Annotated in this window: 54 protein-coding genes and 2 pseudogenes (1 of these 56 running past the window's edge); 16 read left to right on the top strand and 40 right to left on the bottom strand. The window is 39.4% G+C overall.

Going from position 1 to position 57,671, the window contains the following annotated elements; genetic code table 11:
- A protein-coding gene (gene hflX, locus ACLD5M_RS04685) for a GTPase HflX (protein WP_004134676.1) crosses the window boundary here: on the bottom strand, positions 1-209 show its start. 1,252 nt of this gene lie to the left of the window's left edge; 209 of the gene's 1,461 nt are visible here — the first part of the coding sequence; its start codon is at positions 207-209; its stop codon lies off the left edge, out of view.
- 107 nt (positions 210-316) lie between these two features.
- On the opposite strand from hflX, the gene ACLD5M_RS04680 reads away from it, so the two are divergent.
- Together ACLD5M_RS04680 and hrpA are read left to right on the top strand one after the other, a co-directional pair.
- Positions 317-1,054 carry a class I SAM-dependent methyltransferase gene (locus ACLD5M_RS04680; protein ID WP_004134679.1) on the top strand — a complete coding sequence of 246 codons (738 nt, stop codon included), beginning with the start codon at positions 317-319 and terminating at the stop codon, positions 1,052-1,054.
- Positions 1,055-5,164, top strand: a complete 4,110-nt coding sequence (hrpA, locus tag ACLD5M_RS04675) for an ATP-dependent RNA helicase HrpA (RefSeq protein ID WP_410314707.1) — start codon at positions 1,055-1,057, stop codon at positions 5,162-5,164.
- A gap of 84 nt (positions 5,165-5,248) precedes the next feature.
- On the opposite strand, the gene ACLD5M_RS04670 is transcribed toward hrpA, so the two are convergent.
- Both ACLD5M_RS04670 and ACLD5M_RS04665 read right to left on the bottom strand, forming a co-directional pair.
- Positions 5,249-6,673 carry an MFS transporter gene (locus ACLD5M_RS04670; RefSeq protein WP_410295999.1) on the bottom strand — a complete coding sequence of 475 codons (1,425 nt, stop codon included), beginning with the start codon at positions 6,671-6,673 and terminating at the stop codon, positions 5,249-5,251.
- Positions 6,674-6,720: 47 nt separating this feature from the next.
- On the bottom strand, positions 6,721-7,677 hold the full coding sequence (locus ACLD5M_RS04665; RefSeq protein ID WP_410313304.1) for a nucleoside hydrolase: 957 nt from the start codon (positions 7,675-7,677) through the stop codon (positions 6,721-6,723).
- 340 nt (positions 7,678-8,017) lie between these two features.
- On the opposite strand from ACLD5M_RS04665, the gene ACLD5M_RS04660 reads away from it, so the two are divergent.
- Positions 8,018-10,291, top strand: coding sequence for a HelD family protein (locus ACLD5M_RS04660; RefSeq protein WP_410313303.1), 2,274 nt, complete (start codon positions 8,018-8,020; stop codon positions 10,289-10,291).
- 141 nt (positions 10,292-10,432) lie between these two features.
- Here ACLD5M_RS04660 and nrdR read toward each other — a convergent pair whose 3' ends face one another.
- Both nrdR and ACLD5M_RS04650 read right to left on the bottom strand, forming a co-directional pair.
- Positions 10,433-10,888 carry a transcriptional regulator NrdR gene (nrdR, locus tag ACLD5M_RS04655; protein ID WP_004134687.1) on the bottom strand — a complete coding sequence of 152 codons (456 nt, stop codon included), beginning with the start codon at positions 10,886-10,888 and terminating at the stop codon, positions 10,433-10,435.
- 63 nt (positions 10,889-10,951) lie between these two features.
- Positions 10,952-11,335, bottom strand: coding sequence for a LysM peptidoglycan-binding domain-containing protein (locus tag ACLD5M_RS04650; protein WP_410313302.1), 384 nt, complete (start codon positions 11,333-11,335; stop codon positions 10,952-10,954).
- Positions 11,336-11,493: 158 nt separating this feature from the next.
- On the opposite strand from ACLD5M_RS04650, the gene lexA reads away from it, so the two are divergent.
- Entirely contained in the window at positions 11,494-12,240 is a 747-nt protein-coding gene (lexA, locus tag ACLD5M_RS04645; RefSeq protein ID WP_004134689.1) for a transcriptional repressor LexA, read from the top strand.
- 90 nt (positions 12,241-12,330) lie between these two features.
- Here the strand turns inward: lexA and ACLD5M_RS04640 are convergent, their stop codons facing one another.
- From ACLD5M_RS04640 to ACLD5M_RS04615, 6 genes are all read right to left on the bottom strand, one after another.
- Positions 12,331-12,810 (bottom strand): GreA/GreB family elongation factor, encoded by a 480-nt coding sequence (locus ACLD5M_RS04640; RefSeq protein WP_004128294.1) that lies wholly within the window; start codon positions 12,808-12,810, stop codon positions 12,331-12,333.
- 79 nt (positions 12,811-12,889) lie between these two features.
- Positions 12,890-13,297 carry an FKBP-type peptidyl-prolyl cis-trans isomerase gene (locus tag ACLD5M_RS04635; protein ID WP_004134690.1) on the bottom strand — a complete coding sequence of 136 codons (408 nt, stop codon included), beginning with the start codon at positions 13,295-13,297 and terminating at the stop codon, positions 12,890-12,892.
- A gap of 126 nt (positions 13,298-13,423) precedes the next feature.
- Positions 13,424-14,935: an L-serine ammonia-lyase gene (locus ACLD5M_RS04630; RefSeq protein ID WP_410313301.1), complete on the bottom strand. Its 1,512-nt coding sequence runs from the start codon at positions 14,933-14,935 to the stop codon at positions 13,424-13,426.
- An 84-nt stretch (positions 14,936-15,019) separates the two neighbouring features.
- Positions 15,020-17,656 (bottom strand): HAD-IC family P-type ATPase, encoded by a 2,637-nt coding sequence (locus tag ACLD5M_RS04625; protein ID WP_410313300.1) that lies wholly within the window; start codon positions 17,654-17,656, stop codon positions 15,020-15,022.
- Positions 17,646-18,320 (bottom strand): hypothetical protein, encoded by a 675-nt coding sequence (locus ACLD5M_RS04620; RefSeq protein WP_410314694.1) that lies wholly within the window; start codon positions 18,318-18,320, stop codon positions 17,646-17,648. The genes ACLD5M_RS04625 and ACLD5M_RS04620 overlap by 11 nt, the downstream gene beginning before the upstream one ends.
- A 94-nt stretch (positions 18,321-18,414) precedes the next feature.
- The gene (locus tag ACLD5M_RS04615; protein ID WP_410314693.1) at positions 18,415-19,023 is read right to left on the bottom strand and encodes a pyroglutamyl-peptidase I; all 609 of its coding nucleotides are present in this window, start codon (positions 19,021-19,023) and stop codon (positions 18,415-18,417) included.
- A 346-nt stretch (positions 19,024-19,369) separates the two neighbouring features.
- Here ACLD5M_RS04615 and nox point away from each other — a divergent pair, with 346 nt between their 5' ends.
- Together nox and ACLD5M_RS04605 are read left to right on the top strand one after the other, a co-directional pair.
- Positions 19,370-20,710, top strand: coding sequence for a H2O-forming NADH oxidase (gene nox / locus ACLD5M_RS04610; RefSeq protein WP_410313297.1), 1,341 nt, complete (start codon positions 19,370-19,372; stop codon positions 20,708-20,710).
- Between the two features lie 185 nt (positions 20,711-20,895).
- Positions 20,896-22,020 carry a 4-hydroxybutyrate dehydrogenase gene (locus tag ACLD5M_RS04605; RefSeq protein WP_410295992.1) on the top strand — a complete coding sequence of 375 codons (1,125 nt, stop codon included), beginning with the start codon at positions 20,896-20,898 and terminating at the stop codon, positions 22,018-22,020.
- Positions 22,021-22,128: 108 nt separating this feature from the next.
- On the opposite strand, the gene ACLD5M_RS04600 is transcribed toward ACLD5M_RS04605, so the two are convergent.
- Positions 22,129-24,207 carry a YhgE/Pip family protein gene (locus tag ACLD5M_RS04600; protein ID WP_410314692.1) on the bottom strand — a complete coding sequence of 693 codons (2,079 nt, stop codon included), beginning with the start codon at positions 24,205-24,207 and terminating at the stop codon, positions 22,129-22,131.
- Positions 24,197-24,964 (bottom strand): ATP-binding cassette domain-containing protein, encoded by a 768-nt coding sequence (locus ACLD5M_RS04595; RefSeq protein WP_410314691.1) that lies wholly within the window; start codon positions 24,962-24,964, stop codon positions 24,197-24,199. Before ACLD5M_RS04595 ends, ACLD5M_RS04600 begins: the two co-directional genes overlap by 11 nt.
- Positions 24,965-25,504: 540 nt before the next feature.
- Here ACLD5M_RS04595 and ACLD5M_RS04590 point away from each other — a divergent pair.
- Positions 25,505-26,845, top strand: a complete 1,341-nt coding sequence (locus ACLD5M_RS04590) for a Na+/H+ antiporter NhaC family protein (RefSeq protein WP_019260930.1) — start codon at positions 25,505-25,507, stop codon at positions 26,843-26,845.
- Positions 26,846-27,125: 280 nt separating this feature from the next.
- On the opposite strand, the gene ACLD5M_RS04585 is transcribed toward ACLD5M_RS04590, so the two are convergent.
- From ACLD5M_RS04585 to ACLD5M_RS04565, 5 genes are all read right to left on the bottom strand, one after another.
- Positions 27,126-27,674 (bottom strand): type IV toxin-antitoxin system AbiEi family antitoxin domain-containing protein, encoded by a 549-nt coding sequence (locus ACLD5M_RS04585; RefSeq protein WP_004134717.1) that lies wholly within the window; start codon positions 27,672-27,674, stop codon positions 27,126-27,128.
- A 648-nt stretch (positions 27,675-28,322) separates the two neighbouring features.
- Positions 28,323-29,507, bottom strand: a complete 1,185-nt coding sequence (locus ACLD5M_RS04580) for a hypothetical protein (RefSeq protein ID WP_004134718.1) — start codon at positions 29,505-29,507, stop codon at positions 28,323-28,325.
- A gap of 14 nt (positions 29,508-29,521) precedes the next feature.
- Positions 29,522-31,606 (bottom strand): hypothetical protein, encoded by a 2,085-nt coding sequence (locus tag ACLD5M_RS04575; RefSeq protein WP_410314690.1) that lies wholly within the window; start codon positions 31,604-31,606, stop codon positions 29,522-29,524.
- A 286-nt stretch (positions 31,607-31,892) separates the two neighbouring features.
- A complete protein-coding gene (locus ACLD5M_RS04570; protein ID WP_116793912.1) occupies positions 31,893-32,459 on the bottom strand; it encodes a LemA family protein in 567 nt (188 codons plus the stop codon).
- 57 nt (positions 32,460-32,516) lie between these two features.
- Positions 32,517-33,503, bottom strand: coding sequence for a DUF3137 domain-containing protein (locus ACLD5M_RS04565; protein WP_410314689.1), 987 nt, complete (start codon positions 33,501-33,503; stop codon positions 32,517-32,519).
- 588 nt (positions 33,504-34,091) lie between these two features.
- On the opposite strand from ACLD5M_RS04565, the gene ACLD5M_RS04560 reads away from it, so the two are divergent.
- The 4 genes from ACLD5M_RS04560 to epsC all read left to right on the top strand — a co-directional run bounded on the left by ACLD5M_RS04560 (position 34,092) and on the right by epsC (position 37,214).
- Positions 34,092-34,364 carry a type II toxin-antitoxin system Phd/YefM family antitoxin gene (locus ACLD5M_RS04560; protein WP_004136389.1) on the top strand — a complete coding sequence of 91 codons (273 nt, stop codon included), beginning with the start codon at positions 34,092-34,094 and terminating at the stop codon, positions 34,362-34,364.
- Positions 34,351-34,677, top strand: coding sequence for a type II toxin-antitoxin system RelE/ParE family toxin (locus ACLD5M_RS04555; RefSeq protein ID WP_116793909.1), 327 nt, complete (start codon positions 34,351-34,353; stop codon positions 34,675-34,677). The genes ACLD5M_RS04560 and ACLD5M_RS04555 overlap by 14 nt, the downstream gene beginning before the upstream one ends.
- Positions 34,678-35,326: 649 nt before the next feature.
- On the top strand, positions 35,327-36,259 hold the full coding sequence (cysK, locus tag ACLD5M_RS04550) for a cysteine synthase A (RefSeq protein WP_116793908.1): 933 nt from the start codon (positions 35,327-35,329) through the stop codon (positions 36,257-36,259).
- Between the two features lie 115 nt (positions 36,260-36,374).
- Positions 36,375-37,214 carry a serine O-acetyltransferase EpsC gene (gene epsC / locus ACLD5M_RS04545; protein WP_116793907.1) on the top strand — a complete coding sequence of 280 codons (840 nt, stop codon included), beginning with the start codon at positions 36,375-36,377 and terminating at the stop codon, positions 37,212-37,214.
- 4 nt (positions 37,215-37,218) lie between these two features.
- Here the strand turns inward: epsC and ACLD5M_RS04540 are convergent, their stop codons facing one another.
- The 5 genes from ACLD5M_RS04540 to ACLD5M_RS04520 all read right to left on the bottom strand — a co-directional run bounded on the left by ACLD5M_RS04540 (position 37,219) and on the right by ACLD5M_RS04520 (position 42,090).
- A complete protein-coding gene (locus ACLD5M_RS04540; protein WP_004136380.1) occupies positions 37,219-37,644 on the bottom strand; it encodes a GNAT family N-acetyltransferase in 426 nt (141 codons plus the stop codon).
- Positions 37,645-37,762: 118 nt separating this feature from the next.
- Positions 37,763-39,019 (bottom strand): serine/threonine transporter SstT, encoded by a 1,257-nt coding sequence (gene sstT / locus ACLD5M_RS04535; protein WP_410314688.1) that lies wholly within the window; start codon positions 39,017-39,019, stop codon positions 37,763-37,765.
- Positions 39,020-39,145: 126 nt separating this feature from the next.
- Complete coding sequence (locus ACLD5M_RS04530) at positions 39,146-40,459, bottom strand: MFS transporter (RefSeq protein WP_410314687.1); 1,314 nt, start codon at positions 40,457-40,459, stop codon at positions 39,146-39,148.
- Positions 40,460-40,780: 321 nt separating this feature from the next.
- The gene (locus ACLD5M_RS04525) at positions 40,781-41,371 is read right to left on the bottom strand and encodes a hypothetical protein (protein ID WP_116793904.1); all 591 of its coding nucleotides are present in this window, start codon (positions 41,369-41,371) and stop codon (positions 40,781-40,783) included.
- A 422-nt stretch (positions 41,372-41,793) separates the two neighbouring features.
- The gene (locus ACLD5M_RS04520) at positions 41,794-42,090 is read right to left on the bottom strand and encodes a type II toxin-antitoxin system RelB/DinJ family antitoxin (RefSeq protein WP_016636925.1); all 297 of its coding nucleotides are present in this window, start codon (positions 42,088-42,090) and stop codon (positions 41,794-41,796) included.
- Between the two features lie 684 nt (positions 42,091-42,774).
- Here ACLD5M_RS04520 and ACLD5M_RS04515 point away from each other — a divergent pair.
- From ACLD5M_RS04515 to ACLD5M_RS04505, 3 genes are all read left to right on the top strand, one after another.
- Positions 42,775-43,185, top strand: a complete 411-nt coding sequence (locus ACLD5M_RS04515; protein WP_004136366.1) for a hypothetical protein — start codon at positions 42,775-42,777, stop codon at positions 43,183-43,185.
- A gap of 123 nt (positions 43,186-43,308) precedes the next feature.
- Positions 43,309-43,584, top strand: a complete 276-nt coding sequence (locus ACLD5M_RS04510; RefSeq protein ID WP_116793903.1) for a type II toxin-antitoxin system RelB/DinJ family antitoxin — start codon at positions 43,309-43,311, stop codon at positions 43,582-43,584.
- Between the two features lie 293 nt (positions 43,585-43,877).
- A complete protein-coding gene (locus ACLD5M_RS04505) occupies positions 43,878-44,117 on the top strand; it encodes an IS3 family transposase (protein ID WP_410314686.1) in 240 nt (79 codons plus the stop codon).
- A gap of 39 nt (positions 44,118-44,156) precedes the next feature.
- On the opposite strand, the gene ACLD5M_RS04500 is transcribed toward ACLD5M_RS04505, so the two are convergent.
- The 8 genes and pseudogenes from ACLD5M_RS04500 to ACLD5M_RS04465 form a co-directional block, all read right to left on the bottom strand.
- Positions 44,157-44,402, bottom strand: a complete 246-nt coding sequence (locus tag ACLD5M_RS04500; protein ID WP_116793902.1) for a hypothetical protein — start codon at positions 44,400-44,402, stop codon at positions 44,157-44,159.
- A gap of 370 nt (positions 44,403-44,772) precedes the next feature.
- A pseudogene (locus ACLD5M_RS04495) lies at positions 44,773-45,713 on the bottom strand (hypothetical protein).
- A gap of 9 nt (positions 45,714-45,722) precedes the next feature.
- Positions 45,723-46,229, bottom strand: a complete 507-nt coding sequence (locus ACLD5M_RS04490) for a GNAT family N-acetyltransferase (RefSeq protein WP_004136359.1) — start codon at positions 46,227-46,229, stop codon at positions 45,723-45,725.
- 202 nt (positions 46,230-46,431) lie between these two features.
- Positions 46,432-47,076 carry a helix-turn-helix transcriptional regulator gene (locus tag ACLD5M_RS04485; protein WP_004136357.1) on the bottom strand — a complete coding sequence of 215 codons (645 nt, stop codon included), beginning with the start codon at positions 47,074-47,076 and terminating at the stop codon, positions 46,432-46,434.
- A gap of 360 nt (positions 47,077-47,436) precedes the next feature.
- Positions 47,437-48,720 (bottom strand): YcxB family protein, encoded by a 1,284-nt coding sequence (locus ACLD5M_RS04480; RefSeq protein WP_410314685.1) that lies wholly within the window; start codon positions 48,718-48,720, stop codon positions 47,437-47,439.
- 13 nt (positions 48,721-48,733) lie between these two features.
- Positions 48,734-49,030 (bottom strand): type II toxin-antitoxin system RelB/DinJ family antitoxin, encoded by a 297-nt coding sequence (locus ACLD5M_RS04475; protein ID WP_004136353.1) that lies wholly within the window; start codon positions 49,028-49,030, stop codon positions 48,734-48,736.
- A 130-nt stretch (positions 49,031-49,160) separates the two neighbouring features.
- Positions 49,161-49,595, bottom strand: coding sequence for a hypothetical protein (locus ACLD5M_RS04470; RefSeq protein ID WP_410314684.1), 435 nt, complete (start codon positions 49,593-49,595; stop codon positions 49,161-49,163).
- A 246-nt stretch (positions 49,596-49,841) separates the two neighbouring features.
- Complete coding sequence (locus tag ACLD5M_RS04465; protein ID WP_410314683.1) at positions 49,842-49,982, bottom strand: hypothetical protein; 141 nt, start codon at positions 49,980-49,982, stop codon at positions 49,842-49,844.
- A 170-nt stretch (positions 49,983-50,152) separates the two neighbouring features.
- On the opposite strand from ACLD5M_RS04465, the gene ACLD5M_RS04460 reads away from it, so the two are divergent.
- The gene (locus ACLD5M_RS04460) at positions 50,153-50,401 is read left to right on the top strand and encodes a prevent-host-death protein (protein WP_004136347.1); all 249 of its coding nucleotides are present in this window, start codon (positions 50,153-50,155) and stop codon (positions 50,399-50,401) included.
- Positions 50,402-50,579: 178 nt separating this feature from the next.
- Here the strand turns inward: ACLD5M_RS04460 and ACLD5M_RS04455 are convergent.
- The 9 genes and pseudogenes from ACLD5M_RS04455 to ACLD5M_RS04415 all read right to left on the bottom strand — a co-directional run.
- Positions 50,580-51,019, bottom strand: a pseudogene (locus tag ACLD5M_RS04455) (hypothetical protein); the annotation flags it as partial.
- Positions 51,020-51,176: 157 nt separating this feature from the next.
- Positions 51,177-51,662, bottom strand: a complete 486-nt coding sequence (locus tag ACLD5M_RS04450; protein ID WP_004136341.1) for an NUDIX hydrolase — start codon at positions 51,660-51,662, stop codon at positions 51,177-51,179.
- Positions 51,663-51,665: 3 nt separating this feature from the next.
- A complete protein-coding gene (locus tag ACLD5M_RS04445; RefSeq protein ID WP_004134760.1) occupies positions 51,666-51,815 on the bottom strand; it encodes a hypothetical protein in 150 nt (49 codons plus the stop codon).
- Between the two features lie 692 nt (positions 51,816-52,507).
- Positions 52,508-53,680, bottom strand: coding sequence for an ATP-binding protein (locus ACLD5M_RS04440; RefSeq protein WP_116793900.1), 1,173 nt, complete (start codon positions 53,678-53,680; stop codon positions 52,508-52,510).
- A gap of 132 nt (positions 53,681-53,812) precedes the next feature.
- Complete coding sequence (locus ACLD5M_RS04435) at positions 53,813-54,160, bottom strand: hypothetical protein (RefSeq protein ID WP_375168984.1); 348 nt, start codon at positions 54,158-54,160, stop codon at positions 53,813-53,815.
- Positions 54,161-54,216: 56 nt separating this feature from the next.
- Positions 54,217-54,486: a DUF4417 domain-containing protein gene (locus ACLD5M_RS04430; RefSeq protein WP_410314706.1), complete on the bottom strand. Its 270-nt coding sequence runs from the start codon at positions 54,484-54,486 to the stop codon at positions 54,217-54,219.
- Between the two features lie 133 nt (positions 54,487-54,619).
- Positions 54,620-54,799: a hypothetical protein gene (locus ACLD5M_RS04425; RefSeq protein WP_285068934.1), complete on the bottom strand. Its 180-nt coding sequence runs from the start codon at positions 54,797-54,799 to the stop codon at positions 54,620-54,622.
- Between the two features lie 264 nt (positions 54,800-55,063).
- Complete coding sequence (locus ACLD5M_RS04420) at positions 55,064-55,555, bottom strand: NUDIX hydrolase (protein ID WP_004134799.1); 492 nt, start codon at positions 55,553-55,555, stop codon at positions 55,064-55,066.
- A gap of 46 nt (positions 55,556-55,601) precedes the next feature.
- The gene (locus tag ACLD5M_RS04415; protein WP_004134800.1) at positions 55,602-55,940 is read right to left on the bottom strand and encodes a hypothetical protein; all 339 of its coding nucleotides are present in this window, start codon (positions 55,938-55,940) and stop codon (positions 55,602-55,604) included.
- 129 nt (positions 55,941-56,069) lie between these two features.
- On the opposite strand from ACLD5M_RS04415, the gene ACLD5M_RS04410 reads away from it, so the two are divergent.
- Positions 56,070-56,873, top strand: a complete 804-nt coding sequence (locus ACLD5M_RS04410; RefSeq protein WP_016828854.1) for a sulfite exporter TauE/SafE family protein — start codon at positions 56,070-56,072, stop codon at positions 56,871-56,873.
- Positions 56,874-57,671 lie beyond the last annotated feature (798 nt).

Here is a 57,671-nt window from a genome sequence, read left to right as displayed (position 1 = left end):
AAAACAACGCGTTCAAGGCGAAGCTTTCTGTATTCAACTTCAGTAACATCTTGTAATTCGCCAAGACCTGCAACACGCTTTAAAGCGTTTCGTGATTCGCGCTCCTGCCAAGTCTCATCGTGCTGTTCTCTTGATGACGTGTTGTCAAGAAGCACGTCGGAATGACTCAAAAGCACATCATGAGTAGCAGTCCCCTCGCTATCTACCATTATGTCCTCCTGTATTCCATTGTGAATAACGTTTTACAACGTTTGTTTTATTATGGTGAATTGAGCCGACAATACAAAACGATGCGAAAGCAAATAAATAGCGAATTATGAGTAAGCAGCAATCGAAAAAAGCAAAGCAGTTACAAGAATCAAACCAATATAAAAAAGCACAACCACAAAATACGCAAAAGCAAAAAAATAAACAAAAACAACAAAAAATAAGTGGTGAACAATACTTTTCAGCCGAGCCTTCATCGATTGACGAGCGTCGCACATTACACGTAACTTTACGAGACAATGACGTAACCGTGCAAGTTTCTAACGGAGTTTTTAGCACTTCAAGACTTGATTTAGGCACATCTGTACTTTTAAAACATGCTCCAAAACTCCCGGAGTTAGGAAAATTCCTCGATATTGGCTGCGGCTGGGGCCCTATTAGCATCGCTTTAGGGTTGGAGTCTCCAAATGCGGAAATTTTTGCTGTGGATGTTAACGAGAGAGCTCTGGAACTTACTGAATTAAACGCAAAAAACGCTGGCTTAAAGCATATTCACACTTCTTTAGTAGATGACGCTTTAAAAGAAAACAATACTTTAGAATTTAATAATTTTGATATTATATGGTCTAATCCCCCAATTCGCGTTGGAAAAGAAATATTGCACAATATTTTGCTAACTTGGATTCCGCGTTTGAAAGTAGGAGGAGCAGCATACTTGGTTGTGCAAAAAAATCTTGGATCAGATTCACTTATTACTTGGCTTGCTGAGAATCTGGGTGAAAGTTATAGCGTTGAAAAATACGCTAGTTCCAAAGGGTACCGTGTTATTGAAGTACTAAAAAAGTAAATATCTACGAAAAGAAATAAACATATTATGAAATTTGACTACCCTGCTGAACTTCCTATTTGCGCAGTACACGACGAAATTGTAGAAGCAATTAAGTCTTCACAAGTTGTGATTGTTTCCGGACAAACCGGCTCTGGTAAGACTACGCAAATACCAAAAATGGCGCTTGAGCTTGGAAGAGGCGGCAGAGGTAAGCAAATCGTACACACTCAGCCTCGCCGTTTAGCTGCACGAACCGTAGCCGAGCGTATTGCCAGCGAAATGGGAGTAAAACTGGGCGAAGAAATCGGCTACCAGGTGCGTTTTACCGACGAAAGCTCAACTAAGACAAAGCTTCGAATTGTTACTGACGGTATTTTACTTGCGCAAATTCAGCGCGATCCTCTTCTTACTAGATACGACACGATTATTATTGACGAAGCTCACGAACGCAGTCTTAATATTGATTTTCTTCTAGGATACTTAACGACTTTGCTCCCAAAGCGTCAAGATTTAAAACTGATTATTACGTCTGCAACTATTGATTCAGCTAAATTCCGCGATCATTTTGAAGAAGCTCTACATATAAAAGTTCCTGTTATTGAAGTTTCGGGACGCACGTATCCTGTGAAAGTACTTTACGAACCTCTTGGATCCGCTCCTTCACTTATGAAACATGTTCCTGGCTTTGCAGATATAACAATGGATGAGGAAACTGTTGCAGAAAGTCAATCCAGCGAAAGCAATCGCGATGATATTGCGGATGAAGATATGACTTCTGCAGTAACTCGCGCATGCGCACAGTTGGTAATTCATTCAAGTCACGATCGAGGCGCGCGTGACATTATGGTTTTTGCTTCCGGCGAGCGCGATATTCGAGAGTTTGAAGATGGCTTACGTTCATATTTTGGCACGCGAGCAAGTGATATGAAGCGAGCGGATGCTATTGAAATTGTTCCTCTTTTTGCCCGTCTTTCTTCAAAAGATCAGCACAGAGTTTTTGAATCACACTCTCATCAGCGCATTGTTATTGCTACGAATGTTGCTGAAACTTCTCTTACTGTGCCTGGTATTCGATACGTTGTTGACCCCGGTTTTGCGAGAATTTCCAGGTATTCTAAGTCTGCTAAAGTGCAACGTCTTCCAATAGAACCGATTTCTCAAGCGAGCGCAGATCAGCGTTCTGGACGATGCGGACGAATCGCAGACGGCATTGCTATTAGACTTTATTCGCGCGAAGATTATGAAACTCGCCCACGTTTTACAGATCCTGAAATTTTGCGCACTTCTCTTGGTGCAGTAGTTTTGCATATGCTTTCGGTTGGTGTTGCTAAAACTGGCGAAGATATTACTAATTTTGGTTTTATTGATCCGCCAGACATAAAAGCTGTAAGCGATGGCTTTAACGAACTTACCGAGCTTGGAGCAATAAGCAGAAAATCTGGTGTAATTACTTTAACTAAAGTTGGACGCGAGCTTTCTAAGCTGCCGATTGATATTCGACTAGGACGAATGATTGTTGAAGCAGCGCGAAAAACTACTCCAAATACTCTTGCTGCAGTGCTTGTAATTGTTGCATTCTTAAGTTTGCAAGATCCTCGCGAACGTCCTGAGGAACAGCGCGAGGAAGCAGATAGGCTTCATAATCGTTATGCAGACGAAACAAGTGATTTTTTGACTGCTCTTAACATGTGGGATCGCCTATTCCAAGCGGATGGAGATATGAGCAACAATGCGCTTCGTAAGATTTGCAAAGCGGAATTTTTCCACTTTCTGCGTTTAAAACAGTGGAAAGATTTAGTTAATCAGCTTCAAGACTTGTGTAAAGAGTTGCATTATAAAGTTGGCGACCCTACCCCAGTTAGAAGACCATCTTTGGAAATTCGTCAACTTCCTAATAACCAGCAGGCTTCTCACAGCTTATGCTGTTCTTGGGATTCGCAAGGAATACACTCATCAATGCTTGCAGGATTGCTTTCTATGATGGGAATGCAAGTAGTGCGTGAACCTAAATCTTCTGATTTTGCGGGATTAAGTGGAACTGCAAAAATTCGAGCTATGAAACGCGCTCAAAAAATGTCTAAAAACGATTATCAAGGCTCTCGAGGCACAAGATTTGCAATCTTTCCAGCTTCTGCAGTTTCTAAAACAACTCCTTCGTGGATTATTTGCACTGAATTAGTTGAAACTTCAAGACTTTGGGCAAGATACTGCGCACAAATTGATCCTGCTTGGGCTGAGCCTCTTGCTAAAAATCTTACGAGAGTCACATATTCTGACGCCCATTGGAGCGCTTCTAAAGGCGCTGCCATAGCAAAATCTAAAGTATTGCTATACGGATTGCCTATTGTTAAAGATCGCACGGTTCAATGGGCTAGAGTTAATCCTTACGAAGCTCGTATGATTATGATTCGTCAAGGATTAGTTGAAGGCGATATTCAGCAGCGTTTCCAGCACGATGAGTTTATTTTAAATAATCGCAATGTGCTTGACGATGCAGATAATCAAGCAAATCGCACTCGTCAAATAAGCGAAACTGTAAACGACGAAGATTTATTTACTTTTTACGACACTCGCATTCCTCAAGAAGCTACCACTATTGCAGCTCTTGCAAAATGGTGGAAGGATAATTGGGAAGAAAATCCTAATATGCTCAACTTTGATCCTGATGAAGTTGAACGTTTGCAAACTACACAAAGCACTGATTTAGCGGATTATCCTGACCATTGGAATACTGTTGGAACTGACGGTGAGCCTATAAGACTTCGCTTAAGCTATATTTATGATCCTAGCAATCCTTTGGACGGCGTAACGGTGCATGTACCGCTTTACGCGCTTTCCAGGTTAACGTCTGAAGAGTTTACTTGGAATGTTCCAGGTTTGTTGGACGAGCTTATTATTGGAATGATTAAGTCTTTGCCAAAATCTTTACGAGTGCAATTTGTTCCAGCACCTAATACTGCGCAAAAAATTCGTTCTTGGATTGACGAGCATTACGATACTCTTCCTGGAATTGAAGAAACTAATAAAGATATAAATGCTCCTTCTTGGCCTGATTTTCGCGAAGTTTTTACCAAAGCTGCTATTGCTGTTATTGGCGCGCAGATTCATCCGGAAGTGTTTAACGATGAGCAAATAGAAAGGCTTTCACCATATTTGCGCGTAACTTTTAGCGTTGAAGAAAGAAAAACTAACTCAAATCGCAATAAAACTGCCGTAAAAAACAATTATGCTAATCGCGTAAAACCTACAATTCTTGGAACAGATAAGTCATTAATTGCATTGCAAAAACGCTTTGCAAAAGAAGCTCAAGAATCTGCTAGAGCGGTTGTAAATCGTAAAGCAAGTAAAGCAGCTCAAGCTGGAAACGTTGTAGAAAGAGCTGATTTATTGCACAAATCAGGCGCTACTAATATTTCTCGCTCGCAAATGGTATGGCAGGGTGCGCTAAACATGTTGCATTTAGACAACAAGCGTATTACTTCCAGATGGCTTGGTTCAGAAGCTTTACTTCTTGCAGCCGCACCTTACTCAACTTCTAAAGATTTAGCAGAAGACTTGCAAATGGCAGCAGTAAAACGACTGATTCCAAACACAGACAATATTACTGATGACAATTTATTACGCGAAACTGTTGCCAACATTTCCGAAATATACGAGGATACGGTATACGATGTAGCTCACGATGTGATTGCTATATTAAAGCGTGATGCGGAAGTTAGTAAAGCTGTTTCTGGCAAAGCAGATTTGCCGATGCTATCAGTTTTGCAGTCCATTCGAGAGCATGTTGCAAGCCTAGTTTATGAAGGTTTTATTGATAAAGCCCCATCGGATTCACTTCCTAGAATAGAAAAATATTTGCATGCTGACGTGATTCGTCTTAATAAAGCTAAGTCAGATAAAAACCGTGATGTTCGTTGGGCTTGGGAAGCTGAAGAAGCAAACAAGATTGTTGAAAAAGCTAAAGATAAAGCAAAATCTTTACCTGCAGGACCATCGCATGATGAAGCAGAAAATATTGCGGAAAGATTGCGCTGGATGTGTGAAGAGTTTTATGTGTCACTTTGGGCGCAAGAGCTTGGCACAGCCTACCCAATTAGCATACAGCGAATGCGAAAACTGGAAGCATAAAATAATTAACAAAAGAGTAGGCGGTCGCACGTATTTTGTACAACCGCCTACTCTTATTTTTGCTTAGTTATTAGCCTATTTAGACTATTCTTCAGCAATTTCCTTCTTTTCAGAAATAAAGCAGCTGCGAACCAAGTAAACCACTAAACCAATGACGGCTACTGCTGCACCCATCATAAGCAAATTGGAATAACCTGCATACTTTCCGCTAAGACCACTGAAGGAGAATCCCTTGAATAAATCTCCACCAAAGAAACCACTAAAGAGAGAAATACCAATGGAAGCAGTAACATTCATAATTAAATCATTCATGCCACAGCCACGGCCAGATTCTTCAACTGGAAGAGCAGAAAGAACTGTTGAAACAATTGGAGAATACATCAAGCCGCATCCTGCATAGTAAATGCATGCGCAAATAGTAAGCGACATAAAATCAGTGTTGATAAGCAAAGCTGCACCAACCCAGCCAACAATCATCAAGAATGCTGCTGTAATAATACCTGCTTTACGGCCGATATGACTAATAATCGTACCGGAGAACACACCAAATACTGCTGCGCACACAAAAGCCCACACAAGGTAGGAAGAAACCTGTGAAGTGTTCATGTGATACAAAGCGCTGCCAATCACATTGTAAATAGGAGGCATGCAATAGTTGGTGAAGTAGAAGATGAAGATCAATACGATGCCAGAAAGCCAACGCTTATTCTTAAAGAATGCTGGCGTTACGAATGGGTTCTTCGCCTTCATAATGTAGAAAGCAAACAGAACAAAAAGCACTATAGAACCAAGCAACAGTCCCCAGGCTTTATAAGAGAAGAAGAGCGTAAGAAGCGTTACAGCAATACCAAATACTGTGAAGCCAAGCTTATCAATCTTCCCGCCAATACCATTCTTAGTAGGCAAGCACTTAACAAGAACCGGCAAGAACAAAATAGTAATTGCAGGAATCAAGAACAAATACTGCCAAGCAATAGAGCTAAGAGCGCCAGCAGCAAATACGCCAATAGAAGCAGAAAGCTGATAGGCAGCAGTAAAGAGCCCGAAGAAAATAACTTTCAAGTCATTGCGCAAATACTTAGTTGCAATAACCAGGAAGGAAGATCCTGCAACCTGCTCACCAGCGGTTTGCAAAATACGTGCAATAATAACGGTCCACAAGTTTGGAGTGAAATAGAAGTTTGCAATAAAACCAAATAAAGATCCAACAAACAGTGTTACGAGACCGATTGTTATAAGCCTACGAAGCGACACAAAGTCACCTAAAGATCCATAAATAAAGCAAACTATACCTAACACAATAATCGGTAAGCTTGTAATAAGAGATGCCTGATCAGGCGCTCCAACAGCTTTACCAATCTGGTTAAATACCAAGTTGAAGCCTTGCAAACACAAAGTGCCAAGAATAAACGTAATAAGCAGCAAAATAAGAGAATAAATTGCCACTTTATCGCGGGTTTTTGGATCCTCGTATGGGTCTGCTGCAATAGCAGCTGCATTTTCATTCATAATAATCCAATCATTTATTACGTATAAATTTTGTTATTAAGTTTTAATCAGCCAGCAATTTTTGCCAAGTTAGAAATTCGCGTCATGAATTCGTTCAAGAAACGCTTAACATCTACACCCAAAGCTACTTGCATTGTTTTAACAGGGTCGTTCAAACGTGTTACATCACCAATAGTGCGTCCACGAGTTGGGCCTTCAACATCTACCTGCATGTTGATTGGTAGAGTTGTAACAAGCGTTGGGTCAACAGCAACTGCAACAGCCAACGGATCGTGCAAACCGCAGCCACCAAGGTGAGGAGCAGTAGTTTCGTAAGCCTTAATGTAGAAGTCGGTCATATCCGCAAGGAACTTACCAGCTTTTGTGCCAAGATCACGCCACTGTTGCGTTTCCTTATAGGTAAGCAAGGTTTGCAAAGTCACATCCAAACCAACCATTGTTACGGGGGCGCCAGAACGGAATAGGACGTCTGCTGCATCTGGATCTTGGGAAATATTTGCTTCCATCCAAGGAGTTACATTTCCATGAATTGTAAGAGCGCCGCCCATAAGAACAATCTTGCCAATTTCATCTTTGATTTCTGGAGCCTTATGCAATGCAGCAGCAATATTTGTCATAGGACCAGTCGGAACATAAATAAGATCCTTGCCATAAGTCTTAACTGCATCAATTATAAAATCAACAGCTGGCTCAGACTCAGCTTCACGCTTTGAATCTGGAATAACAACATCGCCAATACCATTGTCACCGTGAATGAATGCAGAAATAGGCAGAACTTCAAACGAATCTTTCTTGCTCGCATGCGGCAAACCAAGATACACTTTAACTTCTGGATGTCCAAATAAATCTGTTATAGCAAGAGCATTACGAACGCCCTGCTCCATTAAAACGTTGCCATACGTACCAGTAATACCAATCAGCTCAACCTCAGGGCTACCAAGAGCATAAGAAATTGCTAAGGTATCATCAACACCAGTATCCAAATCAAGAATAAGCTTCTTCATGTGAACTACCTTTCTGATCACAAACTCGCTACATCAACAGTGATGCAGTAAGCCATTCTGTTTATTTTAAGTTGCAACAAACTCGTAGGCGTCAACCTCATCGTTTTATGCTTCACAACTCAAAAATTCTATCTCTTTATAATTCAAAATCAACCCTTATAAACATATGTTTAGATTATATTTTTGCGGCAAAATAAAACGCAATTATTCGCTAAACTTTTAGCTTGTTTTAATTTAGATTACAACACGAAATAAATCAGTGGTTTATGCCTCGAGATATACTTAAATGCCTAAAAATTGGCTTTGATTTGGCTGCAGATTTTACTAAGAATGGAAGCGTATGTCTACCTATTCCTCACAACTTAGCGAAGAACAGCAGGCTGTTGACAGTGCTTATAGTCGACTTGATGACTTGCGTAACACTATTCGTACACGCTTGGATGCTGTACGCGCAGCAGGTTCGCACGGATCTCCTACTCAACGCACAGAGCGTGATTCTTTCGCAACCATGTACGAGGATCGCTTAACACAGTTGCGCGCTGTTGAAGATAGGCTTGTTTTTGGACGACTTGATAACACAGAAGGTATTAGACGATACATTGGACGCATTGGTTTGCTCAGCGAAAACCACGATCCTATTCTTACAGATTGGCGAGCCGAAGCAGCACGACCATTCTATGAAGCGACTCCTTCGCATCACGGCGACATTGTTATGCGTCGTCACATTACACTTCGTTTTAGAGACGTTGTTGGCGTTGAGGATGAAATTTTAGATATTCATTCGGAAGAAGTAGGAAAAGCTTCTGAACAAGGAACTTTAACAGGCGAAGGTGCACTGTTAGCTTCATTGGGTTCTCGCAGAACCGGAAAAATGACTGATATTGTTGCAACTATTCAGGCTGAACAAGACAGGATTATTCGAGCTCCTCTGGATCGCACGATTGTTGTTCAAGGAGGGCCTGGCACAGGAAAAACAGCCGTTGCTTTGCACCGAGCAGCGTACTTGTTGTACACTCACAGACGCAAACTTGAACGTTCTGGAGTTCTTATTGTTGGACCAAGCTCCGCATTTTTGCGCTATATTGATCAAGTTCTTCCATCTCTTGGCGAAACTGGCGTAGTAAGCCGTACTATTGCGGATTTAATTCCTGGAATTCACGCAACTTGTGAAGATTCTGCGTATGCTGCAAAATTAAAAGGCATGTACCGTATGCGAACGGTTATTGCAAACGCTATTGCAGCTCGTATTCGAGTACCTAAAAATCTTCCAACATTACATATTGGAGGATTAAGCGTACCTCTTCTAAAAGAAGATATTGAAATTGCTCAAGCAGACGCAAAACATACTCATCAGACGCACAATCAAGCGAGAACTACGTTTGTTAAAACAGTGCTTAGCATACTGAAGAACCGTTATCTGCAGCAGCTAGACTACACTCCTGATCAAACGGAATTAAACGATATAACTTCTCAACTTCGTTTGGACGATAAGCTTCGAATTACGCTAAATCTTGCTTGGCTCCCAATGACAGGACAATGGCTTATTGATCAGCTTTTTTCAAAACCTGATCAATTGCGCAAATATGCTCCATGGCTTAGCGAGGAAGATATTAATGCTCTTACTCGTAAAAAAGGCAGCCCTCTTACTAAATCTGATATTCCACTTTTGGATGAAGCAATGGAATTGCTTGGAGCAGATCCAAAACTTGATGCTCAGCGAGCAGCGTTACAGGCTAAGAAGCTTGAGGAACAGCAGTTCGCTGCAGATACTTTGGCTCAGGCAGGAATAGGAAATGGCATTGTAACTGCAGATATGCTTCTTGATAATTTGCAGGGCGACGACGCTGGTATGCTTGCGCGTAAAGCCGCATCCGACCGCGAGTGGACTTATGGTCACATAGTTGTGGATGAAGCTCAAGAGCTTACAGCAATGGACTGGCGTATGCTTATACGACGCTGCCCTTCGCGCTCATTTACTATTGTTGGAGATGTTGCACAAACTTCTGCTTTAGGCGGCACACACCGTTGGCAGAAAAATATGAATCCAATGTTTGGCGAATCAAATTGGGATCTTTATGAACTTACGATTAATTATCGTAATCCTCGCGAAGTTTCCGAAGCTGCAAGCAAAATTGCAACCAATTCTGGATTATATATTTCCACAGTTAATGCTGTAAGATCCGTTCCAGATTCTCTAATGTCAGATATTGTTGAATCTAATGATGAGCTTGATACAACTCTTGCTAATTCATGTGTTCAATTGTTCAAAAAGTTTATATCTGAAGATGGTAGCGGTCGCATAGCTATTATTGCTCCTTGTGACATGGTGAAGCATACTCAGGAAATAGTAAATCAAGCATTAAAGAATGCTTTACCTGAAAAAATGTGGAATAACATTAGTCAACAGAGTGCAGACGATTGCCAATGCAGTGTTTCTACCGCAGAAGAGGTAAAAGGTCTTGAATATGATGCTGTAATTGTGCTACAGCCTTCTAAAATTGAGCAAGAAGCTGCTTCTAGGTTGGCTGCAGCAGCAAACCTGTATGTGGCTATGACGAGACCAACTCAAAGATTGCATATTATTCGCACCAGAAATGATGCAGATTTTGAATAATAAAATATAAAACGCAGAAAAACTTAAAAATTCTCCTGTTATTAATTTAATAACAGGAGAATTTGCTAAATAGATAAGCTGCTATGTAGTTAAGTAAGTAAGCTCTATATAAAAGTCTTAGTAACGGTATTAGTAAAAGTACTACTCTTCTTCTTTACTACGCTTTAAATCTTCAATAGCTCGCTCAAAATCTTCAAGACCAGTGAAGTTTTGGTATACACTTGCGAAACGAAGATACGCAACCTCATCTAATTCACGCAATGGCTTAAGAATAGCTTTACCAACTTCTTCAGAAGTTACCTGAGCTAAACCACGCGCACGCAAATCAGCTTCTACTCGCATACCCAATGTTTTTAACGCTTCTGCGTTAATAGGACGACCCTGGCATGCTTTACCAACACCAGCTACGACTTTTGCACGATCAAAAGGCTCAACAGATCCTGAACGCTTCATTACAAGCAATTGAGTCGTTTCTACTGTTGTAAAACGATTTCCGCACACCTGACATTCACGTCTACGGCGAATAGAATAACCATCTTCACTAATACGAGTATCAATAACTTTCGTATCTGAATTTTTACAAAAAGGACAATGCATATATTCAGCATACTAGAAATTAAGGAAACACGATATAAAAATATTCACTTTATTTTTCTAATATCACTGATTTGAACTAACAATTGGCACATTAATAGACTGTCCAACTTCCAAATCGGCTGATGAAAGATGATTTAAGGAAATAAGTCGTTCTACACTATCTGCAATATCGCCGTTTTTTGGAGTAATTGTTGAAGCGTAACTCCACAATGTGTCACCTGGGCGCACAGTATATGTAATAAACTTTTCAGGAACAGCCGAAACAGCAGTTTTTGGCATGAACACAGCACAGAATACAGCTATTGACATAAGAAGCACAATAATTCTTAACACTCTATTCCTTCTAATGCGCATTGCAGAAGCTCGTTTACTACCTGAAACAGCTTTAGTTGCGATTCTTTTTGAACGAGTACTAATGCGATTATTGTTCCTCGATGCCGTATTCATAACTATCCTTTCCTTCGCCATCAATCAATTGAACATTTGTTCTATCGAACAGGTGTATCAATAATGACACATTTGTTCGACAGTTGCAACGGCGTGTCGAACAGATGTTTGATTTTTTTGAAGAAGTGAGTTATTATTAATACATCGAAAGGAGCACCATGAATAACGAGAGAGCAAACAACAATGCCGTCAACAATAATGACAGCATTGACCTCAGCAATGTTGACGAATTATCACTTACCGAACGTCAACGTGCAATTGTTAACGCTATTCAAAACAGTCTCAAAATTCATGGTTTTCCACCTTCCTTTAGAGAAATAGGCGAAGCCGTTGGACTTAGAAGCCCATCTTCTGTAAAACACCAGCTACGCGCTCTAGAAGAAAAAGGAGTTTTGCGAATTAGCGCAAATAAAGGGCGCGCAATTGAAATTCTTGACGATTCTGTATCTGATAGCAAAATAAATACCAGCATCAACAAAGGTTATTCAAAATCTGTTGATATTGCTGCTTATGATTCAGATTCTGTTATTAATTCTAGAGATGTACCTTTAGTTGGACGCATTGCTGCTGGAATACCAATTACAGCAGAACAACATGTTGAAGACGTTATGCGCTTACCAGAACGTTTAACCGGCACAGGTAATCTTTTTATGCTTGAAGTTCATGGCGACTCTATGATTGATGCTGCCATTTGTGACGGAGACTATGTTGTTGTGCGCGAACAACACGAAGCAGTAAATGGAGATATTGTTGCTGCTTTACTTGATAGCGAGGCAACAGTTAAAACTTTCAGAAATGACAATGGTCACGTTTGGCTTATTCCTCACAATCCTGCATACTCTCCTATAGACGGCTCACACGCAACTATTATGGGCAAAGTTGTTACAGTGCTAAGAAAAATTTAATTAAACCTAAAACCCAACCCCCAAAAAAAATCTCCCCATCTGATACATAAATAACCAGATGGGGAGAATTATTTTATTAAAACAACCTACTTATGCAAGAGGATTAGATTCCTTAATAGTCACAGAAATCTCACGGCCATTAGGAGCTGCATAGCTAACAGTATCTCCCGCATGAGCACCCATAATCGCTGCACCAATCGGAGATTCAGGACTAATAACGTCGTAATCTGTAGCTACAGCAATATCTCGAGATCCAAGAACATAAGTCATTTCGCGACCAGCAAGTTCCAAAACAACCAACGAACCATTTCCAACAGTTCCAGCTTTCGGAGCTTCAAGAATCTTAGCATTACGAAGCTTTACAATAAGCTCGTTAATACGACCCTCATTCTTGCCCTGCTCTTCTCGAGCAGCCTGATAACCACCGTTTTCCGACAAGTCACCTTCAGCTCGAGCTGCAGCAATACGTTCAGTAATTTCTTCACGATATTCACCTTCGCGATGCGCTAACTCTTCCTTCAACTTGTCATACGCTTCCTGCGTAAGCAAAATAGTTTTTTCCTCAGCCATTGCTACCTCCCTATCCAACAATCTCTTACAGAGTCAAATACTTTGCGCGCTTAAATAAAACAGCGCACACGTTTTTCACTCAACGAGTTGAAATAATATCAACAACAAATACTAAAGTTGCTCCACCGTCAATACCAGCTTGTGGAACACCACGAGAACCATAACCATACTCAGGTGGAATCGAAATAAGCAAACGAGATCCAACATTGTGTCCAGGAACTGTGCGATCCCAACCCTGAATTACTTGACCAACGCCAATACCGAAGCTGGCTGGAGTGTGGCGGGCAAAGCTGGAATCAAACGGCTTTTCACTGCCCCAAACAACACCATGATAATTCACAGTTACAGTATCACCAGCGCGAACAACTGGGCCATTACCTTCAACCAATTCAACAACTTTAAGACCAGCTGGCGGTTCAGATTCAGGGAACGTCACCGTTGGCGTAGTACCAAATTCTGCAGCTACTGCCGGCATATCCTGTGCCATATTGCCTCCTTTTTAAAAACTCCAATTAGTATAATCTGCAATAGTATAACATTCGCATAGACTGATTTCACAGCCCTATAGAATTACTAAATGCATTTAGATTAACTCTTATTAACTCGTCCTAGATTAGCACTCAACAACGTTTACAGCTAGTCCACCTTTTGAAGTTTCTCGATATTTAGACATCATGTCATGACCAGTTTCTTTCATAGTCTTAATTGCCTGATCAAGACTTACCATATGCGAACCATCTCCAAGCATTGCCATTCGAACAGCATTAATTGCAGTATTTGCAGCCATAGCATTGCGCTCAATACAAGGAATTTGAACTAAGCCACCAACCGGATCGCAAGTCAATCCTAAATGATGCTCTATGCCAATTTCTGCAGCATTTTCAACCTGTTCCGGCGTTCCTCCCAACACTTCGCACAATCCTGCAGCAGCCATTGAACAGGCAGAACCAACCTCCCCTTGGCAACCAACTTCAGCACCAGAAATTGAAGCATTTCGCTTAAATAAGTAACCAACTGCACCTGCAGCAAGCAAAAATCGCACAACTCCATCTTCATTAGCAGAATCAACAAATCGCCAATAATACTGTAATACTGCAGGAATAATTCCAGCAGATCCATTCGTTGGAGCAGTAACAATACGTCCGCCGCCAGCGTTTTCTTCACTAACAGCGAGCGCAAAAAGATTAACCCACGCAGAGTCTGAACTTTCTAAAGCAGCATCTGAACGACGACGATTATTGCGAAGCATGTCTGAATTTGCAGCTAAACGCTCATACATTCGAGGCGCTCTGCGAGGAACATCAAGACCACCTGGCAAAATCGGTTGCTTTGAGTTGCAGCCATTTTCTACACATTTGCTCATAACTTTCCAAACATGCAGCAAATAGTTGCGCACGTAGTCAGCATCGCCTTCATGCAAAGCTAATTCGTTCTGCCAAACAACATCGCTGATTGACATATGCTTTTCTAGGCAAATATTTATAAGCTCGTCGCATGAAGTAAAAGGATACGGAACAGTGGAATCTTTTGTTTGATTTGAAACTTTTTCCGTATTGTCATTACTATTTTCGCTATTATTTTCGCTACTATTTTCGCTACTATCACTATTACTTACGTTATTATTATCATCCTGCTCAGTAACGCGCTCATGCAAGCCAACCATTGCATCATCAGCATGACCTTGACGCACAAATCCGCCGCCAATTGAGTACCATACTTGCTCATCTATATTGTTTCCATTAGCATCTTCTGCCACAAAACGCATTCCGTTAGGATGAACAACCATTCGCATCCATTTTTCAAAAATTACGTCCTTGTCGTAGTCAAAAGAAATAGTATGCTCCCCTGCAAGCGTTAAAGTTCCAGTCTTTTTACATTCCTGACGAATGGTAAGCATGTGATCAGTGTCTACATTATCTGGAAGATTTCCTTCAAGACCTGCAACACAAGCGCGATCAGTTCCGTGACCAAGACCAGTTAGAGACAACGAGCCATAAAGCGTAACCTTTACGTGCGCAACGTTTTTAAGATTGCCGCTTTTTTTAAGTGACGTAACAAACGCACAAGCTGCACGCATAGGACCTACCGTATGCGAAGAACTAGGACCAACGCCTACTGAAAACATCTCTAAAATACTAAACACGTATCTATTGTAAGCATCCTTAAGCTAGCTTCGACACACTAATTGCGTTGAAATATGTTAGATTATTCACTTCTTACTTTGTTTAGGTAACAAGTTCGCTAAACTCACGCACGCAAACCATAGTATTACAGCTAAAACAACAGCTATAAGCATTACAGTAAACGCGCTCCCTGAAGTTGGCACGTGAAGTTCAAAGAACTTTGCAGTAAACGGTATAAAAGCTCCAACAACTCCAGCTGCAGCAAATAGCGCAACCATAATCCCTCTCCACGAGCGCAAAGGTTTAGCAACGCTTGCGAGCACTAGTATGCCGAGAACAAATACAATTACGGAACAAATGCTACGAGTAGTTGCCAAAGCTTGCACGTTTGAAACAATAAAACGGGAAGCTTTCAAACTATTTTCTACAGTTTTGTCAAGATTCAACCCTAAAACTCGAGGAGCTATAACAGCAGTAGCGAGCACAGAAAGCGCTATAGCAAATCCGCTAGGAACAGCAAAACGCACAACGCGCTTCAAGAAACCTGGAATGTATCGACGAGTATTAGGCGCAAGAGCGAGCAAAAATGCTGGAATACCAATAGTTAAAGAACCAATATAAGTAATGTGACGAGGCAAATACGGGAAGTGAAGTGCTAGAAGCACAACTCCTGCAGAAATAAGTGCAGAATAAACAGTTTTTACAAGGAACAAGCCAGCCACACGTTCCATATTTGCCATCACTTGCCTACCGCGAGCCACAACATCCGGCAAATGCGAGAAGCGCGAATCAACAAGAACCACTTGAGCTACAGCTTTTGCAGCAGGAGCAGCGTTGCCCATAGCAACGCCCAAATCAGCTTCTTTAAGAGCTAAAGTATCATTCACGCCGTCACCAGTCATAGCAACCACATGACCTTGAGCGTGAAGCGCTTGAACAATCGCCTTCTTTTGATGAGGAAGCACACGCCCAAGAACATCCACATTTTCAAGCACTTTAGCCAATTCGTTAATATCTTCCGGTAATTTTCTAGCATCCATTGCAACAGGCTTACTATCCCCTGTTAAACCAACTTTTGCAGCAACAGCAGCAACAGTTGTAGGATTATCTCCCGAAATTACGCGGCAGCGCACGCCCTGCTTACGGAACCATTCAAGCGTTTTACGCGCATCTTCACGAATACGCTCAGAGCAGCGAACTAAAGCAACAGGCTGAGCATTTGCACAAATAGTAGGAGAATCACCAAAAGTTTTATCTGTTTCCGTTACTCCACTTACGATGCTACTATCGCTACTTACTTTCGCAAGAAGAAGTACGCGCTCACCAAGCTCCGCATAAGAATTAACTTTCGCTAAAAGTTCATTAGAATTTGCATAATTAATCGCGCTTAGCAATACTTCCGGAGCACCCATATACCAAGTTTCATATTCTCCACTGCTTTTCGCATATTGCACCGCACTCCACTTTCTAGAAGACGAGAATGGAAGACGGTTATGTACATGCGCACTAGCGGCAACTCCTTGAGAGCCAAGCCCTTCCATAATTGCAACGCCTGTTGCGTTAGGATTTTCTTCGTTTGATAAGTCGAATAAAGCTTGATTGGTTTGTGAGTTAGTTTGTAAGTTTGTTTGCAAGTTTGTTTGCAAGTTTGTTTGCAAAGATATTTCCGCACTACTATTATCTAGATTTTCCACGCCAACAAATGCAATACCACCGTCGGTTATAGTGCCAGTTTTGTCCAGGTTCAAGCAGTCTACGCGCGCTAAAGTTTCTACAGATTCCAGCTCCTGAACTAACGTTTGCTTACGAGCAAGCCGCATAGCAGCCACCGCAAAATTAAGCGAAGTAAGAAGAACCAATCCTTCTGGAATCATGCCAACAACGCCTGCAACAGCAGAAACAACAGCTCCCCTCCAAGCTCCAGTCTGCCAAGCTTCAACAAATCCGCCAACCTTGTGCATTTGCGACCACACAAGCAGCACGCACAAAGGCACCACAACCATCGTCATATACTTCAAAATCGTGTTAATTCCACGGCTTAAGTCAGAAATTGTTTTATTATAAACTTTCGCTTGCGCCGCCAATTTTGCAGCATAACTGTGCTCTCCTACGGCAGTAACACGCGTTAAAGCCATTCCAGAAACTGCAGTAGATCCGGAATAAACGTCGTCACCATTAGCTTTACGAACTGTAGCAGACTCGCCCGTAAGCATGGACTCGTCCATTTCCAAGCCCCACGATTCCAGCACTTCTACATCTGCTGGAACCTGCTCGCCAGCCCTAAGCCACAAAATATCTCCAAGCACAATATCTTTGTGCGCAATCTCAATATTTTCTCCGCCTCTACGAACCATTGCGTGAGAAGCAATCAATATAGAAAGCCTATCCAAAGTGCGCTTTGCTTTTAATTCAGTCACAATACCAATTCCAGTATTCACCAGAATTACCGCACCAAAAACAGCATCCTTCCACGAACCAGTGGCAAGCACAACAACCATTGCTGTGAAAATAATCGCGTTAAACAATGTAAACACGTTCGCGCGCACAATATCCATTAAAGAGCGAGAAGTCTGCTTAGAAGTAATATTCACGTCTCCGCGAGAAACTGCCTGCACAACCTCATTGGTGCTCAAACCAGAAACTTCTACTTTAGGAAGCGCCGCAATAGCTTTATTATTAGTGTTTTCTGTAGGAACTATTGTTTTTTGTTTATTACTTGTCATTTACAATCACTTCCCTACCGTGTGGCGTATTGTCAATTATTGCGCGAACAATGCTTAGCAAAGATGAACGCTCAGGCGCTAAATTATGCGAAATATCCCCAACCCCAACTCGCAATATTGCAGCGTATAAAGTTTCGTCTTTCGGTGCGTTTACAGGATTTACTAACGCAACTGGCACACCAGCATAACGCGCGTACTGCAACGCAGAAATCCATTCTTTGCTTTCGTTTTGTTTATTGCGTGCGATTTTATTGGTCTGTTTGTTCTCTTTTTTATTTAGTTGATCATTAGCATTATGCGAATCATCAACGCTTGTTACGTCTAGCGCGTTAATAAGTATTAATGAAACAGGCTGCTCACTTGAAGTGCGAATAGCTTGCTGAGCCGCATCGTTCGCATTATTTATATTTGACACAGAAACGTAAGAAGCACTTAAATTTGCCATTTTGCACTTCTGCATAATATCAGCATCGAGAGCTGCTGATTTAGAACCAATTACGAGCAGATGAATATCGTTAATATCCACACCGTCGTGAATTATGTCTCCAGCGCGACCAGTGCTACCAACGGCTTTACCCTGCGGCTCGCAAGCACTCAACGTACCCAACGCTAAAGCAGTTACGACAGCAGCCGCAAAAATGGTAATAGCGCGTTTAGAAAACATAAGACTTTTATACCACACCTTCAACATAAGTGGCTGTTTTGAGTTATTTTATGCAATTTGACAAATTAAAGATTTGCTGGCGATTTATCTGCAATCACTTGCAGTCATCCGCAATTACTTGCAGCGCAACTTCAATACCTCGAAGCATATCAGCTAAACTCATAGAACTCGTAGTCGGCTTATCAAGAATCTGCTCAGGCAAATATGGAACGTGAATAAAACCACTCTTAATCGTCAATTTTTTAGTCTGGCAATAATGACAAACATTGTAAAGCACATCATTACACACGTACGCGCCAGCAGAAAAAGACACAGAAGCCGGCAATTTTGCTTTATTTAAAGCATCAACTATGTTCACAACTGGCAAAGTCGCTTTATACGCCACATCGCCATCTTGCACAACAGGCTCATACCAAGGCTTATACCCACTATTATCCGGTATACGCGCAGCTCTACAGTTAATTCCAACATACTCAACGTTAAAACAAGCAGAACCACCAAATTGCCCTAATGAAAGCACAGCATTAGGGTGAACTTCCTCTATTTTCTCAATAACTTTTTGCGCGCCCTTGCTAAATTCCGTAGGAATCTGCAAACGAACAAGTTCCACACCCTCAGGCGCATGCACTGATTGCGCAATCTCCCACGACGGATTTATAGACTCATTATTAAACGGCGTAAAACCAGTAATCAAAATACGCATCACAATACCCCTTCATACGAATATCACTTTATTAAAACATTAAAACGCACCACAAAAAAACTGTACATATGTGAATGTCACTGTATATAAACTGTATACAAACTTCAGGATTCTACTACGTAATTCATGTTCGCAAAAAGATTAGTGATAGTCAGATTGTGAAATAACCACACAACTCCCCACACAACTCCACCACAACACGCACAAAATCAAAATTGGTAAGACTCGCATTCGTGTAATAGTATTGTGCATTGGATGTGCATTCGCGCAGCAGCGTGAATTAAACAAAGCAGTTGAAGCACATACAATAATTTCAACAGAATTCAACGACGAAAAGAGATTACCGATGACGAAGATCATTCAGATTGGCGCAAATCATGCCGGCACTGCCTGCGCTAACACAATTTTGAGCTACCCAGGAAACGAGCTTACAATTTACGATCAGAATAGCAATATTTCCTTCCTTGGCTGTGGCATGGCTTTGTGGATTGGCAAGCAGATTCAAAGCAGCGACGGACTGTTCTACCAAAAGCCAGAAGATTTTGTTAAAAAAGGCGCTAAGGTAAATCTTGAAAGTAAAGTTTTAGACATTGATTACACAAAGAAAGAAGTAACAGTCGAGCTTAAAGACGGCACTGTTGTTCATGATTCTTACGACAAGCTGGTTCTTGCTACCGGCAGCCTTCCAAACAAGCCGCGTATTAAAGGCATCGACTTGGAAAACGTGCAAATGGTAAAGCTTTTCCAGAATGCGCAAACTGTTATTGCCAAGCTCCAAGAGCGTGATTTCCGTAATGTTGTGGTTCTTGGCGGCGGCTACATTGGTGTGGAACTTGCTGAAGCCTTCGAGCGTCTTGGTAAAAACGTGACCCTTATTGACATGGAAGACCATATTCTTAACGGCTACTTTGACCCAGAGTTTTCCGATAATTTGAAGCAAATTATGGAGAATAAAGGCATTAAGTTTGAACTTGGTCAAACTGTTGAAGAAATTGTTGGAGACACTGAAGTCAAGGCTGTTAAAACAAGCAAAGGCACTTACGAAGCCGACATGGTGATTTGCGCTATTGGCTTCCACCCAAACGTTGCGCTCGGCAAAGATCACTTAAAGCAGTATACTAACGGCGCTTTCCTTGTTGATAAGAAGCAGCAAACTTCCGATCCAGACGTGTACGCAATCGGCGACTGCGCTACGATCTACGACAATGCTCGAGACCGCGTAAACTACATTGCGCTCGCTACTAACGCCGTTCGAAGCGGCTTGATTGCAGGTCACAACGTTTGCGGAACTCCTGTAGAAACTGAGGGCGTGCAAGGCTCTAGTGCAATGATGATCTACGATTACAAGCTTGTCTGCACTGGCTTGAGCTTGACTGCAGCTCAAAAAGAAGGCATGGACGTTGATTACGTTGATTTTGAGGATACTCAAAAGCCTGCGTTTATGGAAGTTGAGAATCCAAAGGTGAAGATTCGCATTGTTTACAAGAAGGATACGAAGGTTATTGTTGGCTGCCAGTTGGCTTCTAACTACGATATGTCTGCCGCAATTCACCTGTTCTCGCTGGCTATTCAGAAGAAGGTCACGATTAAGGAACTTGCTTTGTGCGACATCTTCTTCATGCCTCACTTCAACCAGCCATACAACTACATTACGATGGCTGCTTACACGGCTTTGTTGAAGGGATGATTAGACTTTGCTGATTAGCTTAGGCTGAATCACTTTTTCTGATTAGCTTAAATCACATTTATTAAACCAAGCAATCTGTTCTATAATGGAGCAGTTGCTTGGTTTTTTAATCATCCGCGCACAAAAGCGCGCGCAAAACGCGCATATTAGCGTAAGACATGCAGATTAAAACAAAGGAGTCTAGGATGAAGCAGCTTTCTATTAAACCAACTATTCATAAGTTCGAGAACGCACGCGACTTTGCGCAAGAATTCAAGCTCAGCAAAAGTGATTTGGTTATTACAAACCAGTATATTTGGGAGCCTTATTTTGGCGATTTGAATCTTGATTGCGACGTGATTTTCCAAGAAAAATACGGCAAAGGCGAGCCGAGCGATGCAATGGTTGATGCAATCGTTAGTGACATTCACACTACTCCAAAGCGCGTGATTGGAATTGGTGGCGGCACTGTTTTGGATATTTCGAAGGTTTGTGCGTTGAAGCAAACAAGCCCGCTTGAAGACTTGGTTGACGGCAAGATTCCTGCACAAAAAGGCGCGGATCTTATTCTTGTTCCGACTACTTGCGGCACAGGCTCCGAAGTTACGAACGTTGCCGTGTTCTCGCTTACTAAGCGCAATACCAAGAAGGGTTTGGCGAACGATGCTTGCTATGCTACGGACGCTGTTCTTATTCCAGAATTGTTAAAGAGCCTGCCGGATTACGTTTTTGCAACCAGCTCTATTGACGCTCTTACGCACTCGATTGAGTCCGCACTTTCTCCTATTGCAACCGAGCTTACAAAAATGTTTAGTTACAAGGCTTGCGGACTTATTTTGCAAAGTTATATGCGAGTTGTTAAAGAAGGCAGCAGCGCAAAAAGCCAAGTTGTAAGCGACTTGGTTTCGGCAAGTCTTTACGCTGGTATTGCGTTTGGTAACGCTGGCTGCGGTTGCGTTCACGCGATGGCTTATCCGCTTGGTGGAACTTTCCATGTGGCTCATGGCGAAACGAATGCAGCTCTTCTTACAAGCGTTTTGCGATACTATGCGAAGCACGACGAAAATAGCGCAGAAAACACTGAACTTTCTGAGCTTTTTGACTTTATGGCAAATATTCTTGAATGCCAGAAAGAAGACGTACTAGACAAGCTTGACGAAGTTCTTAACACGATTCTTCCTAAGCATAAGCTTCACGAGTATGGCATGAGCGAGGATATGATTCAAAGCTGGGCTGCAAGCGTTGTTAAAGAGCAGCAGCGACTTTTGAAGAACTCCTATATGCATATGGATGAATCTGCAATTGCCGAAGTCTACGCGTCTACTTTCTAAAGTCAGATAACGTATTTATAAAGTAACTAAATTAAACGAAATTCACTAAAAAATCCCCGCAACCAACAAAAGCTGCGGGGATTTTAATTATCGCGCCTACATTAACGCTTATGCTTCAAGCGTTATTACAGGATGCAAATCAAACATTGTTACAGTACGCTTCATGCGGAAGGCAATGCTTGTTATAGCAATAGCAATCACGCCGAAAAGCACTAGCATTCCAATGCCAGAGACTATTTCACCACTGTTCTTTCCAGACATTGCTTGACGCAACCCCATAATTGAGTACGTCATTGGCAAGTAAGGGTGAACAGCTCTAAAGAATGCCGGCGTCATTTGTACTGGGAACGTTCCTGCAGAGCTTGTGATTTGCAACATAAGTAGCACAATCGCAACTATTCGCCCTGGTATGCGGAACACCACCATAATCATTTGCATTATAGCCATAAAGACTATTGACGCTATAATCCCCAGCGCGTAGAATGCACCAACATTATCGATTTGCAACTTCAACGCTCCTTGAACAACGCCCATAAGAATAATCGCTTGCACAACGCCCATAAGCACAAACGGCGTCAAGCTAATAAGCGCGCTTTTAAGCGGATTCATGCCGTTTAGTATCGCTCGCCTATCCATAACTCTCAAAACGAATGTTGCCATAAGAGCACCAACCCAAAGGGCGATGGAAATAAAGTAAGGAGCAAAACCAGTTCCATAGTTTTCAACGTGCGAATACTCGTGCTCTTCCAAGGAAACTGGTGCGCTCATCATCTTACTTTTTTGAACAATACCGTTTACTTTTCCAGACTTTTGAGCATCTTTAAGCCCGTCATGCAATTTCTTAGCACCATCAACAAGCTTTGGAGTGTTATCAGATAGCTTCTTAACACCGGAATTAAGCTGATTAGAACCGTTCACTATTTTCGCAGAACCTTGAGCTGCTGCATTCACGCCATTATTTAGTTTCTCGCTACCGTTACTTACTTGAGCCAAACCGTCAGCAAGATTATTCGCTCCAGCAGCAAGCTTATTTGAGCCAGTATTAACAGCTTCAATACCTTGAGATATTGCATCAGCACCGCCCTTTATTTGCAAGCTTCCTGCAGAAAGCTTGTCTGCTCCAGCGCTTAAAGCAGAAAGATTTGTTTCTAGAAGATTAGAATTTTCACCTAATCCTTCTGCCAAACTTTGCAAATTAGCAAGCACGTCTTCCTTTGTTACTGCCGGGTTTTGCGCTTGCATAAGAAGACCAGTAATTTGTGCTTTTGTTTCAGCGTTTCCAGCTTTAACATGTTCTTCTAATTCGTTGCTAGAAGCTGCAAGCTTTTGAGCTCCTTCATAGAATTCGTCTGTTGCAGCCGATAGCCTTTGCGTTCCTTCGCTTAACTGTTGGGCTCCGTTTGCTAAATCTTGCGTTTTTTGTGCAAGATATTGAGCTCCTTCTTTGCTGCGAGTATTGGCTTCAGTTAGCGTATTCGCGCCTTTTTGAAGCTCCCCTAATCCGCCTTGAAGTTTTTGCAAAGATTGCGAAAGTTTATTCGACCCATCTGCAAGCTTATTTATTCCGCCTTGCAAAGACTTTGAACCTTCATGCAATGCTCCAGCACCGTTTGCGGCAGCACCAAGAGAATCGGAAGCTGAATTAACTTTCGCAAACATGTGCTCCCAATACTCTTGAGCAATCGCCTCGCTAATCTCAGTACGCATAGTGCGGAAAGCAGTTTTACCAATTTGTGAAGCCAGCATATTGCTTGCTTGATCGTACTTTACGTGAAGTTTTGCTTTAGTAGGAGTATCGTATTGCGCGGAAGCAATGCACTTACTGAAAGAAGCTGGAATAGTTGCTACCATAAAATAGTTGCCGTTTTTAAGACCCTTATTCGCTTCGGCACTATTTACAAAATTCCATTGGAAACCTTCACTACCGTCTTTTTGATTCTTTAAACGAGTTTTGATTTCGTTTCCAATGTTTCGCATTTTGCCGTTAATCATAGCGCCATTGTCTTCAACAACAACAGCTACAGGCACAGTATCCAAAGTCTTATAAGGATTTGTAAATGCCCATAAGTAAAGCGATCCGTATAAAAGTGGAATCAAAGCTACGGCTCCAATAACAAGCTTTCGAGCTTTTCCTTTCATCATGTTGTTAAGCTCACGAAATGCAAGAGCAATAGTATTAACGCGCATTATTTTCACCACCATTTGCTTTACGTTCACCAAGCTGAGAATCAGTATGAGAATTTTCTGTTTTCTCATTATTTGGCATAAGTCTTAATACTTGATCCGCTTGCTTTTCTAACTCACTTTGCAAAACTCCAACAAGGCAGGAGCAGTAGTTTTTGCTAACGTATTCGCGAATATCGGAAAGTAAGCATTCGCTTTGCTCACTAGTAAGCTCCGTTTCAATTCCATCAACAAATAGCAACCACGGCTTTTTTAGCAAAGCCAACGCAATTGCCAAGCGCATGCGCTCGCACGGAGTCAACTCTCCTATTGCTGTTTTGTGAGGAGAAAATACTTTCCACTGCGCAAGAAGATTGTACGCGTATTGGCGCAATGCTTCGCGATTTTTTACATCATTTTTATACTGTTCGCGAAATAGTGGCGAAGATGATGCGAGTTTTAGCTCACTCATCAAAACTTCTTCTATTGTTTGCGTTTTGTAGAATTCGTTAATTCCGTTGAATAATCCCAATCCCACGTATTGACGAGATTCTTTAAAATCGTTAGGAAGAGTTGCGTCCGCAATAGTAAGAGTTCCGTTCGTAAATTTCATATAACCAGACAGTGCAAGTAGCAAAGCTGATTTTCCAGAGCCGTGTTCGCCTGATATTGCAACGATTTGATGAGCTTCTACTTTTAATGACACATCCCAAAATGGTGTTCTTCTAAATCTTTGTAAACCTAATTCTTTAGCTTCTAAAAGCGTTTTACTATCTTTCATAATTTGTATGTTTGACGCTTGCAATTAAGATATGGCGTAGTATCTTTTTTGCTTAGAGCGCCAGGCATTCCTCCTTACTCTAAATACTCTAAATAACTTATTTGCAGTTTTCAGTTTTTAGTTTTCAGTTTTTTGTTTATTGTTTATTTTTGGATTTTCGCAATTAGCAAAACAATTTTTAATTTTCACATTGCTTTATCGCTATTTTTCAGCGGTAAACTCACGTTGCAATGCTGCAATAAAACGGCGCAAAACCGAACATTTGGTGATTTATCAATTCTTCACCACTAATCACTTAGAATACTCTTTTGTGCAAACAATTGTTGAGTTACACTAATTTTTTTATTTAATTGTTTATACTTTATATTTATTTAAGAAACAAGTTGTAAACACTTCCATGCTATATTGTCTTTAATTACTAAATGTAAGAAATACATATGTAAGAATACGTATGCAAAAAATACAGACGTAGGCGATACGAAATAAAACGTATTGCTTCAAACAATATATTAAATTCAAGCATTTAAAGGGGTGAACGGCATGCTAAGTTTGCAAATTTTAAATATTATATTTAATCCGGTTATTGTGTCGGTTGTAGTGCTATGCGCACTTAGTCTTGCAAAACTTAATGTTTTGCTATCAATGATAGTAGCTTGCGTTGCAGGTGGCATTGCCGGCCATCTTCCGCTTTTTGGAGATGGAAATCACACAATTATGGCGTTGCTTTGCGACGGTTTCTCCACCAACGCACAAACTGCGCTCGCCTACATTTTGCTTGGTACTTTTGCGGAAGCAATTACAGCAACCGGTTTGGCTCAAATTATTTCTAAAAAAATTAGCAAGATTATTGGCATGAAAAAGTACGCTCTACTTGCAGTACTAACTCTAATTGCGTGCATGTCTCAAAATATTGTGCCAGTTCACATTGCTTACATTCCTATTCTTATTCCGCCGATTTTACGAATTATGAACGAACTTAAGATTGACCGACGAGCAGCTGCATGCTGTACTGCTTTTGGTCTTGAAGTTCCGTACATTGCCATTCCGTTTGGATTTGGCTTAATTTTCCAAACTGTTATTGCTACGAATCTTTCTAAAAACGGTATGAAAGTTAGCGTTGCAGACGTTAGCGCCGTGAACTGGTATTTGGGCGCTGCAATGCTCGCAGCACTACTGTTTGCAGTTTTTGTTCTATACAGAAAGCCTCGCGAATATGAAACTACTGAGGCAGATACTAAAGCCGCAGACGCTGTTGTTGGACCTCTTAACAAACGCCACTACGTAACCATTCTTGCAATTATTGTTGTTGTAGTAGTGCAAGTTATTAGTAAGGATCTTTCGCTTTCTTCTCTTGCAGGTCTTGCAACTATGATTATTTTTGGAGCAGTTGCATGGAAGGATATCGATAAGCAGCTTGCCGGCGGCGTAAAACTCATGGGTCTTATTGCTTTCGTTATGCTTATTGCTGGCGGCTACGCTAACGTTATTCAAGCAACAGGCGGAGTTGATGAGCTTGTGCACTTGGGTGTTGCAGCTATGGGACAGAACAAAATTATTGCCGCGTTTGTGATTACGATTATTGGTTTGCTTGTTACTATGGGCATTGGCACTTCGTTTGGCACGGTTCCTATTCTTGCGGTTTTGTTCGTGCCTCTTTGCCAGAGCATTGGTTTTAGCACTCCTGCAACGATTCTTCTTATGTCTTCTGCTGCAGCTCTTGGAGACGCAGGCTCCCCTGCTTCCGACACCACGCTCGGACCTACTGCCGGCTTAAACGCGGACGGTCAACACAGTCATATTTGGGATACTTGCGTTCCAACGTTCCTTATTTTTAATATTCCACTTATGGCTGCCGGCATTGTAATATCGCAGTTTATTTAGCAAATTATTCCCGAGAACACGGCAAGTAAAAACGCAACTAGCGAATAATTGCAACTAGCAAATAACGTAAATAACTAATAAACGCCAGTAGAGTTGAAATAAACTCCCTGGCGTTTATTTTTAAGCACCAATCAACCACAAGTAGCCAATCAATGCAAATCTGCAGTTAATGGACACTAGCGCATGACTACGTTAGACGCATCAGCACACGAGGATCTGCGCTATTTTATTCGGCGATGTTTTTGATTCTACCTCTTATTTGCGCATCAGTTAAATTCACTTATAGTAACACCTCAAGATACTTGCGAACAACATTGTTTACTCTAAAAAGTTTCGCATATTCCATCAACAAATTAAGATCTTTGTCTGGTCGAGCAATATAGGATTTCAAGATTGTATTAAATTCCTGAATCTCAATTAAATTTCTGCTTCTAAACGCGTCGCAAACACTTCTTTCAAGATTATACATTGGTACTTTATTGCCAAGATTATCCGTGACTAAAATCTTCCCAACTTCAAGCAATTCCTTTTTTACGCTATAAACTTTTACATTGCACGACGCTTTCAGTCGGTGAGCATTAAAACCACTATAAACAGTAATAGCGTGAGTAATTGGCTCCATATCAACTAATCCATGATAAAAGAAGGCTTCGTCGTGAGAAAAAACAGCGGATGGTGAACGCTTATGAATAAGAAGCAACTCATCTACCCACGAGTCTTTCGACGCGTATATTCCACCGCTTAACTGTTCTAGTTCATTATCTTTAACAAATTTATAAAACTTATATTTTGACAGTCCGCAAGATTTCGCTTCTTTTAAAGTAATCATATTGCTGCTATTAGCATTTAATAATGTAGCGATAACACTCACCGTCCTTTCGTGCATATATTGTAACTTATATTAGCACGATTGGATGAATTATATTAAATTTTAATATAAAGATTACGCTAATAGGATTCTGTGATTACTGCGCAACAATACTTAATGACACATTCACGCTGATTTCACACATTATATCAGCATAAACGTATCAAATACGCAAACAAATTGTAAAGTGCAAATAGCCAAACCACAAAGTAGCCAAACAGAGAAACTAACGCAGTCTACAATCTGCGTCAGTACCCCAAAGTAGCCGATCAATGCAAATTCGCAACGAGTCTCCCTAAATAGCCCAACAGAGAAACTAAGCAGCGCGAGGATCTGCCTGAGCACTGCGATTTAGCGTGCGAAGGCAACTCGGAGCGCCGAGCTTGCTCAGGGTTGAAAGCACAGTGTGCTTTCAACGCAAGCGAGGTCTGCCTTCGTCAGAAAAGACGAAGGCAGAGCAGATTCGCGCTTTTCCTCACGGCTTAGCCGCTCGGCTGATTTGGCATGTGAAGCACACCGTGCTTCACAATTGAGCCAAACATCACAGAACAACACTTAGGCATGTAGCAAAATCACCGCCTGGTGTCGGTGATTTATAAGCCAAAGGCGCTAATATTCAATTTTTATGCCAAACTTTTTTGCTACTTCAAATAATTCAACCTTACCCGTTCTCTCGTCAGGCATAGCGCTGAGCGGTCGATCGATATTATGAATTACTACACGAAATGGCAAAATACGTTTGTTGTTGTCACGCAATAAAACTGCATGTCGAACTGCGGTGTATGGATCAACCATTGTGTTATCATCCTTATTGATGTGTCCAGAGTCCGGAGAATTAAGCGTGTCAATAAATAAATCAAATTTATTCGGGTTGTCTTTTGACGGTAAAACTACTTGCGTAAGATTTAGAAATGCGCCATCCGGTCTTGAGGCATACGCACTGCCAGAAGCACCACCGGACTCTACTGTTACAAACCGAAGACCCTGATTATACATCATATATCTCGCTACGCTCATTAGGCTATCATGATGCGCAGCATCGCGAAATTGCACCTCCTTGCCTTCTTTGTCAACATACGTGAATCGCATAGCAGTAGGCTTCCATATGGTAAACGGCGAAACCTTAAATGTGCCATCACCGTTTGCAATACATACTGGATTGGAACTTTCCTCCTGCCTTTGCAATAGATCAAAATAATCAGCCTGTCCCTTCGTACTATATTTATGGTTTGTGAATATATCATCGTAAATTTTATCGCCATTGCCATCGCCATCTTGTGATCTGATTTCCGACAGCTTTTTGCAATAGAAGTAGTGAAGTTCAGCAAATTTTTGCTCGTCAGCCTCATTATTAATAGCTCTGTTCTTAAAAATTGGCCCAACTTGCTCGCCCGTTTCTTCTGCGGATTCTATCACAGAAGGCATACTGTCATATTCTTCTGGTATATTAAGGTCTCGCTCAAAGCCGTTTTGATCCAACTCATCCTTTTCGGTTTCTGGGTCATATGGACGCAGCCCAAGCCCCTTACCTTCTAAATCTTTGCGCGACCAAGTAGAATAATCGCCACGCGGCTTATTGTCGGCCTTATTTTTGTTGTGATTCTGCATCAGATGGCTAACATTATTTACTACACCACCAACAAACTCACGCGGCCCCTTAAACTTAGTAAATCCAACTATCACCACAACACACACAATGCCAACCATAATTAAGGCATTAATCAATTCCTGCTGCTTTTGCAATTGCTTCTTGTTTTGCGGATTATTATTATTGTCACTTGGTGCATATTCCATCGAAAGCCTCTTTGCTAATTACCAAACGCTGCACGGTCTAATTTTACAAACTCGTCGTAATTAGACATTCCTTTATTGTAATAAATACCTTTATTCGGGTCAGAATACCACTTACGACTAGTCGGCGCTGCCTTTAGCATAAATGCTCGATACCGCGCCACGTCGTCACCGTTTTTTTCTCCGTGAGCAGTAATACCGTTAAGATAAACCGGCAAGCTTCCACTTCCCACGTATTGATCGTAGTGTGGCAACATTCTCACATCACCACGGTGTATAAATGGGCCATATCCCACGCCCTTGATTTCATTGTCAACGAACATGTTGCTGCTTACCATAAGACTAAAGCTGGTGCCAACAATTTTACTAATCCTATAGTCGTCAATACCAAACTTATGCACGACACGCGTTAGCTCATTATCCTTGGCGCGCAACGGGCGGTCGACATTGTGCAAAATAGCGCGGAACGGCAGAATGCCGGTCTCCTTGTTGCTTTGGCGGAGCACTGAGGCGTAAAGCGCGTAATCATTCGTGCCACTAAAGTCCGCCACAGTATAAGTTGAGTCACTTGTCAATACTCGATTGAAATAGATGTCATCCAACACGCCAACAAACACGTCAAACTTATCCTGGTCGTCTTGTGACGGCAAGACGATTTGCACGGCCTCTACATAGCCACGATCATCCAGACGGCAGGTACCCCAAACACCAGCCGGACTTACGGCGACATCGTAAAATCCCTGGTCATATAGCATCCACCGTGCTACGCTCAGCAAACTATCGTAGTGAGCAGATTTATCAAGCTCAATACTGTTGCCGTTTTCGTCTACATACGGCACATTGAGTTCTTCTGCCTTACTTTGGTACATATCGGCATACCCCACAGAACCCGGGTGACGGTCGTTATACGTGGTACTAAAGGAATAACCAATATGCGGCATAAAGCTAACGCGGTCAGTATACATAGCGTTGCGCGTGTTCGTCTTAAGGTCGCCACCAACAACAGACTTCAACCGTTCAAAATACTGCTGCTGCGCGGCAGTTAGTTTAGGTAGTTTGATGTTATTGGGATTACCTTGACGATTTAAATTGTAGTAGGTTTCTATATTGTCATCGTCGGTCGCACTATTAGAAACTTCACCGCGAATCACCTTGCCAATTTGGCCCTTCTTGGCAGCCGAATCGATTTGGTAACGCGCATTATTGAAGTTATAAAATCTATCGTGGTCATTGACTGGAGCACTTGCGTCCATTCCAACATCATTTTGCTTACCAGCAGCAGCAGTATGCCCCGGATCACCAACCAACTCACTGCCCGTCTTGTACCAGTTCTGGTCGTAGATCTGGTCAAGTGGCAAGGCGGAGTAATCAGCTGGTCCGCCGGCGTCGACCGCTTCGGGGCTCGCTTGATGCTTTGGCTCCGTATTCACATCTGTGCTTGAACTCTTATGAGAGTCGGACTGCGAACTGGCAGTAGCAGATTGCTTACCATTATCATGTTTTTTAGGAACACATAAAGCCACTACTACGCACAATAATATTGCTACACAAACTACTGCTGCAATAATTTTGTTTCGTTTAGTTAATAAACTTTTAATATCAATATTCCAAGAATTTGCTTTAGCTGAAGTCGAATCCGACGAATATGAACTGTCCTCGTTCATTGCATTATATGGAGCATACTGTTTTACATAATCGGAAGAATACGAACCCGTGCCATTCGAATTTACAGTATAATTGTCTGGATATTGAGCCGAAAAATTATTGGCATTTTGATCATACTGATTATTCACATATTCTTGATTATTATAATATTGCGAATTTTGATATTGATTAGGATATTGTCCATACCAGTTTTGATTCTGAGCATACTGAGATTGCTGATACTGGTTCTGTTGATACTGCTGATTCTGCAATGGCTGATTCTGCTGACACTGGTCATTGACATTACTACTATTAACGTTATTATTCGCACTATTATTTACAGCAAACGATTTACCTTGATTAGATAAGCCATTATCATTGTGCGAGATTGACTGATTCTGATTACTCGAATCATAGTTACTCTGGTCATTCGAGTCATACTGATTAAACTGTTCCATATATGCCTTTTCTCTAACTCTATACAATCTAGACTACACAAAATCATTAAATAAAAACAGATTTTGACTAAAATTTATTCTGCTAAATTTTAAAGTAAAGAAAGCACTACAAGCAACAACGCAATTCCTTAAAATGTAACGCAAAAGCAGGTCGCATTGCTGAGAAAGTGGCCAATCGCTGCAAATTCGCGGGCGATTGGCTACATTAGATATACCGTCTAGCTAAACATTTTCACTAGCTAAACATTTTCACTAGCTAAACATTTTCACTAGCTAAACATTTTCACTAGCTCAGTATGCTATCAATATTCTTCTTATTGATTAGATCATCTTCGTCAAGAAAAGCCATCTGCTTTATTCCGCTTAAGCTTGCAATAAGCGACACTGGGAAGGTAACGATATTTTGATTAAGAGTACTAATGTTACTATTTACGATTCTTTTTGCTGCCGCAAGCTGCTCATTTTCATCGTTTATTTCCTCTTGCAAATTCAAAAACTGTTCAGAAGACTTTAATTCCGGATAAGCTTCCGCCAAAGCAAAAATCTTCCCTATTGCATGATTCTGATTTTTGATTACCGAACTAGAATCCGCTGATCCCAATCCTTCTCTTAAACTCACTAAATCCACTAAGGTTGTTTTTTCGTACTTTGCAAACGACTGCGCAACTTTAAGCATTTGGCAAATCGTATCGTATCTTTTAGCGAGCGCAATATCAACGTTTTTCCGCGACTCTTCTATAATCACCCTATATTTTCTTAGCCTATTTAACGTGCCAATAAACCAAGCAATAAGCGCTATAAGCACTATTGCAACACAAATTAGCACAGTGTTCTTATCCATAACGTCACTCATAACGTCTCCTTTAGTTCTAGTATTTTCTAATTTTGCAATTCGCTAGTATTGCAATTTCTACTTTTTCAATTTTTCTCTAATTACGCTGATTATTTCGTAATACTCAGCCAAAACATCTCTAAATCTTGCATATTCTCTTGTTAAAGATAGGTTTTCTATTCCAGATTTTCCAGGATTTCCTAATATATACCTACCAGAATCAAAAGCTGCAATAATATGCTCGCTATCTAGATATATGCAAACTCTCATTCTTTTTTGCAAATTATTCAATGCTTCTATAAAACTTGGATTTAACACAAGCTTTGTATAAAAATCGTCTGTAGAAAAGATTGAATACGAGTTGTTAAATTCAATGGATTCTGTTTGGACTTCGCTCTCCTCTTTTGTTTTTCTACCATAGTATCCATTTAATTTTTTCCCCATAAAGTTCTTTCCAGTAACGGGAACGATTCTAATATGACCATTTATATTGGTTTTTGTGTTTATTAATAAGACTTGCCCAACAAAATCCGTTTTTTTAACACTTTTTCCACTTTCACTTCTAGAAAAGTGTATTGCTTGCATATTTGAAAATTCTGTTCTGAATTCATCGCCAAAAATTATGTGTTTACTTGAATAATACTTACTAGATATTGGCAAAAGATTATTAAAAATGCTGCTATCAATTCCTTCAGAATTTTCTAATACCGTTCCTGGCAGAATCGCATTCAAAATCGGCATTAGAACATTATCCGAATATAAAGAATCTACATCAACTTTATTATTTACAAAAAACTTACCTGCAAAGCAAACAACAAAAACACCTACTATTAGCAAATAATATTTGTAACGAGAGTAATCAATATTTGGAAAGTAGTTATACAAAACGCCTAAAACCATTACTACCGGTATGAATGGAATTAAACGAATTGGATCAAAAGAATTATTTTTTATGCCTTCTTTTAACTCATTTAATTTTCCTTGTATTTGGGGAGATTGTTCTATTCGCGCGAGTCTGTTTAAAACTTCTGGATTTGTAAATACGCTACCATATTTTACATTCATGTCATCTCCCTTTTATAAATCACTCGGCATTTTTGACATATTTTGCGAATCACTATGTACAACGTTGTAGGATTTTAATTTACAGTATCGCTGTTTGGGATTGGCTGATTCTGACTACTAGAGTAATAGTTATTTTGATTATTTGAATCATAGTTACTCTGTTCATTCGAGTCATACTGATTAAACTGTTCCATACATGCCTTTTCTCTAACTCTATACAATCTAAATTACACAAAATCATTAAATAAAAACAGATTATGCATAAAATTTATTTTGCTAAATTTTAAAATAAAAAGCACTGCAAGTAACAGCGTAATTCCTTAAAATGTAACGCGAAAGCAAATCGTATTGCTGAAAAGTAGCCAATCAATGCAAATTCGCACTTAATGGCTACTAAAATCATGAAAATCGAAACTATAAAGTCAATAATCTAAAGAAATAATAATATAATATCTTTAGAGTACATTAAACTAATTTAATAATTTATTTATGTACATAGAGCAAAACTAAATAAGCTAATTCAAAAAAATAATAAAATAGCCAAACGCCAAAGTAATAAAATAACAATCATCTCAAAGGACTCACACAATGCCAACTATTAAGTCAAGCACAGATTTACGCAATAACTACAACGAGATATCAACATTCTGCCACGAAACAAAAGAGCCAGTTTTCATTACAAAAAACGGTCGCGGAGACTTAGCAGTAATGAGCATTGACTTATTCAACAAGTTCATGAGCAAATATGAACTATACAGCTTACTTGATCAAAGCGAGTCTGATTTTAACAATAATCGCACATTATCTTTTGAAGAATCAATGCAAAACTTAAGAGAAGAACTCAACAATGGCGCAAAATAACCAAAAATACGCAATAATCGTTTCGCAAAGTTATCACAAAGATTTGCAAAACATAGTTCATTACATTGTGCACAACTTAGACTCGCCAATTACAGCATCCGAATTCCTCGATAATGTAGAATCCACTGTTTCGAGCCTATCAACAATGCCTTATCGATACAGACTGGTGAACGATGATTACTTAAGTAGCAAAAACTTTAGAAGATGTTTCGTTAAAAAATATGTAATCTTCTATAAAATTTGCGAAGAAAATAAAACAGTTATGGTGCATAGAATACTTCATGCTAGACAAAACTGGGTTGACATACTGTAATTAAAGTTGTTGGAATACTAGCCTGTTATTTTGGTATATACCTACTATCGAGATACGCATCTAATAAATACCAGTGAAGATTTTGCCGTTTGCGGCAATTTTCTTCACCGCCTTAAAGTAGCCAATCTCTGCAATTTTGCACCTAATGGCCATTAGTGCCAAGCAGAGACACTCGCGCAGAAAAAGTAGTACAAATCAAAGTTTGACAAACACAAATCCATTCGCTATAGTCTTCACTTATCACCATTTCGACGAGTAAAGGAGTGCACATGTATCATACAAATATGATGACAAATTGTTGTTGTAACGTATGCTGTTGCGCATTTCTTAATCGAAATGATGTTTGCAAACACTAAGTATGCATCATCTAGCCTGTGTTAAAAGCATTTACGTTAAAACACAGCAAATTACGATTCAAGAAACAGCGCGCTGTTTCTTTTTTTTTTATGCCAAAATTCGAATATAAAATCTTAAAAAGATAACAATCTAATACGGATTAGATATTAAACAGATAAATGGCATCTTTAGAAACAACTAATAAAACGGTAGTCGCTTTACTAATAAAAATTGTTTTTAAAAATTAAAAACAAATCAAATTAAACAAAACAAAAAAACAAGTAAAACAAACAAACAAGTAAGGGGAAATATTATGTCTAACATCTACAAGTCCGTGCAAGAACTCGTAGGCCACACTCCACTTCTGGAGCTTACTCACATTGAAAAAGAGTACAATCTAGCAGCAAAAATACTTGTAAAACTCGAATACTTCAACCCAGCAGGCTCCGTAAAAGACCGCATTGCAAAGCAGATGATCGAAGAAGCAGAAAACGCAGGCACGCTTAAACCAGGCTCAGTAATCGTTGAGCCAACCTCTGGAAATACTGGCATCGGTCTTTCAATGATTGCTCAAACAAAAGGATACAAAAGCATTATTGTTATGCCAGAAAGCATGTCTATTGAACGCCGAAAACTTATGAAAGCATACGGCTCCGAACTCGTGCTCACACCTGCTAAAGATGGAATGAAAGGCGCAATTGCCAAAGCAAAGGAAATCGTTGAAAACACTACGAACGCGTGGACTCCAGGACAGTTTACTAATCAAGCAAACGTGCACGCGCACTACAAAACAACCGGTCCAGAAATTTGGCAAGATACTGACGGAAACGTGGATATTCTCATTGCTGGCGTTGGAACAGGTGGCACAATCACCGGTACTGGCACATATTTAAAGGAACAAAATCCGCATCTGGAAGTAATCGCAGTAGAACCATCCGACTCCCCTGTGCTCGCAGGCGGCAAGCCAGGAGCACACAAGATTCAAGGAATCGGCGCAGGATTCGTGCCGGACGTCCTCAACCAGAATATTTATGATCGCATTGTTCACGTAACGAATGAAGACGCAATCGAAAACGGCAAGCTTATAAGCAAAAAAGAAGGTGTGCTCGTAGGTATTTCTTCCGGAGCAGCAGTTTGGACAGCAATTCAAGAAGCAAAAAGAGAAGAAAACGCTGGCAAAACCATTGTTGCAATACTTCCAGATTCCGGAGATCGCTACTTGTCAACGTCTTTGTTTGCAGAATAATGCTATGCAATAATGATAATAATAAATGATGTTTTGAAAGTGCGTTTTTAGTAGATTTACAAGCGCACTTTCGAACACTCGAATAAAACAAGCAAGAGAATAATAGGAGAAATGTATGAATGATCACCTTGACCTTATAAGCAAACTCAACTCAATTCACGATTCAGACATAAGGCAAGCTACATTCATACCTAATTACCGAAATATTATTGCACTCATACATGCGACTCAGGCTCTACTTTTGCCTGAGTTGCATGTGCGCAATTTAAGCAACGATACTACGCAACTCAATACTAGTTTGAATACTGTTACTTCAAACTCTTTGGACACTATAGAACGCATTATATTCCACGAACTTCAATCCTACACAAACGACGCAGTTAAAATTCGAGAAACTTGCAATCAATTTATAAATACTCTTCCTACAATTAAAAAGTTACTTTTAACAGATATTCAAGCCATATATGAAGGCGATCCTGCTTGCACAAGCAAAGTAGAAGTCACACTCGCATACCCTGGTTTTTATGCAATGCTTATTCACCGCACAGCTCACGCACTCTACGAACTTAACGTACCGCTAATTCCTAGACTTATGAGCGAATACGCGCACAGAAAAACTGGAATCGACATTCATCCAGGAGCAAAAATTGGCGCATATTTTTGCATTGATCACGGAACTGGCATTGTAATCGGCGAAACAACTGTAATCGGCGAGCATGTTAAGCTTTACCAAGGCGTAACGCTGGGTGCAAAAAGTTTTGCGCTAGACGAGGATGGGAATCCTGTAAAAGGCGGAAAGCGGCATCCAAATATTGGAAATAATGTTGTAATTTACGCAAACGCAACAATCTTAGGCGGAGAAACCACAATAGGAAGCGGAAGTATAATCGCAGCAAACGCGTGGATAAATCGCAGCATTCCTGCAAACACAACCTACCACTTCCCTAAAGCCTAATACGCTATAATGCTCTGTCTTTTATAAAACCGCAGCACTCGATTTCTGACAACTCAATAAAACCAGCAGATTTATAAAAAGCAATAGTTTTTTCAGTACAATCCGTGGTTAATTGAATTTGACGAACATTAGGATAACAATCCACAATCGCCTTTAACAAAGCAGACCCTATCCCCTGCCTTTGATACTCTGGCAAAACAAGAATATCCTGAATAAGAACAACCGTATATCCATCACCAACAGCTCTAACAATTCCAACCAGCTCGTCATTTTTATACGCAGCTAAAACCTTGAGTGAATTGTTAAAACCATTTTCTAAAGCAACTAAATCATCTGTATACGAAGACCAACCAACAGAATCATATAGTCTTAAAATATCTTTGCTATTATATTTTTCGTACTCTTTTATTTGAACATCTGCTAGATTCATTTACAATAACACCTCGCAAAACATAGCAAAAGTGCGCGATTTAAAACGTAAGAACGTAAGAACGCGCACTAATAATAATACTTAATAACAGATGCAACCGCTACAACAGCTACAACAGCTACTTTTTAAGTTGCACTGGCTCGTGATCCTTGCCCATCTTAAACTTAAGACCTGCACGCTGCCACATGCGATATTCGCCAACTGCCGTAAAGAGAACATCTGTTGAAGAGTTAAGCGCAGTTTCGCACGAATCTTGAATCACGCCAATAATAAGGCCAATAGCAACTACTTGCATAGCAATATCGTTTGAAATACCAAACGACGAGCACGCAAGAGGTATAAGCAAAAGCGAGCCACCAGCCACTCCAGATGCGCCTGCAGCGCTAACTGCAGAGAGCGCAGACAAAATCACAGCTGTTGGAATATCAACGTAAATACCGAGCGTGTGAGCAGCACACAAAGCCATAATCGAAATCGTTATAGCAGCACCACTCATGTTAATGGTTGATCCAAGTGGTATAGAAACCGAGTAATTGTCTTTATTAAAACCGAGTTTTTCACACAAATTCATGTTTACAGGAATATTTGCAGCAGAAGAACGCATAAAGAACGCTGTAACTCCAGAATCGCGCAATGTTCTCAATACAAGAGGATACGGATTCTTTCCAGTAAGCACAAAAACCAAAATAGGATTTACAATCAAAGCAACAACAGCCATAGTGCCTACTAACAAGGCAATAACGGAACCGTATTCACTAAAAATACGAAGACCATTGCTTGCCACTGTTGTATAAACAAGACCCATAATGCCAAAAGGTGCTGCGTTAATAATCCAGTGAACAATTTTTCCAATAGCAGACGAAACGTTGTCAAAGAATGCTTTAGTAGAAGGCTCAGCCAAGCGAAGTGCTACACCAAACGCGATTGCCCAGAATAAAATACCAATAAAGTTTCCCTTAGCAAGAGCATCTACAGGGTTTACAACAATATTTAGCACAAGAGAATTAAGAACTTCGCCGATTCCTTGAGGAGACGGCGAAGACGCTGCTGCAACATGAGCAAAAGTGAAGTCAACAGGGAAAATCATGGCTGCACATACAGCTATAAGGCTTGCAATAAACGTAGAAAGTGCATACAACACGATTACAAGCTTCATGTTTCCAACACTTTTTGCTTTTGCAAGCGCACCAATCACAAGGCAAAATACCAAGATAGGCGCAACGGATTTAAGTGCGCTCACAAACAGCTTTCCCATAAGATCTAGCACATAAACGTGAGCCGGCACAAAAATGCCAAGTGCAGCGCCTAGAAAAAGACCAATAACAATACGCAGAATAAGGTCAATGTTATTCCACTTTTGAATAATCTTGTGCATGAGAGTCTCCTGTAATTTGGTTTGTGCAGAATATTTTATACTCTTTTATTTGTATTCATACTCGCAAGATTTTTTATTTTTATTTTTTACAGATTATACATAAGTGTGCATATATATGCAAATCGTCTAATCTGCGTAGCTCGCGTTTGGCAACTGCGGCAAAACAACAAGCAATCCTGCTGTGAAAATCAGCGCGAGTATAGGCAAAAGCTGCCATTGGAACGTAGACGAGAATGCAAATCCAATCCAAGATCCAGTAGTAGCACCAATCGCAAACGCGAGACGCGCCCAACCAGAAAACTTAGCGAGCGCACTTCCTTTAAACAGAATCTGACGCGCAACAATAATCGGCTCTACTAGTAGCATTCCGCCAATCGCTTCAAGTAAGAATGCGAAGCACATCATTGGCAAAAGATTAATAAACATAAAGCAATAAGCAGCTAAGCTCACAGCAATACCTAAAATCGCAACTTTTCTTAAACCGAGTTTTTGAGACGAATGCGCATACAAAACGGACGCGAGCACGCTTCCTACACCAGTGAAAATATACAATACTGTTAAAGAGTTAGAACCATATTGCTTACCAAGACCGAGAAGAATATAGGAAACAGAGCATGCAGGAATAAAAGCAACCAAAAGAGATCCAGCAAGAAGCATGATTTTACTCTTGATTAATGGATTCGCAGATTGCTTAGCTGCAGATTTATTGGATGTAGATTTGGAATCAACGTCATTTTCTTGCGATACTTGCGATACTTCTCCTTCTTCACTAATCGCTTGCGATTCATTCTCTACATCTTGCGACGCTTCCTCTACTTCGCAAGACGCTTGCGCAATGTCTTGTTTCATAATAAATCGCGTAGCGCAAGCCGCAAAAGAAGTCACGGATGAGAAAACCAAAACCGCAGGAATCGACCAGCTTGCAATCCAAGATCCAAGCGGAGAGCCGAGCAAGGTTCCTGTAACACTCGCCAAAACGCTCACAATGCCACTGTAGTTTACAATCATGCCGTCATCGCCGCCGGCAGCATCAACCTCAAAAACTTCGCTAGCAATATCAATCACTTGACCAGTAATCAACAATGCGCAAGAAAGAGCCACAAGCGACCACTTCCACGCAGAAGAGCCAAACATAAGAAGCGGCAGCAAACTGAGCACGCCTTCTACGCCTTCAGTCATAGCAAGAGCGCGAAAACCGCCAAGCTTATCAACAATCCAACCAGAGCATGGCGAAAGAAAATCGGCAACCGTCATAAAAGTCTTACGAAAACCAATCACCCAAGCCGGCAAGCCCACAATAATAATCGAAGGCAAAACCGAGCCTTCATACGCCTGATTGCCAAGCATAGAAAAACAGAAGCCAACAAGCGCCCAGCGCAATGCTGGACTAATAGATCTCATACGAATAAAAATATTATTCTTGCTAAAAATTGACTTCACAGCAACCAGCTCTCCCCTAAAACTCTTTCAAAATAATGCAAACTCACATGAATACTTACATGCAAACTTACATAACTACTCTCAAATTGCTACCAAACTTAAATAATTCACTACAAACTACACAAATCCAATAGCTTATTTGACAAATTTAATAACACAATACTCTTGTTTAAAAAAAAGCAAAAATTGCATCTAAAACCGTGAGAAACTATCCTAAAACTACTACGAGTTTCTCCAGTAACAATCACAAATAATAGACTTGATAATACTCAGTTTCACCTTGCCTAGTAAGCATCCAAGACAATTGTAAACAGAGAGTTGCTAATTTTTTTGTTTGCTAATTTTTTGTTCAATAATTTTATCTGTAAATGCCTTTAAAAATTCTCTAGAATTACTCCATCCTGCACCATTATTTAATCCCGAGAAATCAAAACCAGATATTTTATCTAACGCTTTACTACAAACCCATTCATACATTCCAGCCTGTTTGCTTTTATATATTATTAGGAACAATGGTTTCATTGCTTTTTTGCCTAACAACAAGACACCATTATATTGTTTAGAATATATTACATCGTTATACCATTGCCCTGTCAGCCAATAGTATTTAACTTTGCGCCCCTTTTCACCAATTTCGTCGCATAGGTTTTGTAATTGTTTAGCCACATACGTGAGAACCTTTTTATCTATGTTTTTTATAAGCAAAGTTTCATCAACACCATTTTCAGTTACCTCTTTCCAGTCAACATCTTCATTATTTTCTGAGTGCTTTTCATTCCTTGCAGACTTTTGATTTTCTGTTTTTTGCTCTCTATTATTATCGCTAAAACTATTTTGATTCTTACAACCTGAAATAAGTGACATAAGGCAAACTAACACAGTCAAAAAAGCATAATGCTTGATATGCTTCATTTATACCTCCTCTACAACTTAATCTTTACCTAATTGCAGCTACGATTCTCATGTTCAATCTTTACCCTGTTCTTCACCATCATCTGCCTAATATTTATTCATCTCGTAGCACAAATCATCTTTGAGTTTAATAAAACTGACGGGATGTAAATTATGGGCAAAGAATGCATATATGCAATCTACAAAATAATTGTAACTAAAAATCATCCGATAATCTACAGGATTTTATTCCATACATAAACAGATGTGTGGCAAAGTGAGTTCACGCTTTAACGATAGGAAGGGCTATCGTTAAAAGGTTTAATTGCCATTTATAACTTTCTCAATATCTCTTTTCCAATAAAGCACACGAGAAACCACAACTTCATGCTTTTCTTCAAAAACAAAATAAAAAATAAGAAAATTATCACACGACACGAACCCTATGCCCTATGCAAGGACGCAAAAACCTTATCCGCAGGCTTCACATCACCAGATAAAACCGACTCATACCCCTTTTCCAACTCATCATTCAACTCACCTTGAGTCATAGAACTCACATCACGCGGCTCTCTATAACCCAATTTCACATCAAAAGGAAGCCCCTGCTGTAAAACAACCTGCTTATAAAACATGGTAATAGCACTCGAAGGGGGAAGACCCAAAGAATTCAATATATACTCTGCCTGCTCTTTTAACTCCGGATCAATACGAGTATACAAGTTAGCTGTTTTCGCCATATAATAACCCCTTATTTCTTACAATGATTATACAACATTGCATTGGCATTGCAATGTCACTGCATTAACATTAGCATTAGAAAATTACACTTATCCGTAATATTAAAAGCCAAATCGCATTCAAAAACCGTAAGAAACCAGCTAATAAACTTAAAACATAATAAAATCAAGTCACAAAATTTACACAAAACACTACTCATTTTGATATTCAAGCAAAGCATCAGTATCAATCGTTTTAATTTCAAACGTTTTTCTTGTTGAAACACAAAAATTATGCTTAATCATAAGATTTGCAAGCTTCACACCATCAACCAAATAATATGATGATTGTCAGCATAATCCTTAGCTTTCTGCGAAAACCTAGATGCTGTAACAAAAAGACCATGCCCTTACTTGTCCAGCTAGCCGAAAACCACGCTTGATTAACACCATTCTTCTTTTTCGATGCCTTATAATTCGGCACATATCCAACCCTCACCCCATTGGGATATGTTTTCACGATATGATAATCAATGCCGTATTTATCCAGTTCTTTAAGTCCTGTCTGCCCATGACCGCTAGATTTTAATCGGATATGATTATCCCAACTTTCTAAGTAAGATAAATTAACGTAAAATGAGTGAAAAATAGTCTGTCTATGACAGTAGGCATCCACTTGACTATATAAATTTAAGGAGGTTAGTTATGAAGAAATCTGTATATCAAGCTATACGATTATTCCTTTTTTCATTATTACTCCCTCTTTTAGGACTTATTATCAATTCTCTTAAATCACTCGATTGGGAAATTGTTTATGACTCACCCTTTTTACTCATTGTTATAGCTCATGCACTTGGTTTAACAAAAATTCTTCTTTACTCGATTGTTGTCAATCAAAAAACACTCGAAAACTTAGGAGTTTGTAAAACCATCGCTATCGCGCTTATCGCCCCTGCTATTGATTTATTGATATTACAAGAGTCTCCTCGGCAATTGGGTAGTAGCTGGACTTGCACGTACATTACATTTTTTATTACTCTTGAATGTATCCCAACTATAATTCCAATCATTGTTAAAGAGTTTTTACGAAGAAGAAACAAAAAGCACAAAGCCTAAAAAATGCACCCACCTAATCTGCCCTTGACATCAATACTATAGTCTCGACGCTTGTGATTGCCTATTTATCGCTTGACAACGTATACCAATCGTATCATAATCGTCTTAAAATGAGCTAATACTATGACAACAAGTCCTACTCAAATTCGTATTGATAGTAATGTCAAAACAGAAGCAAATGAACTGTTTAGCAAACTCGGCATCGATATGTCAAGTGCCGTAAACATCTTCTTACGCCAATGCGTTTTGCATGGAGGACTTCCTTTTAAAGTAGAAATCCCAAAGTTTAATACCGAAACATTAGCGGCCATGCAAGAAGCTAGAAGAATTTCCAGAGACCCTAACGTACCATCGTATTCCTCTATGGAAGACCTTAAGAAAGCGTTGTTGCAAGACTGATGTACAACGTTAAGTTCACGAATGCCATATCAATCAACATCCATACACATACCATAAAATACTGTATCGCATATTGCAACACAATTTACATGAATGGGATTTTTTGACTGTCATACACGATTTTTATGTTCGCATTACTGCATCATATAGTACGATCAAGCGCCGTGATGGTGGGAAGCACCACTTATTTTTCTCGTTTGAGTTTGAACGTAAAAATATCGGATAAAGGGAAGGAAATGAATTTACACCAAAGTGAGGGCTTAATCGCTAACAGCATGCTCGCAATATAAAAATTGCAAATAACGTTCTCATTGCATAACTTTCTCGCAATTTGTTATCTAAGTCGCAGCAGCTGGGATAGTACAGAAGAATTACGTCAAGCTATTCATACTTATATTGATTTTTACAACAATCACAGAATTAAAATGGGGCTTAAAAGACAATTATGGAACATCGTGCTATGGTTGCACAAAATGTCTAAAAATTGTCCTAAGCCCCTTTTGTTTTCAATGTCAAGTAATACTAAATGTTAAGCTTTTTCAGCTTAACTACAGCGAGTTTTCCTTGGTATTTCAACGATAACTCGGGTTTTTAGACACACTTTTTTGCCGCTTACCCTCAAAAATAGTTCCTTCATTAGGCAACGACATCGTTGTCATCAAAGCAAGCATAAACATAAGCGGACCGAGCGCATTTCCATACGTTTTGAACATCACACCAAAATCATGGCCGTATACCACCATCGACAAGTAAAGGAACATAAAATTCACAGCTGTAAACATAACCAACTTCAGCACGAACATAAGAACCTTGTACATAAGAATATCCTCCTCACTCACTCCACGGAGTCGCACACCAAATAGGTTTAATACTCATTCTATCCAATAATTTTTTGCCATACAATTGTTGTTGTTATTTTTGATAACACATAAAATGTATAAGGTGTTCTAAGTTTTACTTGTAACAAATAGAAATAGGGTTATGCTATCCCTTTCACGGGGATTCTTGCAGCAAAAACTAGGACTTTTTTGGACTTCTATTGTAATTACTTTTATAGTTACTTTTACATAAACCACCTTGGGTGCATAGATAAACACCAAATTCTCAGCTGCAAGTCTTTTTCGATTATAGTCGATAAATTTATCATTTTTACATTTGTTTCTATTATAAACGAAACAAATTAAAAATTCACCTTTTAGTGTGCTGCTTGATAACGAAAATAATATCGGTAAGCACAATACCAACGACTACGCTCACCCATGCCAAACTCGGTGTAAGAAGCCAAGCGAGAACACCGAAGATAAGCAGTCTAAGCAATACAGAAATAGTCAAAAAAGACCAACTTTTTGTTGGGCATTTCTGTTGATCAGTCTTCAATGCGCCCATCAGAACCATAACCGCAGCTGCCGCGCAAGAAAATAGCATATTGCCCAAGAACATGACGAGTAGCGTGCACCAGCCAGCGATAGTACAAAGCATCCACCATTGCAACATCAATGCAAGCACAAATATGACGACATCGTATACTGCTTCCATCAGCATATTCGCAACGATTAACGAGGAGAATGTTAGAGACACACCTCTAGGAACGCCTGTTTTACCTGTGCTCGCATGCTGTAATGCAATCATGTTGCTCACCTCGCGCGCTTTACGCGCTCTTCTTCAAGCATTTGAACGCCAAGCTCAACAGCTTTCTGTGAAGCTTCCTGTAATTGCGCATCCGTCATCCCGCGTTGCCAAGGCTTTTCAAAAACAAACAGCAACACACTAGTAATCGCTGCACCAATAATAATGCTTAGCAGCGTGATATCGGAAACAAGCAATAAAGCAATACCAGAAGTCACCAGAAGCCTGAGCACAAAATCGATGATTCCAATAAGCAAATCACCAGACCCGTCATCTGGTCTACGATGCCTATTCCACTGAAGATACGCTGCACTTAGCAGCGAAAACACCACAACACTCAACGCGAGTATGACCACAGTTTCCCAACCTAGTACGCGGTGGCCTACGAACTGCTGTACAAGCAACGCAATAATAAGAGTGCAAACGCCAGCAACAGTTTCTGTAATCACATGACCCCAAAAAGCATGCTTAAAAAGCACTGGCCTTACCTTCATCTCACTCATCATCTTCTCCTATATATTAATCCAATACCTTCTTGTCGTAACATTTCCTCTTGATAAGCTATTTTTCACTTTGTTTTCTAAAATTCCACCATTATTTTCTATAACTCGTATCGAGCCAATATTGTCATCATCGCATGTAATCAAAATTTTATGTAGATTCAAAGTCTCTTTACAATATGTAAGTGCCATAGAAAGCATTTTCGTTCCATAGCCCTTCATACATTCAGACTGTCTAATCTCGTACCCTATGTGACCACCATAGTTAATTAAAAAAGAATTTAATTCATGCCTAATATTAATTTCACCAATAAATTTTTCATTATCTATCAGCCAAAATGTAGTAGCTTTAACATAATTTTCAGGTAAATTTATACCATGTTCATAGTTATAAGAACTCTCTATAATTGTCTCAGGGTGTATAAAACGTCTTTCTGCATTCGGCCTAAAAATTTCATCTTCTTCATTTGCTTCTATATAACCTTGAATATATTTACTATCTGGTCTAATTAATTTCATAAGTTCTCCTTATTTTTAATATGCAATTCTAATAAGAATACAATTCTATTAAAATTAGAATCCATACCAGGCTGTTTAGCTTTAATAGTATTACTATTAAAAAAAAAACCACACATACAAGCTTTATTAAAGAAAAATTTTTTTATTTTTCCAATAAGTGCAGGCTTTTTGAATACATAAAATTTTTCTTTCCACCCATTTACTACTTATTACGAAGCAAACCAACTTTCATAAATTCTTTATCTCCAATACGGAACTTTTTACTATTAAACGCCACCCCCATAATTCTGCTAATAATATACTCATCAGTTATAAGCACGAAATACTGCTTATCTTTTTTATCCACCAAATAATACTGATCAGCCCCAAGAGTAGAAACAGCTTTACTGAAATCATATATGCCAAACAATGGCAATCCTCCAAGGAGAGTAGAAAACCATCCAACAAAATTATCCACCATTTTCTCAGATGAACTGTTATAAGTCTTAACAACAGTTAGCATATTGATTTCTGAGTCATGATATTCATCTAATACAATCTGCTCTTTAATTTTCAGCTTCTTAAAACCGCTCAACCTACCGTCGAAACCATATTTATTGAGATTAATAGGTTTCTTAGTAATAGAAAAATCAACGCTATTGTTCTCATCCAAAAGATAATCAACACTCACGCTTAGAGCAGATGCAATAAATTTCAGATTCTCTATATCTGGCAAACCCCGATTCGTTTCCCATTTTGCTACAGCAGCACGAGATACCATCAATAATTCCGAAAGCTCCTCCTGCGTCAACCCAGCTTCCAGACGAGCCTTTCTAATTTTTTCTCCCAAAGATATAACACTACTCATAACACAACTCCTTTCAAATCAGTTATTACACATCATGAAATTACTTGACGGAAACCAAATTAGTATTGAAATATTTGATTTAGATACCGCCTAATTACAAACTAACAAATAATTTACAGCGGAAAAAGAAACAAGGTGAAACACTATAGTTACCAACTGTAACAGCATAAGAAATCAAATAATGTAGGGGACTTTTTTAAAATTTTTACACCGATTTGTTCCCTAAAACATAAGCAACTAGAGCACGCAAATATGGATTCTACTATCTGACAATCACTATCTGACAATCACTATCTGGCAATCTTCAGATACTCTTCGATTCTGGCATCCAACAATTCTGCCTACTACCACTCTGCCCTACTACCAATATGCCCTACTGCTCTTTGCAATTAGTCCAGTGCTATATTCATAAGTATAAGTGTTCTGCATATGAGCATCACTCGGCGACCAGCTTCCATTTGAAGATTTTGAAGCCTTAAACAGAATATAAAGACCACATTTTCCATCCTGAGAGTCCCTGTTATACTGCAGATAAGTAATGTCCGAACGGCTTTCACTCAGAACAAAATACATATCCCCCTTCGCAGTATAACTCTCCTTAAACGTAAATCCTTTCGCCGCAAAATACTTATCAAATATCTTAAGCGCTGCATTTCTTTCCCTCTTTGATTCTAAATCACGCTCAGTGTCATCATGCAAATCGGAATTTTTCTCTGGCTCTTCAGCCTTTAATCTTGTATCTTTTAATCTTGTATCTTTCCTGTTATTGCGATCGATTCTGCTATACCACTCAGATTCACTTATTTTTGGATCAGTATCACTTGAATCTTTCATTGGTCGAAGATACTTAAGGAAAAATGGGCCTTCAGACTTATAAAGATAATACTCAAAAGGAGCATACATATCATCCACGTGCTCTGTGTATGTACCATTATCATTTTGTTTCACAGAATATCTACCAACAATAAACAAAACGTCAAAAAATCCAAGACCTAAGATAATCAGCACACAAAGCAGAACATGTAGACAACGAAGTACAATTCTTATACCTATCTTCCGTACACGCGAAATAAGATAGAGATTATAGAAGACACATACAAGAGCAATCGTAATAATCCAAACAACTGGCATTGCCGCGCATATAACATACGCCCAAGTCTGCAAAAGCCACTGATTTGGAAGACGTACCGCAGTTATTCCAAAGAATGCAGTTAGAATACCACTTAACACAAAAAAGTAATAAAGAACCAGTGAGATTCTACTCTTCCCCTGTTGCTTACCATAGCTAAGAAAAGATTTGTTACGCTCTACATTCGCACTCCGAAAACGACTGTGTATATTGCGCTGCCAAATAACACAAATAACCCAAATAATAGAAACTCCAACAAGAAACAGAATTGCAAAACAATAAGTGATCCATCCAAAAAGCTGTAGCTTATTGGACGCCATAAAAGCAGTTCCAATAATCATTAAGATGGAAAAGATTTCCGCACTCAGCCGCAAAACCTTATACTTTGGCAATTCCTTATTTGCACTGTTAAGGTTCTCACATATTTGCTCATGTGATTCACAATATAGTGGATTTTTCTCCTCTCTGGGAATATGTTCCTGCTTTTCCTTCTCTTTCATCGATGAATCTGACATTTTTCTGTTCCTATCATCGTTCAAGCTCTTCAAAAACATCATCTATCGAATAACTATCACCTTGAACCGCCTGATCATAGCCTTTATCCATCAACGCGTTAAACGTTTTCTCATCCATATCATCTTGTGCTGGAAGCGACTTTGGAATAGTAAGCGAAAACGGAATACCGTTATTAAGAATGATTTGACGATAAAACATGTCAATAGCAGTAGCCCTAGTAATTCCAATAGTTTCCAGAATCTGCTCCGCCTGCTGCTTAATATTTTCTTGTATTCTCACATTCACATTCGCTGTTTTAGTAACTGCCATATCAACCAATCTCCATAAACACACCATAAAATACTGTATCGCATATTGCAATACAATTTACATGAATAGGATGTCTCGACTGATATATACGCTTTCAACATTCTCACTAATAATTTAGTGCAAAATACTACTATTGCTTCTTATAGCCTATAGCAACATTACCTGTTTTATTAATCCCTGGTACTTTAAGAACATCAGAGCTTGGCTTGTCTTTTAAATCAAATTTTCCAACCAAAAATAAAGCTTTATACCCTGAACTAGGCAAATTAAACTGTGAGTCAACTAATTTGATGGGCTTATCTCCAAGAGTGACTTTAGACAAATCATAATGAGAATCCAGAATATCTCGTGACACAAAGAGATACAACTCATCCTTATTCATATAGTTTTCTGGTATACGAAACTCTTCTTGAGACACCGCCACTGTTTCCCAATGATACGACGCAAGCGCCGCCTTCTCATCATCGTCGGCACATCCCGCAAGAGAAAAGAGAGAACCTAGCAGCAGAAGCATAACAAGACAACTTTGAAAAATGTTTTTACAAAAAATAGTTTTACTTCTCATAACACTACTAGCCTCCTTTTCGCTAACACGACTCTGTATCAAATAATCATAAAACAGATTATTAAGTAAACAAGATCTACCATTCGCTCTGATTACTGTAATAATCTTAATAAATATACTATTTTTTTATTAATTTGTCTAGATTATCGACACTAATCTCTTCATTTACTAGCAAACTATACTCTTTAATAAACAGCAAGGTTCACGAAACATAAGAACCAGAAGAATTAATATCGTCATGCACGTTTAATGCTTCCAACAATATTTCCTCATAAACGAAGCAATTACCTGCAAATCTTCGCCTTCATAATACTCAACAAGCAACTTCTTAAACTCAGGAACCTTATTTTCTGGAATAACCAACAAGCCATTACCATGAGAAATCAAATAATGTAGGGAACTTTTTTACGATTATTTAACCGATTTGTTCCCCAAAAACACAAGCAACTAGAGCACACATAGGCTATATGGCATTTATAAAATAACTCTCAAAATACTTAGGATTTATTTATCCTAAAATATATACTATAATTCTCCTAAAAATGGAGGTTATTGATATGAATGTAAATACAGACACGCTCGTTTCTATTTCCGAAGCAAATCAAAACTTTTCCAAAGTTGCGCGACTTGTTGACACATACGGATCAGCTGTTATTTTGAAAAACAACGCTCCTCGCTACGTAATTTTAGAATTCCCAAAAGCCAAAACTGAAAAAGTTACTGTTCCATCAGACGATGAAGTTATGGCTTTATCCAACATGTTCATCAAAAAGAACAAAAAAGTTTATGAGGAACTTGCTAAATGAAGAACTGATTGATATTATTCTCAAAGTCGCATCAGGCAAGGCAAACGAAAATGACCTTTACACTTGGATTAAAAATCACCAAGCCTAATACTCCAACATTTAAAAGCATTTTTAGAATATGCCAAGCTCTATTTCGTGTGACTAGTCAAAGTAGCGGACATAAAACACCACAACAGTATTACTTCACTACAGCTTTTCCATTCAAGCAGTGCACAGCATAGTGAGCACATCCATTTGTTTTGCGCCCAAGATTTGCTTTATGCTTATCACAAACTTCAGCCACGCCATTCTCACAAACTACTTCAAGACATGCGCCTTTGGTAATTTCTCCTTCTAAAACACTCGTACCATTTAACGTGCCACCATGCAAGAAGCAACAACCTTAACATTATTCGCCACAGCAGAACCATTAAGACACTTTAGAAAAACATCATTCGCCTGAGCATTCCTTGCTTCCACCCTGCCGTTATTAACTTCTGCATAAATCTTGTCAGCTTTAATATCTGCTACTAATACTTGATTAGACTCAGCTTCAATCTCACAAAAATCAACATTCTCTGGCAACGTAACAATGACCTCAGGACTGCCTTTAGCAAGCCAATGCAACCAGTAAAAAGCTGGGTTATAGACCAAAAATCAAAAGACCCGACTTGGTCCGCATTGCTAAGAGGTGGTCGGGTACTGTTAATTATTGTAATATACTATTGGCGGTTATTTGTCAATTTCAATGAAATAATGTTTATGTAACGATCTCTCGCCATAATAGCGGGATTCATTAATATCTTTCATCTGAAATTATATGCTCTATTCCGCTATGCTCCGATTTAAGATATTCTTTCATAAATGTCGGGTAAGCCTTGCACTTATCAAGCTCATCTATAGGTAACCAATGCATTGTCTCTTTAGCACCTGACTCTGTAGTGCTTTGGCTCGTAAAATCTCTTTTGCCCATGGGTTTCATCATGTAGTAGAATGTCAGCTCATGGAAGTCTACTCCTTTTAAGCCAGAGCTGCCGATGAAGAAGTTCTCGTGTATGACGGCAAGGTGATCGACCTCGTAATTAAGACCTGTCTCTTCAAATACTTCTCTCTTAACGGCTTCTTCTGACGTCTCGCCCATGTGAACCGCTCCGCCAACTGAGTAGAAATAGTCGTCCTCATCATTTCTTGCAAATAGCACACAACCTTCTTCGACTATGATGGCTGCTGCTCTATATCTAAATGCTTTTTTATCGTTAATAAATCCGCAATTATGTTCCATAGTTTACTCCTTTAGAAAATCTGGTAAATATTTGTGTATAATACCTTCTTGCGAAAAATTCATTGTATCCATCAATAAAACATATTTAGGATAATTATCCTTAACCAATCGATAAACACCAAATTCCCTACTACGAGTCTCTTCACCAGCCATCAAATAAGAGACTTGATAACTTGGAGGAATAAATCTTATCGAGAACAGAAGAAGGCTGGGGCGGCTGTCTAAAAAATGTCCGCACCCACGACGGTAAAGCCTATATGTACGACATTTTTAATCATACTTTCACTCCTTGGGGGGGGGGTAATATAAGCGCAAGCATACCATATTTCGTCTGGATAACACCTGTTATTCGCCACAAAATCGACGCTGAAAGTCACTTATTTCTTTCCGAGCCTCCACGCTTTGAGCACTACTTCTATTACTCCGTAAGTCAATGCGGCCAACGGCCAACCGTTTTGTTTACGCAGTTCCAATATTTTATCTGCTAAAATCATAAAAACATCTCCATTTCAAACTCGAATTCATCATGATCATGGTGAAATTATAGCTAAAACAGCAGTTGCGTAGTAGCAAGTGCGATTGGCAATTTCCGTTGAAAGCGCAATTTCTGCCGACAAATAAGCGCAACCGACCGCCAATTTGTTTTCTCTCATGTTCGCGCAGCATTTTCCAATCGTCCTCACGAACGCCGCCAAACATCGGAACTAAAATCCGCCAAGCGTCCTACTAATACACCAGTAAAGCCACACAGCACAGATGACTCAGTTCGTAGAAATTTCAATCCCATAGTAACGACCGTCTGTTTATTTCGCTTGACAATGCATAAGCATTTACACCAGCGTCATCTAGAACATCTGGTAGTTTTTCGTGTCCTTGAAGTTAACATACTCAACGCCATTAAATTGTGGGTATGACTGTCCTGTGTAAATAATTTTAGGATTCTTTGCATTTTCTTCTGCATCTACAAAAGATAGCAAATTCTTAGAAAACGATCTATTAGGTGTCATTGATGTTTTTATTTCGATTGGATATAAAGCATTTTCTTTCTTTATAATCAAATCCACCTCTATACCTTTTTCTGTTCTCATGTAAAACAGCTGAGGAGTTTTATTCTCATTCAATCTAGATTTTAGGACTTCCGAAACGATTAGATTTTCAAAAAGATTTCCCCGTAACGGATCTCTATTCGCTTGATTTTCTGTTTCAATTCCCAATAGGTATGAAGCCAATCCAATTTCTGTAAAATAGATTTTTGGCGATTTTGTGTGTCGCTTTGAAATGTTAGAAAAATATGGCTGTAACTTATACACTATATAAGATGCCTCAAGTACTGACAGCCATTGCGACAAAGTTGCAGATGAAACGCCAACATCTCCAGACATAGAAGACAAATTTACAACTTGCCCAACTCTGCCTGCAAGCAAGGTTAAGAATCGTAGAAACTTATCCAAATTCTTAACTTCCAACATTTCGCGTAAATCTTTTTCCACATAGGTATTCAAATAATCGCGATAATACACACTGCTTTCTCTTGAATTTTCTCTATACAATTCAGGCATAAAACCCTGAATCAATAACTTATCGGCAGATAATTTACCTAGACGGCCATCTTCGGCAAGTTCATCCATGCTTAATGGGAGAAGCGTTACTATGCTCGTTCTACCTGCTAAAGATTGAGAAATTTCTTTTTGCAGGGTTGATTGATGACTTCCAGTTAGTATAAATCGTCCATTTCTCTCTCTGTCCTCGTCAACCATAACTTGCACTGCTGAAAGAAGCTCAGGCACTCGCTGAACTTCATCTATAATAAGAGGTTCTTTGTAGCTTGCAAAAAATCCTCGGTAATCTTCTGTAGCTAACGCTCTAGTAAAAGGATCTTCTAAATTGACGTAATTGTATTCTGGAAAACACTCCTTTACTAGGGTAGTTTTACCAGATTGTCTCGGTCCAATTACAGTAACTACAGGCACTTGCTTGGAAACTTGTACCAACTTTTCAGCAACTTTTCTTTTTATCATAAAAGACTCCCTTTTCATAATAGGGTATACATTTTGGGCGTAAATTTCAAGTTCAACTTTAAAATTACGCCCAAAATGGTCAACTTATCTTTTACGAGTAAAAAACACGCGGCAAAAGAATTGCTCCGTACACTAAATATTTTGCCCTTTATGATTTGATGACATGTATTTTACACACCGTGCTTTCCAATCATCCTCACTAACGCAAGCAAATACATCCGTTACAGCCTGCAAACCTAAACTTTTAACATACTTACAAGCAATACTAAAACTATTATCAATGCTGATCTCTTTATTTACTAGCAAACTATACTTTGCATACACAGAAGGAACAGCAGAGCCAATATCATCAAATAAAAAAGGATTCATATCACTTAAAAATGAAGTCAATTCTTCACTTTTATTTTCTTTCCAATAATGATTTAACGCGTAATAAATCATAGAAAACAATTCAAACTTATTCACAACTATTCCTTCCACGGATCATTATTTAATCCTGTCCCATCATGCCCCCATTAGTTTTTCACTATGCTACTTCAATCTTCATATTCAACAAATTGAGTTTTCAAATATTTCTCTTTAATTTCATCTGGCATTTTACTATACACAAGAACTACTTCAGTCTCCAATTCTTCCATCATAGAGTCCATACCAGCTTCAAAATAGTATCTGTTAACTCTGTTCTTCAATTGACCATAACTACCAACAGAAACAATTGAGTGCCTCTCAACACCTAAGAACGCAATCTTTTCAGGCAAAAATTTTGTAGTATATGTCCTATCATCACCCCATCTAACACATGGTATTAGGGTAATCGGCTAAACAGGACGGACATTGAGCCTGACTTAAGATTCATAAAAAGAAGTGACTATTACTGACAGAGATCAGTAATAGTCACCCAACGTGAGATATTCAACTATTGACTTGAACCAAACAAAATCAATCAGTCTTTCGAAGGACAGTCTTAAGCGAGATCACTGTGACACCAATAGCAAAAGAGGTAAAACCAATTCTAATAGCAAGTGTGCCACCCCATATTAAGGCAACCAGCATCGCGATTAAGGCAACCGTCAAGCCGAATGTCGCTACTTCACGGCAAAAACGAACGAGCTTATCCATTCCTTAAACACCTCCTCGTACACATACTAATAATCAGGCCTCATTTTAACTTTTGAGCTATATTTTACCACTTCACAGCCTGGGTGCAAAGTGGCGAATCGACTTGCATGAACGATTAAAACATAATTCGCGAATGCACTTCGATTCGCTGAGCTTGCTCAAGTTGAAAGCACAGTGTGCTTTCAACGCAAGCGAAGTACGTTAACATCCTGTTCACTCGACCATAGAGCGTTGATATCTTCCCTCAAACAGCCAAACTTGAATTTATATATCTACTGTTTTAATAAGTTTGATTGCCCTTGATGATACTAACTCGTCTTGGCTCATTTCCAAAAGGCTCTTTTTATCTACCCACTTATAATTAACCGTTTCTCCTTTTTGAAGAGCAATTGCATTTTTCTTACAATCGGTTACGCATAGATATTCAACATAAAGAGAGTGGTAAACATCCTGCACAAATCTTCCGATCTCCATAATTTTTGAAGCTTCAATACCTGTTTCTTCTTTTAATTCTCTTACTGCACATTCTAATGGTGTTTCATATTGCAATGCAGAACCACCTGCTGTCAACTCCCACATTCCACCGAATTTCTTTTCAAAATCTCTTTGCATAATAAGGTAAGTCCCATCTATATGTTTAACAATTACTTCGCCCACCAAATGATACATGCCGTCAGGAATTGGTTCTCCTCTCACTAATGTAATATTCTTTAATTTATTAAATTCTTTATTATACGCATCCCAAATCTCAGCCATAAAACCCTCCATAAGGCCTGATTGTCAATTTCATTAAATATGAATTTTATCTTTCTCCAGTGGATACAAAGCCATTGTTCACTTCTACATAAAGCTTACCAATCTCAATATCCGTGATGAGCACTTGATTAGAATCAGATTCAACCTCACAAACTTCCACATCATGTGGCAAACTCACAACAATTTCAGGCATACCCTGAGTAAACCACCTCAGCCAATTCGAAGCTGAGACTTTTTTAGTTTGAATAAGCCTTATAACATTTTGCGCTTCCTCAACCCTCAACATATCTTGTTCACAGTTAACAAAGCTCACGCCAAAGGTATCAGCGCGTTTCACCGTTAAACGAACATCTTTCGTCTCTGCGATAAACTTCTTATTATCCATTACTTACGTTAATTAGATAAATAAATACATAAATTACAATTGAACTAATATGGAAATATTCTATTTTTCATATAATCTAGTAAAAGTAGTGGATAAAGTACGAGGAGGTAATTTGTGAAGAAAAGATATATGTTGAGAAATATTTTTAAAACCAAATATAATTTCCATAATATTGTTTTAATCGTTTTCATTGGACTATTAGCAGGTTTTTTATCAGGATTGTTCGCTGTAGGTGGGGGAATTGTGATAGTTCCTGCATTAACTGTTTTTATGAAATTTGATCAGCGTCATGCTACTGCTACTTCTCTTGTTGCCATAATTATAACGTCGCTTTGTGGAAGCATTGTTTACGGTTTAGACGGCAAAGTGTCATTTTTATCAGCATTTTTTCTAATAATAGGTTCAGTTTTCGGATCACAAATTGGGGTATATTTTTCACATATTTTGCCTAAAAAAATATTTCCTTGGTGTTTTACACTTTTTGTATTACTAGTTATATGTTCTAGTCAAGTTTGGATTCCGTTAAGAAATGTAGATTTTAATGTTAGTTTTTTAAAAGCTATATGTCTTATATTTATAGGCGTTTTTTCTGGTATTTTTTCAGGTATTTTAGGCGTTGGTGGCGGAGGAATTATAGTGCCATGCGTGCAACTTTTGCTCGGCATGGGAGACCTTATGGCAAGAGGAACTGCTTTGCTTGTCACGCTTCCTACAGCTATAAGTGGTAGTATTGCTAATGCTCGTTACCATTATACTCATTTTACTGAAGGAATTATTATCGGTATTTTTGCGACATTTACTGTAAACTTAGGCGCAATAACTGCGCGCAGTATTTCACCTTTTATATGCAATATATTGTTTTGTATTTTTTTGTTCAGTGCATGCTTACGAATGATATTAAAAACAGGTATTTTAGCTAAGAATAAGCGTTAAATATGTAAAGTCTTTGACTTTTATTTATTTGAAAAAATAGTTTTGAATATAAAAAGTGGGGCTTAGATTTAAGCCCCACGATATATGAGAATGTTATAAAGTGACTTTTTACAATTATGCCATTTGAGTAACATCTCTTTTTGCTTGTATAAATTTTATTATCATGTTTTTTGCGTGATAAATAATTACGCAAACTATACTGTATATCCTCACTTCACAGGGTGGGTGCAAAGTGGCGAATCGACTTGCATGAGCGATTAAAACATAATTCGCGAATGCACTTCGATTCGCTGAGCTTGCTCAAAGTTGAAAGCACAGTGTGCTTTCAACGCAAGCGAAGTACGTTAACATCCTGTGCACTCGACCCTAGAGCGTTGATATCTTCCACCATACAGCCAAAATCACACTCAAAAATCGCGAGAACCCAGCCCAAAGCCGCCACACGCTAAACCTTTTAACAATAGCCCTCACTAAGCCTTGCTGCACAAGGGCAAAAATGCACCCACCTATTAAGCCCTTGACATCAATACGACAGTCTCACGTGTATCAAGACTACCCTTATGATAACCATGCATCAATAAAAGAGCCTTAACGTTCATTGCAGGAGAGAAACTGGCAAGGGGAATGTCGTATGATGATAAAAGTCTAAGGCACTACAAACTGGGATTTGGATTTTACTTAAAATTGTATTATTTTATTAGCGATATCTTCTACAAATCGCTTATCGTGTTCCACAAATATGAGTGTAGGCTTTGCTTCTTTTATAATTTCCTCAATCTGTATTCTTGATATTACATC

This window comes from Gardnerella sp. Marseille-Q9185, from assembly GCF_046508745.1.
GTDB lineage: Bacteria > Actinomycetota > Actinomycetes > Actinomycetales > Bifidobacteriaceae > Bifidobacterium > Bifidobacterium greenwoodii.
Note: the sequence above shows the minus strand (reverse complement) of the source record. Positions and strands in the feature narration are given on the sequence as shown.

Bases quoted from the DNA above. Each gene is read 5' to 3' on its own strand.
- nrdR (WP_004134687.1), bottom strand. From the start codon at position 10,888: ATGCATTGTCCTTTTTGTAAAAATTCAGATACGAAAGTTATTGATACT.
- ACLD5M_RS04485 (WP_004136357.1), bottom strand. From the start codon at position 47,076: ATGAGTAGTGTTATATCTTTGGGAGAAAAAATTAGAAAGGCTCGTCTG.
- ACLD5M_RS04460 (WP_004136347.1), top strand. From the start codon at position 50,153: ATGAATGTAAATACAGACACGCTCGTTTCTATTTCCGAAGCAAATCAA.
- ACLD5M_RS04575 (WP_410314690.1), bottom strand. From the start codon at position 31,606: ATGGAACAGTTTAATCAGTATGACTCGAATGACCAGAGTAACTATGAT.
- ACLD5M_RS04440 (WP_116793900.1), bottom strand. From the start codon at position 53,680: ATGATAAAAAGAAAAGTTGCTGAAAAGTTGGTACAAGTTTCCAAGCAA.
- ACLD5M_RS04490 (WP_004136359.1), bottom strand. From the start codon at position 46,229: ATGAAATTAATTAGACCAGATAGTAAATATATTCAAGGTTATATAGAA.
- ACLD5M_RS04470 (WP_410314684.1), bottom strand. From the start codon at position 49,595: ATGAGAAGTAAAACTATTTTTTGTAAAAACATTTTTCAAAGTTGTCTT.
- ACLD5M_RS04445 (WP_004134760.1), bottom strand. From the start codon at position 51,815: ATGGCTGGTGAAGAGACTCGTAGTAGGGAATTTGGTGTTTATCGATTG.
- ACLD5M_RS04585 (WP_004134717.1), bottom strand. From the start codon at position 27,674: ATGATTACTTTAAAAGAAGCGAAATCTTGCGGACTGTCAAAATATAAG.
- sstT (WP_410314688.1), bottom strand. From the start codon at position 39,019: ATGCACAAGATTATTCAAAAGTGGAATAACATTGACCTTATTCTGCGT.
- ACLD5M_RS04665 (WP_410313304.1), bottom strand. From the start codon at position 7,677: ATGAAGAAGCTTATTCTTGATTTGGATACTGGTGTTGATGATACCTTA.
- ACLD5M_RS04605 (WP_410295992.1), top strand. From the start codon at position 20,896: ATGAAGCAGCTTTCTATTAAACCAACTATTCATAAGTTCGAGAACGCA.
- ACLD5M_RS04630 (WP_410313301.1), bottom strand. From the start codon at position 14,935: ATGTTTTCAGTAGGCGTTGGTCCTAGTTCTTCGCATACGGTAGGTCCT.
- ACLD5M_RS04515 (WP_004136366.1), top strand. From the start codon at position 42,775: ATGAAGAAATCTGTATATCAAGCTATACGATTATTCCTTTTTTCATTA.
- ACLD5M_RS04635 (WP_004134690.1), bottom strand. From the start codon at position 13,297: ATGGCACAGGATATGCCGGCAGTAGCTGCAGAATTTGGTACTACGCCA.
- ACLD5M_RS04520 (WP_016636925.1), bottom strand. From the start codon at position 42,090: ATGGCGAAAACAGCTAACTTGTATACTCGTATTGATCCGGAGTTAAAA.
- ACLD5M_RS04450 (WP_004136341.1), bottom strand. From the start codon at position 51,662: ATGGAACATAATTGCGGATTTATTAACGATAAAAAAGCATTTAGATAT.
- ACLD5M_RS04480 (WP_410314685.1), bottom strand. From the start codon at position 48,720: ATGTCAGATTCATCGATGAAAGAGAAGGAAAAGCAGGAACATATTCCC.
- ACLD5M_RS04525 (WP_116793904.1), bottom strand. From the start codon at position 41,371: ATGAAGCATATCAAGCATTATGCTTTTTTGACTGTGTTAGTTTGCCTT.
- ACLD5M_RS04560 (WP_004136389.1), top strand. From the start codon at position 34,092: ATGCCAACTATTAAGTCAAGCACAGATTTACGCAATAACTACAACGAG.
- ACLD5M_RS04660 (WP_410313303.1), top strand. From the start codon at position 8,018: ATGTCTACCTATTCCTCACAACTTAGCGAAGAACAGCAGGCTGTTGAC.
- ACLD5M_RS04680 (WP_004134679.1), top strand. From the start codon at position 317: ATGAGTAAGCAGCAATCGAAAAAAGCAAAGCAGTTACAAGAATCAAAC.
- ACLD5M_RS04415 (WP_004134800.1), bottom strand. From the start codon at position 55,940: ATGGATAATAAGAAGTTTATCGCAGAGACGAAAGATGTTCGTTTAACG.
- ACLD5M_RS04475 (WP_004136353.1), bottom strand. From the start codon at position 49,030: ATGGCAGTTACTAAAACAGCGAATGTGAATGTGAGAATACAAGAAAAT.
- ACLD5M_RS04590 (WP_019260930.1), top strand. From the start codon at position 25,505: ATGCTAAGTTTGCAAATTTTAAATATTATATTTAATCCGGTTATTGTG.
- epsC (WP_116793907.1), top strand. From the start codon at position 36,375: ATGAATGATCACCTTGACCTTATAAGCAAACTCAACTCAATTCACGAT.
- ACLD5M_RS04615 (WP_410314693.1), bottom strand. From the start codon at position 19,023: ATGCGTATTTTGATTACTGGTTTTACGCCGTTTAATAATGAGTCTATA.
- ACLD5M_RS04595 (WP_410314691.1), bottom strand. From the start codon at position 24,964: ATGAAAGATAGTAAAACGCTTTTAGAAGCTAAAGAATTAGGTTTACAA.
- ACLD5M_RS04540 (WP_004136380.1), bottom strand. From the start codon at position 37,644: ATGAATCTAGCAGATGTTCAAATAAAAGAGTACGAAAAATATAATAGC.
- ACLD5M_RS04620 (WP_410314694.1), bottom strand. From the start codon at position 18,320: ATGTTTTCTAAACGCGCTATTACCATTTTTGCGGCTGCTGTCGTAACT.
- cysK (WP_116793908.1), top strand. From the start codon at position 35,327: ATGTCTAACATCTACAAGTCCGTGCAAGAACTCGTAGGCCACACTCCA.
- ACLD5M_RS04580 (WP_004134718.1), bottom strand. From the start codon at position 29,507: ATGGAATATGCACCAAGTGACAATAATAATAATCCGCAAAACAAGAAG.
- ACLD5M_RS04510 (WP_116793903.1), top strand. From the start codon at position 43,309: ATGACAACAAGTCCTACTCAAATTCGTATTGATAGTAATGTCAAAACA.
- ACLD5M_RS04670 (WP_410295999.1), bottom strand. From the start codon at position 6,673: ATGAATGAAAATGCAGCTGCTATTGCAGCAGACCCATACGAGGATCCA.
- ACLD5M_RS04570 (WP_116793912.1), bottom strand. From the start codon at position 32,459: ATGAGTGACGTTATGGATAAGAACACTGTGCTAATTTGTGTTGCAATA.
- ACLD5M_RS04650 (WP_410313302.1), bottom strand. From the start codon at position 11,335: ATGAATACGGCATCGAGGAACAATAATCGCATTAGTACTCGTTCAAAA.
- ACLD5M_RS04410 (WP_016828854.1), top strand. From the start codon at position 56,070: ATGTTGAGAAATATTTTTAAAACCAAATATAATTTCCATAATATTGTT.
- ACLD5M_RS04625 (WP_410313300.1), bottom strand. From the start codon at position 17,656: ATGACAAGTAATAAACAAAAAACAATAGTTCCTACAGAAAACACTAAT.
- lexA (WP_004134689.1), top strand. From the start codon at position 11,494: ATGAATAACGAGAGAGCAAACAACAATGCCGTCAACAATAATGACAGC.
- ACLD5M_RS04425 (WP_285068934.1), bottom strand. From the start codon at position 54,799: ATGGATAAGCTCGTTCGTTTTTGCCGTGAAGTAGCGACATTCGGCTTG.
- ACLD5M_RS04500 (WP_116793902.1), bottom strand. From the start codon at position 44,402: ATGTACAAGGTTCTTATGTTCGTGCTGAAGTTGGTTATGTTTACAGCT.
- ACLD5M_RS04640 (WP_004128294.1), bottom strand. From the start codon at position 12,810: ATGGCTGAGGAAAAAACTATTTTGCTTACGCAGGAAGCGTATGACAAG.
- ACLD5M_RS04420 (WP_004134799.1), bottom strand. From the start codon at position 55,555: ATGGCTGAGATTTGGGATGCGTATAATAAAGAATTTAATAAATTAAAG.
- nox (WP_410313297.1), top strand. From the start codon at position 19,370: ATGACGAAGATCATTCAGATTGGCGCAAATCATGCCGGCACTGCCTGC.
- ACLD5M_RS04555 (WP_116793909.1), top strand. From the start codon at position 34,351: ATGGCGCAAAATAACCAAAAATACGCAATAATCGTTTCGCAAAGTTAT.
- ACLD5M_RS04565 (WP_410314689.1), bottom strand. From the start codon at position 33,503: ATGAATGTAAAATATGGTAGCGTATTTACAAATCCAGAAGTTTTAAAC.
- ACLD5M_RS04600 (WP_410314692.1), bottom strand. From the start codon at position 24,207: ATGCGCGTTAATACTATTGCTCTTGCATTTCGTGAGCTTAACAACATG.